Source organism: Bacteroidota bacterium (assembly GCA_013360915.1).
In the GTDB taxonomy this organism is placed as follows: domain Bacteria; phylum Bacteroidota; class JABWAT01; order JABWAT01; family JABWAT01; genus JABWAT01.
In genome coordinates, this window is sequence record JABWAT010000017.1 from 1 (window position 1) to 53213 (window position 53213).

Consider the following 53213-nt stretch of genomic DNA (forward strand, 5'->3'; position numbering starts at 1 on the left):
ACAAAATATCTGAAAGCTGCGATCCTTGCCACCCACACCGCCCACCGATGCCGGTGGCCACCCGCGAATGCAAAGTCCATTTTCCAGGATTTTTGTCTTCGCCGACATCGGCCACCCGGCGCCCTTGTGAGCGGAGATCCCGTTAAGACCGAATCTGCTGTTTGAGGCCCGTACACGGGACGAGTTCAGATTCGGTTAGGGTCGCAGCGATAACAAGAAGCCTTAGGGCGGGCGGTCGGCTGGGCATTTTGGTTACTTTTGGGCCTGCAAAAGTAACCCTGCGGAGCCTATCAACTTGCAGGTTTCTGCAGACTTTGCGGATTCGGCACCCGGGGACCGGAAAATTCAAAGTTCGACGCCGTTCAGAGTCGTAGTTCCTGTTGGACCTGACCAACCAAACCGGGTGAAACCCCTTCACCCGGTTCTGTCAGTCATCAGGCCTGATACGCCGCCGCAAATTCCCTGGCAAAATCCGCTGCCGAGGTTTTGGTGGTGTTCGCTGCCGTCCGGTTGAAGCCATCTGTCAGTTTTCCTTCATTGGCCCGGTTGCAGAATTCCACATAGTTCTTCGCAAGGTCTGCCGGTAAGCCCATCCCGACCATTCCCTGATAGGCATCTGCATCGGGAAAACGGGTCCAGGAAAGTCCGGGCTTTCCGATGGCCGCCCCAATGATACCCGACACTTCGTTGAGGGTATAGTTACGATCACCCGCCACATAGTCATGACCTTGTCCGGTAAAGTCCAGAGCGAGAAGATGGTTGGCTGCTTTCTCTGCAATGTCACGTGTGTGAACGAAGGACATGGGAATGTTTCCTTCGATGGGAAATCCGCCAAAAATGCCAGCCTGTTTCAAAAGACCGATGCTGCCATAGAAATTTTCAAAGAAAAATCCGGCACGCAGATGAAGCACATTCGTGCCGGTCAGCGTTTTGAATTTCTGCTCCATGTCATGCAATCCCTGAACCACACCAGCACCGGCAGGCAGATGGGCACCGAAGCTGCTGAGGGTCACCACATGGGTAACCGGTGAGGCTTTCAGAGCCAGAACCAGCGCATCGGCCACCCGGTTCTGGTAAGCACGAAACTGATCAGTGGCAAAATTGGGCGGAATCAGAGCATAAACCGCTTTGGCCCCTTTGAAAACAGTTGTCAGAAAAGCGGCATCTTCCAGATTGCCAATGGCCACCTGGGCACCGGCCTTTTTCAATTCCTCCAGTTTGTCGGCGGACCGGCCGACCACGGTAACGGATTTTCCTGCTTTCAGCAGCGTGTGGGCAATGACGGAACCGGTATGTCCGGTGGCTCCTGTGATGACGTACATGGGTATCTCCTTGTGTTTTTGTTTATTGTAATACCTACCAGTTGGTATGTTTATTGGTAAATTTTTTTAAGTGCGTAAACTGTTGATATAGGAAACGAGTGCTTCGATGGCTGTCAGAAAGGTCCCGGTGCTCTGACTGGCCTTCCCAATAGAAAAACTGCCTTCCACCGAAGCCCAGACTAAATGAGCGACCCCGGTCGGATTCACCTCCGGCCGGATACTGCCTTCCCGGATGCCTGATTCAATGGTTTCTCTGATCATGGCGATGATCTGCTGGCTCAGCGAATCAAGACGTTGTTTGAACCCTTCATCAATGGGTGCCATTTCCTGCACCAGATTGTTCAGCGGGCATCCAAGACGAATGTTTTGAGAGTCAGCCCGCGAAGCCACCAACCGGATGACCGACACAAGCCGGTCCGGAGCAGTTCCTGTCTGTTGCCGCACCTGGCCCCAGAGTTTCAGGTAACCGGGCGTGAGCATTTCATCAATCACCGCGTAACCCAGATCCCGTTTGGTCGGGAAATAATAATAGAAGGCTCCCTTGGTGATTCCCAGATCCTCAATGATCTTATCGGACCGCGTTCCCTGAAAGCCGTTCAGGCGCATGACCTCGAAATTTTTCTCCAGAATGGCCTGTCTTGTATCTGTCATGGATGCAAAGTTATACATACCAGTTGGTATGTGTCAAGTGGGAGAAATACTTTTAACGCAAAGCCAGCAAAGAATATGCAAAGAGACGATGGATAGGTATTGAATCCCGAAGGGATGACATTATTGTAGTAACACAGTTTAAAAAATGATTCATTCCTGACATTTTTTATAATGCCACCCCTATCGGGGTTTTTCAGGGTCTTGGTCTTTATCGCGTTTTCTACAATAATGGCACCCCTTACGGGGTTGGGGAGCCTTCTGCCGGACGGGGTCCTGTATTTAAAAACCAGAAAGGTTGCGTTCTCCTGTATTTACCCTTTGCGCTTTCTGCGGTGAAACGCATTTAAACGCAACGACGCAGCGTATTCGCAAAGTACGCGATGGTTCTTGTATTAAAAACCAAAAAAAACCTTTGCGTTCTCCTGTATTTACTCTTGACGCCTCTCTGCGTTAAAACGCATTGAACCTGACGCCTTTGCGTACCTATTAAAACCGGAACCCCACCTTCACCGACCCGGATACCACCACCGCCTGTGGTTCATGACGAACGCTTCCCACCTGAACAGGCGAGGTTCCGCTGACCGGCAGATGCAGAGCTGCCCACGGGTTCACATACAGCCAGGAGGTGAATTCCCAGGTATAACCGCCACCCAGTGTAAGAACCCATTGCTCAAACGATCGGGTGCCTCCGGACTCCGGTGCAAGGCGATTCGACCACCATTCCACTCCGCTGCCCACCCACCAGCCTGTTGCAGTGCTGTCAAAAAAGTAATCTCCGATGAGGGCCACTGCATCCAGCCGATGCGATTTAATCCCGTCACTGGTGGCGAAATCAGGTAAAGTGGTCCGGGTGAGCACGGCACGGACCTGCCACTGGTCATAACCGGCAATCACAGATCCGTAGTAGCCGCCCGATAAATACGGCAGCGCATCCAGTTCGGCTCCCCAGCGCAGAGACTGGGCGGTTAACGGAAGCGAAAGAATCAGTATCAGGAAGGTGGTCACAGGTTTCATGTTTTCTCCGGTTTTTATGCAAAGATCAGGCAAATCCGTTTGCAGAAGTCAGGACATTTGTCCGGTTTTTCAGTTGCAGGAACAGTTCTTCTGAACACTTCAGAAAACCTTAATACTACAGGTCCGCTCTGTGAGAAATGGTACGCCACCCGACCAGAGAATCACGTACCTTTCTGTGTTGACACAACAACCTGCATCTAGAATCAGGAGGTAACGATGGCCCGCATCCTGTCCGCCCTGTTAATCCCCGCGTTTATACTGCTCACCGGCTGCGAGGAAGCCACCGAACCGGATACCACCCCTCCCGTGGTCACCCTCACTTCACCGGTTAACGGTGCTTTTCTCTCGGGACCTACATCCATTTCACCAGTCATCACCGATGAATCCGCCATCAGGACGGTCTACTTTCTTGTGGATGGCGATACGGTTGCCACCGATACCAAAGCACCCTTCACATTTGTATGGAATGTGGGATTCTGGGCGGATGGAAACCAGCACACCCTTCTGATCATTGCGGTTGACGAAGCCAACAATTCAGGTCAGTCCAACCTGATCAGCGTGACCGTTTCTGCCGAGGCAACTCTGACGATTCAGCCTAAGGCACCATCCGATGGCAGGGAACACGAGGAGAATGCCTCCGTCACGTTTTCCTGGTATCCGTTGCAGGGTAGTCAGGAATATCAGCTCGAAATCGATTCCGATTCCCTTTTCTCACCGGCTGACCAAACTCTGTCCACCACCGACACCCTTTTCATGGTTTCTTCACTGGCATCGGGACCCCATTACTGGAGGCTCCGCGCAAAAGGCATGAACGGACGGCTGAGCACCTGGAGTGAAAAAAGGGTGTTTTTCATGGGAAAAGCCTATTGGGTCCTCCGGCTGGATCGCGGCCGGGCCGAATGGATTAACGGATTGGTTGAAACGGCCGATGGGGGCGCTCTTTTCATCGGGCCCTCCTTCACCGATACCACTCAGATCATGGAGGACTGGTGGTATGGAAAGGTTTCTGCATCGGGAAAGGTTTTATGGAAGAAAACACTCACACAGCCAAAATCAGATTATGGAAACGCCGTCCTGAGGACTGCCGGTGATGAGTACCTGTTGTTTGGAGGAAGCTCCGATCCAAACCGGACCATGAGACTGATAAAAATCACCGAGTCGGGCGGGCTGATCTGGGATCAGACGTATGGTAAGACCGATTCCAGTTCCTGGGGTGTCAATCTCGTGGGACTTCCCACCGATGCAAGTGCAGCGCTTGGAGGTGAACTGAACAATAAACCAGCCATTTTAAAAGTGGATGGGTCCGGTGCGGTTCAATGGTCCGTCCAGTTTCCCATGGTGAACGCAGGATCCTGTTACCTCTCCATGCGAACCGATCATGTTCTGATCGGGACCGCCTCCCATCACCTCATCTTTCTTTCCTGGTCCGGTTCAGTTCAATCGCAGGTGGAATTCCCTGATTCGCTCTTACTCAGACGGCCTGCCATTCTTTCCGGTGAGAACGGACTGCTGATTCCCTACCTGTCAAACGGGAAAAGCGGCCTGCTTAAAACCTCTGCCACTGGCACTAAAAACTGGTCCTATATGGCACCGGCCGGCACTGAACTGGCCTCCTTCATGGACTGGTTCGGCAATGGAATCATGGTGGGCGGGTCGAGGAATGGTCAATGCTATCTGGCCGTTTTTTCCTATACCGGATCCCTTTTGTGGGAGAAGGAATTGGTACCCGGCCGTATCGGACGGATTATCAGAACCGCTTCGGGCGGATTGTATCTCTCAGGAACCACTCACTCCAATTTCAGACATCCGACCTCGGATTTTCTGATAATGAAAACGGATAAAAACGGAAATGGATTGCCCACCTTAGCCGGTCGGAGCACGGTGCTTTCAACGCTGTTCAGCCGGAAACCAGGCCACCGGAACGGGGATGATCTGTATCCGAAGAAATAAACCAGATATGAGAGTCACCGATCGGATGGAGTCTTCACTTTGGTGAGGATGCCTGACAGCTCTGACCAGACAGACGAACTTACCGCCGGTTCCTGACCAGTTCCCGCCGGATCCGGCTCAGATGACGCGGGGTGGTGCCGATGAGCTGGGCAAGGTATTCCAGAGGTACCTGCCGGATCCAATCCGGGTGTTGTTCCATGAGGGAAAGGTATCGTTCAGTGGCTGATTTCCCGATCAGTCCGGCGATCCGGTCTTCGTACCCGATACAATCCTTCAGAAGCACATCGATCAAATAATCCTTCACCACCGGGTGTTTGTCCACCCAGGCGGACCAACCCTCATGGGTAAGTTCTGACACATCGGCATCGGCAATAACTTCGAGCGACTCATCAGCCGGCCATCCGTAAAAAAAGGTCCTCAGGCTGGTGGTAAAGGAACCGGGGAGCGCAATCCACCGGGTGATTTCCTGTCCGTTGATCACATGAAAATGGCGGATAATCCCTGAATGAACAAGCCACAAAGACCGCTGAAGGCTGCCAGCCTGCAAGAGAAAGTCACCACGGGAAAGGAGCCGCCGCTTCAGATCTGGAAACGGAACATTGGGAAATCCGGGAATGATCATCGGCTAAAGATCGGTGGAAGCCTGTAAACAACAAAGCCATCCCCGAATCAGGAGATGGCTTTGCAGATAACTGAAAAGGAACCGGTTATTTCATCAGGGTCAGTTTACCCGACTGGGTTTGCTGGCCCATGGTAACCCGGTACAGATAGGTTCCGGAAGGCAATCCGGCCGCATTGAAGGTGGCATTCACTGTTCCGGCTTCCACCACTTCATTCAACGCCACAGCCACTTCCTGACCAAGCAGGTTATACACGCGGATGGTGGCCAGTGCTTTTTCGGGAGCAACAAAGCGGATCGTGGTGGATGGGTTGAACGGATTCGGATAGTTGCCCAGCAGTTCGAAGCGTTCAGACAGCGTTCCCTGTCCTTCCACTCCGTTACCGGCGATTCCGGCAACCGAGGCAGCCTGAGATACCTCAACGGTGTAATTCAGCGTGGTGGAATAGGCGCTGTTGTATCCCTTAACCCGGATGTAAACGGTTGCTGCGGTCGTACCGGAATTCTTAATAGTAAGGGTTTCGGCTGCACCGGTTCCGTTTTCCGATTTGGCAATCTGGGTACCGCTGCTGTTCAGAATATACAGGTCATAATCCTTTGTTGAAGGCGGAATCAGCTTGATGGTCATCGAACTGGCAGCCTTGATGCTGGATTTGAAGTAATCGTTATCGGTGGTGGATCCGATTTTGGCAGTAACCTTAACGGGAGTGGCCGGAAGGGTATTGGCCGAGGCGGTGGTTCCATTCGATTCCACTTCCGTGTAGGCGTTCCAACTGGTGGGAGGAGGGGTTCCGCCGCCCGAGGTGCCAACTCCAACAGCCGCCCAGGCATTGGCAACCTGAGTATATTCGGCAGAGGCAGATCCATACAGGTCGGTGGCCGCATTCAGGGTGGCGGTGCGGGCTCCGGCATAATTGGTGCTTGAGGTCATATAAACCGACAACGCACGGTAAGCAATCTTTTCTGCCTTTGTAATTCCGATACCGGTTACCGAATAGGCAGTTCCTTTGTCATTGGTTCCGCTGCCGCCAACCGACAACAGATAGAACCAGAAATTGGCCACGCCCGAATTGTAGTGAACCCCTCCGTTGTCACCGGTTCCGGTGTACCAGTAGGTTCCCTGATAGGTATCGGGCTGTCCTTCTGCATTCGGATTGCTCATGGAACGCAGTGCATCACCGCTGGTGGCCGGTGTATAGCAGGCCTCACCGATCAGCCAGTTTCCTGAAGCCCCTTTTGCATAGAACTCGATGGCTGCGCCGAAAATATCAGAAAAGGCCTCGTTCAGTGCGCCCGATTCATTCTGATAAGCCAGATTGGCCGTTTTTTCGGTGACCGCATGAGTGATTTCATGGCCGGCCACATCCAGCGTGACCAGCGGAGTGAAAGTGGTGCCATCTCCATCCCCATACGTCATTACCGAGCCATTCCAGTAGGCATTGTTATAATTGGTGGAATAGTGAACGTAGGACTTGATGGTGGTTCCCAGATTGTCATAGGAATTGCGTCCGTGAACCAGTTTATAGTAATCCCAGGTTTTGGCTGCCCCGTAGTGAGCATCCACACCGGCTTTCTGGGTGGTGGTATTCCAGGTGTTATCGGTATCGGTGAACAAAGTCACGCCTGTGTATGAAGTTTTGTTCTTCATATCATAGGTTTCAACCTTCCGCGACAGATCACGCATATAATAGGTACCGCTGACCAGGTCGGTATTGATAGAGACCGTGCCGCTGTAAAGCGAGGTTCCTGTTCCGACGGCGGCGGTGGTATGTAATGAGTTGTACTTGTTCAGAATGGCACCCGTCTGTGCATCAACAAAAACCACCCAACGGGCAGGCTGATCAGCCCCGGACTGAAGGGTCAGTTTATAGGCAGGCCGGAATCCGTTCACAGGGTCGCCATCCACCGGTGCATAAACCAGTGAGGCAGTAGGGGTGTAGGTGGCAGCCGGATTTCCGGTTACTTCTTTCAGAAGGGCTTCCTCATCTTCATTTAACCAGGACCAGGGAGTCGTCTGGCTGAAGGAGGAAAGTGCGCGGGTGACCGCATCGGCGGGGTCGAGCAAAGCGCCGGTGTAGTGTTCCACTTTATGAAGAGATCCGGTCACACCGGTAATGGCTGAGTGCCGGTCACGATGAATAATCAGTTCGGCCCCTTCAACCGGAATTCCACCCACCATCTGACGAACACGGGTGTGGGTCTTCATGCCCTCGGAAAGAACCATTACCGGTTCCAGTTCAGCCTCAACTCCGTAAACCGACTTCAGTGCCGAAGCCAGTTCTTCTCCGCTGGCTTTTGCCCAGGAAGCGAGTGGTTTTATATAGACAACCTGACCCTGATGATCAACATCGAGGGAGGCTACTGATTCAACGGACCGATCGGTTACCCGAAGATCCTGAGCCTGTAAAGTGGCAGCAACTCCAACCGCTGCCAGAGCCATGCTTAAACGAACAGTCATGCAGATACGTTCTCCTTATTTTTTAACCTCAGAAACGGTTCCACTCTTTTCTTCCATTCTATAAATTGAGCTAAACCGTCATTTTTTTCGGACTTACCCGATTTTGCCTTTTTATTTAAGGCAATCAGGCACTTTTTCCGAAAGGGCTGAAGTTAGAAGAATTCTGCATGATTGTCAATAGTTGTCAAGACGTGTCGATAAATATTTTCAGCAGGTAAGGTGGAAATAAAAACCCAAAGGAAATCAACCCCTTTTACCATTGTGAAACCGACTTGAGGGTAATGGGAAGTCAAGTGTCTTCCCCTCCCTATCGACCCGTTAAAGCTGCCATTGGTGATCGGATGTCCGGTGGTGGTGGGGTTCGGAGGCCGGCTTTTGTTTAAATGGCTGGATGGAGCGTAGTAACCTTTAACAAGTTGGCAATAAATGGCTTACTGGAAAATCTCTCAGGAATTTTAGCCTGCTTGTAATTCCGCCTACCCATCCAGCCAGGATTTAAAAGCAGCAACCCGCTCCCTGGCAACGATGGGGTCTTCCTCGAAACCGGGGATCAGCTTCAAAATGAGGCGGCTGTTGAAGTAAGGTTCCATGGAAAGAACGGAATCGGACCGGAGAATCACCTGCCGGTTTATCCTGAAGAAATCGGCCGGATTTACCAGCGATTCGAACTGATCGAGAGTGAGATCGGAGAGAAACCGTTTACCAGCACGATTGATGAGAAAAACCACCTGATTTTTAATAACCGCTCCGGCGATATCCTGAACAGGAAGAGAGACACTCTGAATGCCCTTTTTTACCAGAAAGCGGGTTTTATATCGGGTTTTGGTTTCTGCCTGATGTTGCTGAAGGGTTAAAATCCGCTGAGCATGCCTGCTGACGGCTGTTTCCTCCAGTTTCCGCCATTTATCCAGCGCTCGTTCCAGATCGCGCCGTTCAATGGGTTTCATCAGATAATCGATGCTGGTGACCCGGAATGCATCAAGGATGTATTCATCAAAAGCGGTGGTAAAAATAACCGGGGCGGTTATTTCACAGTAATCGAACAGTTCAAAGGAAAGACCATCGGCTAACTGAATATCCAGAAAGAAAAGATCTGGCTGACCGTGTTCCGTTACCCATTGCACACTGTCCTCCACGCTTTCAAGCACGGCCAGAATTGTCAATTCCGGATCAATGGATTTCAGCAGACGGGTTAGCCGTGCGGCACTGGCAGATTCATCTTCCACAATCAGAATATTCATGACGGGGTCTCTGCAGGTAAAAGCGGAAGCGTAACAGTAAAACGGTCACTTGTTTCGTGAATTTCCACAGGCAATTCTGTGAAAAAGCGGTAACGTTCCCTGATGTTCGTCAGTCCCATACCGGTGGAGAGCGTCATCACCGGTTTTCGCTGGAGATTGTTCCTCACAGAAAGAAATCCGGGCGATTGCCAGACTATCTGAATAATCAGGGGTTTTTTCACGGAAATAATGTTGTGTTTCGTGGCATTTTCAACCAGTAATTGCAGCGTCAGTACGGGCAGTTTTAAGTCCCGGGCTGCCTCCGGGACATCTACCTCAACATGCAATCCATCCTGATGCCGTTGTTTCAGCAGGTAGGTGTACGCATCCAGAAATTCCAGTTCACTTTTCAACTCCGTCAGATTTTTATCCTTGCTAAGCAGAATATACCGGTACACATTGGAGAGTTCCTGAACGAAGGGTCCAGCTTTTTCAGATTTCTCTTCAATGAGTCCCAGCAGTGTGCTGAAAGAATTAAAGAGGAAGTGAGGATTGATCTGCGATTTCAGCGCATCCACCTGAATACGCATGTTGGTCTCCTGCAAAGAAGAAAGCCGCGCCTTCTGACTTTCCAATTCCAGCTGAACGGTTTCCACGATCTGGTGCGTACGAAAATATTCCTGTCCCACCTGAAAGGCGTAGGAGGCTGCAATCAGCAGAAATCCAATACCGTACAGACTGAAATTTTCCATCTGAGAACCCGTCATAGCACTCAGATCCAGAATCACCAGAATGAAGGTGATGAGAAAGGAAATGCCGGTGAGAATGATGCCGGATCCCGATCGGCGGTATTGCCAGAGGATTATCAGCAGGAAAATGAAATCGAGAACTATGAACAATTCACTGATTAATATGGGAATGGAAATAAAATCGGTGGGATCGATGAGCGTCACAGCGGTAACCAGCATGAGTATCAGATGCGCACCCACCATCCACCAGAGAATCTGTTTCCAGCCTGCATGGTACAACCGGATGAAGAAAATCAGATAAAAGACCGGCAGCAGATAAATGATCGTCAATGGAACCACTGCATAAACCACCGGGTGAAAATCGATGGGACTGACAGGCATAAACGCATAGTTGGCCGTAAAGAGATAATCCACTGCGGCAACAAGGAAGAGCCAGGCAAAGGGAACCAGAATTTTCCGGATGGAACGTGGGAATTTTAAAAAGGAGAGCAGAATAATGTTTGCGAGAATGAGAAGAGTGAAACCCATCAGCAGATTGGCAATGGCCATAACCAAACTGTCCTGCTGGTAACGGATTGTGTGTTCAAGAATATCCGTCTGATCGCCCGCCAATAATTTCCGGGAGGATCCCAGCTCGAGAATGTGATCGAAATTCAGCCGCAGAAATAGCCGGATGGGTTTTACGGTTGTATCAACTGGAATGATATGAAACTGGTTATACCGGATGGTTTCCGGTTTTTGCAGCAAACTATCCGGATAGATGAGCCGGTTGTTTTGATAAATGGAAAATCCGGAAAGGATTCCTTCCAGATACAGCACAGGTTTATTGGCCTTTATATCCGGCCACCGGATCATGAGAAACAGCTGTTTATTGCGTTTGACCGCTTCAAGATCGGTGAGCTCATTTACCCACGTTTGAGTCAGCCTGCCATCGGGTGCGGTGAAAACAAACCCGCCTTCGGGTGATTGATCCGGCCAGTCAAGAGTTGCCCGCACGAGGCTGTCACCCAATTCCACAATGGATCCGGAGTGACCCGGGCTGCTTCCCGGTAAAAAAATCTGAAAGAGTAAGATGAATGCGGTAAAGGTCATGGCTTGTGACGGTATTCTGGTTCAAAGATACAACGCGGTCCAACCCATGACCGGAAATATCAGCCGGAGTGTTAAAATGACCTGCTGAATTGTAAATCGCGGGCATTCCGATCGGGAACAATGGGAAATTTACACTTCAACCGGTTTTTCCGACAGTTCAGCCAGACTAACCACCACTCCACCGGAAAACCATCGTAAGACACGGTTGGTGTTGCCAATTTTGCACCTGAACATTTAATCGGAGACTTCACATGCGTTCATTTTTTCTGATCCTGTTTTTGGCATTCCATGGGGCGACCAGCCAGGCCCAGGCACCCGGGCAGGGGACCATTTCAGGATTTGTCTATGATGCCGGAACCGGAGAGGCCCTGGTCAGCGCTTCGGTCCTGATCATGGGTACAACCAAAGGAACCACCACCAATTCATCTGGATTCTTTTCCCTGGCTGGTTTACCCGAAGAGCAGGTCACCTTGTATGTCCGTTTTCTTGGTTATAAAGCGGCAAAAGTGCCGGTTACGGTCCGTAGCGGAGTTCCAAACCGGGTTACCATCCGGCTTGATCTGGAAGGAATTGTCATGGAGGAAGTACTGGTCACGGCAGATTCCATCGATGCCGGCCGGAAATTGTTTGAAAAACCCGTATCGAACCTTGAGCTTACCGGGCTGGAAATCAAGCAGCTTCCAGCCGTTGTGGAATCAGACCTGATGCGTTCTCTGCAAACATTACCTGGTATTGTATCGGCTTCCGATTTTTCTTCTCAGGTTTATGTTCGCGGTGGGACACCCGACCAGAATCTGTATATGATTGATGGAGCCGATGTGTACAACCCGGAACATGCCTTCGGCCTTTTTTCGACGTTCAACACCGATGCCATCAAAACCGTCACCCTTTCCAAGGGCGGATTCGGCGCTCAGTATGGCGGACGGCTTTCCTCGGTTCTGGATATCACCCATCTGGATGGCAACCGTTCCAAATTGACCGGAACCACCACAATCAGTTTGCTGGCTGCCAAGACCACACTTCAGACCCCGCTCGGAAACTGGGGTAGCATGTCTGGATCCTTCAGGCGCACCTATTTTGATGTTACGCTTGCGAAACTGAAAAGCCTGAAGAACAAGGTTCCCGATTATTATTTCTATGACGGAAATCTGAAACTGTTTGCCGAAATCAATGAAACGAATAAACTGACCGTGTCCTGGTTTTCAGGCCGTGATTTTCTGGATATCAGTTTCAATCCGGAATCTCAATCCTCAGACGGTGTTAATTACGAATGGGGAAATAAAACAGCTTCCGTGAAATGGCTGACTTTATTCAACTCATCCATTTTTGCCAATTTCTGGATAACAGCCAGCCGGTTCGATTCCGATTTCCGACTGAAGCAGATCAAAGTAGCAGAAACCAATGAGATGAATGACCTGACACTGAAGGGTAATCTGGAATGGGCAGTGAATGCCAACTGGAATTTACTGTTTGGCTTCGAAAATAAATGGATGAAACCACGGTACACACACGAATTTCAGGATGGATTGATCGACATCGATCGGGACCGGGTGCATCAGTCTGTGTATTCTCAGGCCTCCTGGAAACCGGCAGATGAGTGGGTGGTGGAAGGAGGCTTGCGTCTGGACCGGTTTGCCGCTGAGCAGGATTTTGTGGATGTATCGCCGCGGTACAGCGTTAAATACCAATTCGATGCAGTTCAATCGGTAAAACTGGCCGGGGGTGTGTACCGTCAGTATCTGCACCGGATTCCCCGATTTTTCATCGGCGATATCTGGATCACTTCCGATTCAAACATCAAACCATCCACATCCGTTCATACCGTTTTTGCCTATGAACGTGCACTGGATTATGGATTCACCTTTCAGGCAGAAACATTTTATAAAACCTACACGAATCTGAATTCCTTCAAGAAATTTGTGGTGACCGATATTCAGGGTGACGGACGAACCGAAAATGGAAAAACCTGGTACCGGAATACCAGAAATTTGTTCGACACGGGTGATGGCAATACCCGGGGTATTGAACTGTTTCTGAAAAAGGATGGGGGTATGGTTACCGGTTGGTTGGCCTATTCATGGTCTTCCACCGACTGGAAATTTAAGAATATCAACCGGAATGAACCATTTAATCCGCGTCACGACCGAAGTCACACCGTCAATCTGGTGCTGAATACAGAACCCGGAAAATGGTGGGCCCCACTGTGGGGTAGGCAATATGAAGCCGGTAACAGCAAATGGTTGCTAGGGTTTAACCTCGTCTATTCCACCGGCCAGCCGATCACCACTCCGGGCTCTGCTTATCTGAGCGGTGATTTACCCGATTCCGGCGATGACGGATTGAGTGATGGTGGCGGGAATATCGGATTCTCCTTGTATCCCGGCGAAATAAACGCTTACCGGTTACCAGCCTACATCCGTGCCGATCTGAGCCTCATCTGGGAAAGGAAATACGAGAGATTCACACTGGCGCCTTACATCCAGATCTACAATCTCGGCGGCCGGCAGAATATCTGGTTTGTGAATTATGAAGATGATTCCAAATCGCCTGATACCATTAAGCCTAAATATACAGCCGTTAACATGTTTCCTTTTTTACCCACCGTTGGGTTAACCATCACTTTTTAATGGAGCAAACAATGAAAACCACCACTTTTCTTTTATCCATCCTTTTCGCCGGTTTTTTCATTTCATGCGGAGAGGCAGAACTGGATCTGGATTCTTCGGACTATGATCCAAAAATTGTTGTCGAGGGTTATTTAATTCCGGGACAGACACCTTCAAACATCCGGATTTCCCGAAACTTTCCTCTCAATAAACCCATCGACCTGACATCGGTTTCCTTGCCCGCTGCCATGGTCCTGATCACCCGTCAGACCGATAACCGGCAGATCAACCTGACGTATGATCCGTTAACGATGTCTTACCGGTATGCCGGAACCGATTTTGTGACCGACCATGCAACCTCCTACCAGTTAACCGTATCGGCAGTCATCGATGGTAAACCGGTGACCGCCTCGGCCTCAACCACCACACCCTCCGCTGGTTTCTCTATTCTGGATTCCGTCATTCCGACGAATCACCTATCTTACAGCGCACAGTCTCCGGATGGAACTGATTCCGTTTTCTCAATTCCGTTTTCCCCCTCTTCCGGAATCGATTTTTACGCCCTTAGCATCACCGCTCAGGATGCCAGCATCCGTTCATTCATCTATTCACCGGTAAACCGGTATGAGGATATTGCGGAGAAAGATTCATCCAAAGTCAGAGAGGATCTGAATTTCCGGAAATATCAGTCTGATGCCATTTTAAATGTGCCCGGATCAGGTCTTCAGAAACGGGACCTGGAATGGTTTTACTTCCAGTTTTATGGCCGGTACCGGATCATTATGTACGCCATGGATGTGAACGCCAAAAATTACTTTCTCACTCATAAAGATGTACAGGATTTTGATGGCAATTTTGTGGAGCCACGGATGGCCATTGAAGGGGATGGAATCGGGGTGTTCGGGTCGGTAATTGCTGATACGGTTTACTTCAATGTTCTCAGACCCTGACCGGGCACTTCCCTGTGTTCCGGTCAAAGAACGAATTAACCACTTCCATTCATCTGTGAAAATCAGAGAATAATCGGGTACATTACACCCAAGCAGCAAGATATCAATGGCATCGTTCGGCAATCGTTGAACCCGAACGCGATGAAAGGAACGGCCTTCAAAAGTGGTTCCTGCATATAAAAAAGGTGGCTCAGCCACCTTTTTTATTGGAACCAGGAGTCCGCTGATGCGAGTTTTGGCTACACATTTGACTCCAGTAAACTTTGATTTGTTTAGTCAATCACCGTTTCTGGTTAAATAATGGTCGATCCATTTCAGTATCCAACCGCTTCGCTTTCAACGAAAAACGCTTCCAACTTAAATATCTTAAGCCGCAACTCAATTTACCTTGTCGTTTTCGCAGAAAATTGCGGCCGCGGCTTAGTCAGTTTATTATTGCATCTCCATTGCAGTAAGAATTTAAGTTTATCCTCTGCATCGTACAGACCAACAGGCCATCAAAAGATCCCTGACTGTACATGGTTATTAATCTAAAGAAAGGTAAGGCTTCATGAAATTTCGCCTGACTGGAACGTTTTTGCTTCTGTTTACTGCCCTGTCCGTAGTGGCCGCAGAAAATGGCAAGGGTCCATCCGGAACACCCGCTAACCAGGTTATCGTCAAGTTCAGGGAATCCGGCATCCGCGCCTACCGTGCGGAAAGCAGCCTGAACACTGTGATGAAGGCCACCGGCGCCATTCAATCCAGTGCTTTAATGGAGAAGAGCAACCCCATTGCCGACGAGATCGGACTAAACAGGGTGTATGTGCTCAATTACCAAACAATCACCGATGCAGACCGGGCCGTCAGCCAGCTTACCCGGCGGACTGATATCGAATACGCCGAGCTCGTCCGGTATTTTTCACATGATCGGCTGGAAACACCCGAAAAAGGAAACAAACCGGCATCGCCGATGGCAACTCCGGATGATGAATTACTGGCTTCTATTCACCCGCTTGGCCAGGTAAAAGCCTTTCAGGCATGGGATCTTCAGACGGGAGATACCTCGGTAGTGGTTGCGGTTGTCGACACAGGCGTCGATTGGGATCACGAGGACCTTGTCTCCTCTGTCTACATCAATCAGGGTGAATATGGTCCGGATGGAAAGGGAGGAGAAAAACAGTCCAATGGTGTGGATGATGATGCCAACGGATTTATCGATGATTTCAGAGGATGGGATTTTATTTCCTCGAGTTTTACGGATTCACCCCCTGCTCCCGGCGAGGATGCATCAGTCGAGGATAATAACCCAATGGACTTCAACGGACATGGTACCCACGTGGCGGGTATCAGCGCCGGCATGACCAACAACGGAATTGGTATTGCTTCTCTTTCCTGGGGAGTAAAAGTGCTTCCCTGCCGGATTGGTTACCATACAACCAGTGGCGATGGCATCGGAAATTCATACAACATGGGCCGGGCATTTATTTATGCTGCCGATATGGGGGCCGATGTCATAAACCTCAGTTTCGGCAACAGCGGACAGTTTATTACCGATGCGTCCCTGTATGCGACCCGGAAAGGAACATTGGTTGTCTCCTCTGCCGGTAATGCAAATGATGAATTCGCTTCTGAAATGGAATTGAAACCCTGGGTACTTACCGTTGCTGCGGTAAACAGAAACGACCTGAAAACCTACTATTCCACTTATGGAACCTGGGTTAAAATTTCGGCCCCCGGCGGCGAACAGCTTACAGCAAGTTCAAATGGCTTCCTCAGTACCGTTGTTTATCCCTCTACCTTGTACTCGGGAAAAAAATACGAGTATTTTCAGGGAACCTCCATGGCCTCTCCCTTTGTGGCTTCCCTGGCTGCTCTGATCAAATCACAGAATCCTGAAATTTCGGTTATTGATTTGTTCGAACGGATCCGCCAGACTTCCGATGATATTTATGCTTTAAACCCGACTTATGCAGGAAAACTCGGGGCTGGACGGATCAATGCACTCCGTGCACTCACCGAAACCGGTCTTTCTCCTGCAAAACCATCTTTACGTCTCGAATCCGTCTTGGTAGAAGATGGTGGCAATGAGAATGGAATCCTGAACCTGGGAGAAACCGCCTCCCTGATTTTTGATTTCCAGAACGAATGGGGTGGTGCAGAAAATTTAACAGCGACCCTGACCACCGACGCAGGAAACTGGCCCTTGACCGTCAGCAACAATACAGATGTCACGGGACCGGTTGCAAGCGTTCTCGACTCGGTTGAATCTACCTTCTCGGTTGAATTCCCCTTATCTGTCGATGAAAATGGAATCCCGATGGTCATTGGGTATGAGCTAACCATTTCAGACGATAACGGATTCAGCCAGACATTCCCCGGACGACTGGCCATTGAACCCAATGCACTTCTGGTCCCCGATTTTCATGCAGATGTGGATTATACAAACAACTACCTGGAACTGATGGATCAGGCAGGGCTCTCGTATGATGTCTGGAATGGATCGGTGGACAATATTACCGCAGATATCCTTAAGAAATATGCAATGGTCTTCTGGCCCATGGGCTGGACCTTTCCATCGCTGACAGAAGCCAATCAGAATGCGATCTCAGGATATATTGAGGCTGGTGGCCGCATCTATCTGTCCGGACAGGATGTCGGATGGGACATGGCCGATCCGACCGGTACTACCTATACCGAATCGGGCGGAGCATCAAAAACGTGGTTTGAATCCTATATGAAGGTGGTGTACGGAGGTGACGATAACAACGAAACCACCATTAAGGGTGTTGACAGCGATCTGCTCAGTGATGGCGTGGAAAGTTCCATTGAAATGCCCGGTTTAGGATCTTCCACCCAATATCCCGACTTTGTGACCCTGAAGGAAGGAAGCGTGGCCTTTCTGAAATATGGCAACGGACAAATTGCAGGAACCCGGTATGAAACCGGGAATGCCAGAGTGGTATACCTCCCGTTCGGCGGCCTCGAAGCAGTGTCTGATTCCGTATCTGCCAATCTGTTAACGGCGCGTATTTCAAACTGGTTATATGGATACTCGGTCGATTCCTTTATTCCGTTAAAAAACACCGAAGACGAACAGGAAGAACGGCTGGTTTCTGTGTCGGTTTCCGGTAAAAAACCGGTGTCTTCCGTTGACCTGTATTATCAGGCTTTCACCACCGGAACCTCCCCCGATCTGAATCTGACTAAACTGCCCATGACGTTTGCAGATGGCAGGTTTTCCGCGTCCCTTCCGGCCGTCGGACTGGGTAACTCCGTCCTGTATTTTTTCATCAGCCGTTTCGAAGATGGATCGTTGTCACCTTATCAGGTTTACCAGTACAATGTCAAAACCGATGTAACCAAACCGGTAGCCATCAGTTCATCCGAATGGCCCAATACCATGGAAAAATCGGGAACCTACCCGGTCGAATTCACCGTGGATGATGAATCGGGAATCGATGAGTCCTCTGTCTTCGTTCATTATTACACAAGCACCGGTGTCAGCGATTCCAGCTCTCTCACCCTCTCCGATGCTGCCCGTAGTTTGTTCAGCGGGTCGATTTCCATTCCCGGACCAGTGAAGGCAAATACCCTGATTTCCTATTACTTCACCGCCCGCGACCAATCCAATGCCGGAAACATGGTCAGGCACCCGGCCTCTTCTGATTTATCCTTCATGACTGGCAAAGCCGATGTGGATGACATGGAAGTTCCGGGATACTGGCTGTTCGATGGTAAGTTCGGATATTCGACCAAGCGGCGCCTCTCGGGAGATCAGGCCATTCACAACAACAAAGGCAACAATTACACCTCCAATGATGTGTCAACGGCCACCTATTCAGGTTCCTTCGATTTTACCGGGTATGACAATCCGGCCTTTACCATTCAATCGGCCTTCCGGTTTGGGTCCGGTGATACCTGTTATGCAGAAATCAACACAGGGAATGGCTGGATTCCAAAATTCAAGTTTGCCGGTGGTTCTTCCTCCTTCTGGACCAACTTTTTACCCTACACCATTTTCGCACCCGAAGCAGCCGGGCAGCCCACGGTTCAGATCCGGTTCCGTTTCGTATCGGATGGGGTTGGCAGCGGCACCAACAGCGGTATTTATTTCGATGACCTGAAGGTCTTGGGTGATACCGTCAGTTTTGTGAGTGTGGAAGGAAATGGCATTGAAATTCCCTCTGTGGCTACTCTCGACCAGAATTACCCGAATCCGTTTAATCCGGCCACGGTGATCCGTTACCACGTTCCGGTCAGCGGAGCGGTTCGTCTGATGGTGTTCGATGCACTGGGTCGTGAAATTTCCGTTCTGGTTGATGAAAAGAAACCCGCCGGAACCTACTCGGCCACCTTTTCCGCAACAGGACTTTCCTCTGGTGTGTATTTCTACAAACTGGCGATTAACGGAAGTTCCCTGACACGGAAAATGCTCCTGTTGAAATAGGTGAGTGGTGAGTGGAAAAACCCGGACCTGACGAGACCGGCATCTGCAATCAGGCGACTTCGGTCGCCTGATTGCGTTTATGGGTTGGTTGGAACAATTCCCTGTTGTTCTTGCAACATTCAGATAGAACAGGTACTTTATAAGCGGGCAGCGAGATATCAACTGCACCGTTCGGCCATCGTTGGTTGAAGACGCTATGAAGGGAACGGCCTTCACAAGCGGTTCCTGCATAAAAAAGGTGGTTCAGCCACCTTTTTTATTTTCCAGCCGGGTGGTTTTGCGGAAAGTTGCTGTTCAATATAAATGAACAGGGATGTTTTTTGAACGGGAAGAGAGAGTTGTCTCGTTTCGTGGGAGAACGATTTTCCGACCGAGGACACAAAGGGAAGAGTTCATTGAGGCCAAGCCCTCGTTGTGATACCACAACCGCTTTGCCGGATCATGGGAAAAACCAACATATATCCGGTTGAAGGATTCGGAATATAAAACGTAGGTGAAGTACATCGGGATAAAACAAAAAAGTCCGGTTTTACCGGACTTTCTTTGCTCCGCGAGTCCGTCTGAAGCCGGACAACCCCATGATTAATCCGGCCTCTGCCGGACTCCACCATTGAGCTATCGCGGAATGTTTTCTTATCAGCTACAACCCCATGATTAATCCGGCCTTTGCCGGACTCCATCTTTGAGCAGGTGATCCCGTATCCAGGTCCTGCCAGAATGGGTTTTGAGTTCCTTTTCATGTCGCATGGCCTGAGATCTTTCTGCGAATGGCTTCGAATAGATCAAAATCCAGGGTCGGTAGGGTTTGGTAGCAAACGCCAACCCTTCGTTGTGATACCACAACCGCTTTTCCGGATCGTGGGAATAACCAACATAGATCCGGTCAGCGGATTCAGAATATAAAACATAGGTGAAGTACATCGGGATAAAACAAAAAAGTCCGGTTTTACCGGACTTTCTTTGCTCCGCGAGTAGGACTCGAACCTACAACCCCATGATTAACAGTCATGTGCTCCACCATTGAGCTATCGCGGAATGTTTTCTTATCAGCTACAACCCCATGATTAATCCGGCCTTTGCCGGACTCCACCATTGAGCTATCGCGGAATGGAATGCAAAGGTACGCCAAATCAACTCATTTTGTCAATACCTGCTTATCATCATAGAAGCGTTTTTATTTCATTTAACCAGAAGAGGAGGAGTTGTTAAGACTTACCATTGAAGCCAGCTTTTATCCGTCGTCATGGTTTCCCACCAAAATTCCTCCTGAAGAAAAAAGGGGCTCTTCCACACGGAAAAGCCCCTTTGAACTTATTGCAAAACCAGAACTGATGACTATTTCATCAGCACCATTGATCCACCCGACTGGTGAGTGGTTCCTGCCTGACTCCGGAAGTGAATCCGGTAGAAATACAACCCAGAAGCCACCGACCCGTTTTGCCCCGATGAGGCATTCCAGACCAGCTTGGTAAATCCACCGGAAGGAAGGTCCTGCGATTCAGCAAACACCTGCTGGCCCAGCAGATTAAACACCTGGAGGGTTAATTTGCCGGCTGTCGGCACATCCACAGGAATCGTGGTGCTGGGATTAAACGGATTCGGGTAATTCTGGTGCACCATAAACCGGTCGGGCATCGGCGCTTCCAATTCCAGAATCCCGCTGTAAGAAACAGATCCATCCAGATCGAGTTGTTTCAGACGGAAAAGTGATTTGTGAGTGGCGATTAGTGATTGGAAAGAATACGACTTCGGAGAATTCGTCGTCCCGCTGCCAGCCACAAATCCAATTGTCTTCCATTCAGAAACGGACCCTGAGGTTCTCGAAGGGTCTGTTTCTGAGAGGTTTCTTCCTGTCCCTTCGAGACCCTCAGGGTCCGGAAGAAACCTCTGAACTTCCCACCCATAATTATTCACCTCGCTGGCGGTGGTCCAGTTCAACGTCACGCCGTTCCGGTCCATGGATCCGGTAAAGGAGGTGAGTTCAACGGGAAGCGATCCGCCTGAGCCAGTCACCCAGGAAAGAATCCGGTCGAGGTGACCGGTCAGTCCGGTCCGGAATCCGCTCCAGGAAAAAGTGGAAAATGACACGTTGTATGCCCCGTCATAGGCGATGGCGTAAGCCGAATCGGGTTTGGTGAGGGTTTGCCAGGCAATGGTGGTCTGGCTTCCGTACACCGGCCGGATGACATCGGGGGTATTGACCTCCACCGAATCCACATACCCATCATGAATCAACCGGCCCGGCAGGGCTGCTTTTCCGGTTCCGCCATCCTCAAACCGCAGCCGGGCTTTCAGAGTCTGCCGTAAAAACGTGGAATCAGAAAAAGCGCGTCCATGATCATGATAACTTGCCACATCCTCTCCCGACAGAATCAGTGTGGATTCGGTATTGTTCAGCAGGAACGATTCCAGGGAATCGCGTTGGGTGGCCGTCAGAAAATCCCGTTCATCCCAGATGATTGTTTTCCATCCGGAAAGAGACAAGGTTGGCTGGCCCGTCCGGTCAAATTCATCCCAATGATGGCCGAGGTAGTTAAGCGCATGAGCCAGGGAATCGCGGCTTACAGGATCTTCCCACGTCACCAGAATATCGCCGGTGGGTTTATAGGCAGCCATACCCACCGTGACCGGCGTTCCCCAATCGGTTTCACCGGTCTTAAATCGCACGGATACCGGAATCAGACCGGTCGGTGCATCGGGAACCACCAGCGAACCGGAAAAGGAAGCGAATACACCGGTCGGAATGGTGATAGTTTCCGTCAGAGACATTCCGCTTCCTTCACCAGGATCGGTCCCGGAAAACACCTCCGCCCCCGTCACCGGTGTTAACCGGTTGGCCATCGGAATCACGGTAGAATCGGATACAGACATCACCTGATACAGCGGTTCTGACCAGTCATTGAGATCATTCTTCACGCGGAGCCCCAACCGGTAAGATCCGGCAGACAGAACCGTGGTGCTCAGGTTGGCGGTAACGGCTTCGGCCGGGTGTGAAAACGCTTCATCTTTTGCAGACAATGCCTGCCCCGATCCTTCGCCGGGATCGGTTCCGATGAAATATTCCGCCTGAGTAATGGCAGAATAATTGGCCGATGCCCCCTTTAACGCCTCAGACACCAGAATCACCTGCCGGACCGGATCGGACCAATCCCCGCCAGCCTTCTGAAACCGCACCGACAGAACCGAAGGTCCCGTTGGAAGACCATCTGCTTCCAATGAGGTTGTTGCCATTGAATAGGAAGACGAGGCAACTGACAGGGCCGTTCCGTTTCCTTCACCGGGATCGGATCCGGAAAAGATTTCAGCCGACGCCAGGACCGGATACGCCGATGGGTCCACATCCGGAGCAGAATTAATCATGATCACCTGGCCAACCGGCGCAGACCAGGATCCATCCGACTTTTTCACACGGATGTACAGAACGGCAGGACCGGTTGACAAAGCACCGGTTTCCACCGTGGCAGAAAGGCTTTCCAGACTTCCATCAGCCAATCCATCCTTCAGCAGAAGAGAAATACCATTCCCCTCGCCCGGATCGGAACCGATGAAGTATTCGGCCTCTTCAATCACCTGTCCGCCCGCCGAGGAAACCACCCCGGCAAGCAGGAAAAACAGTAAGAAATTTTTCATTTCAGCCTCCCCTTACCGGGCCAGACCTTCCGCATCGATGGTGATGGTTTCTCCCTGCCGGACAAACCGATTGCTGAGCTTCAGACGAAGAACGCGGGCACCATCGGGATTGTTGAAATACTGCGCAAAACTCCAGGAACCGCCATAAAGTCCCAGATCATTTCGTGTCAGATCGAGATCGAGAAACGAGGTGGAAGGCTGACCGGCATTGATACAGGGCGATCCGGAGTTCAGCGAAAAATCACCACCGGCTGCATTGGTAAACTGCGGATCGGCGGCCAGACTGCCGTAACCGGCCGAAAAACCGTTCAGATAATTTCCGCCGGCATTGTTATAAACATTGTTATATAACAGGTTCACATCGTTGACCGCCCAGACGTCACTGTTTACCACCCGGTCGATTCCGCCGGCCGTGTTATTGGCAATGATGTTGTTATTCACCAGAATGTCACCGGAATGACCAACCGTCCCGCCGCCAAAATATACTTCATCGAACAACAGGCCGGCACCGGTATTTCCATAAAAAACATTGTTTGATATTTCTGTGAGACAGATCCGGTTAAAATCCTGATCATACGTCAGAAAAAGGCCATTTCCACCATTATTGGTTATGAGGTTATTGGATATTTTCCAGGCATAATCTCCACCACCATTCGTAAAAATGCCATGACCCGAATTACCCGATATCTGGTTAGCACGGATAGTCGCCACGTTCGGATCGTTGATGTAAACGCCGTTACCCTGATTTCCCGAAATCACGGCACCTATGACAGTTCCGCCTTCCAGAATTCTGATACCGAACCCATCTCCGTTTCCATTGTTCAGGATAGAATCTGCAGAGGACAGTCCTTTAAACCGATCCACACCAATAGAATCGTTTCCTACAAAAACATTCTGGGCCGATGTGAGTCCCGGATTTCCATTGGCATCGAGTCCGACCCGGTTGCCGGTAAAGACATTGTTAATCAGGACCACTGTCGGAAACAGGGAAACATTGTCGAAATAGTTTCCCGACAGGAATCCATCTTCCTTGCAATCTTTTATCACGTTATTCATGATCAGGTAGGGATTGGCCGATCCGTTGTGATGGATATAAACACCCTGATCACCCGATGACGTAATGGTAAAGCCGCGCAGACTGCTTCCGTTGCTTCCCGACGAAAAGTACACGCCGGTTCCTGAGGCCATGATCCGGATGCTGTCGCGGTCACCTGCCCCAACCAGGTGAAGTTTTTTCGTCAGGGTGAGGGTCCCGGTATAAACCCCTTCCCCGACCCTGATCGTATCGCCGGCTGCAGCGGCATTGATGGATTCCTGAATGCTTTCCCCATCGAAGACTTCATGGACGGTCTGGGCCGACAGCGGCATCACAAGTGAGATAAGGAAAAAGATGGTAACCATTGATTTCATGATGATTCCTCCGGGTTGTTAATCGTTTTCTAATGAAAAGGTAAAAAATTGTCACCGAAGGGCAAACCGGAATGACTGCCTGATGTAGTCATGTGTGGAATGGGTCACAGGTGCGACAAACGCAGCTGTTTTAATATGGACGAAAAGGCGCTAAGGCGCTATGTTCAATTCATTTTAACGCAGAGACCGCAAAGAATCCATACAGGAGAACGCAAAGTTATTTTGGTTTTCAATACAAGAACCTCAGCGCCCTTTGCGAATCCTTTGCTGTCTTTGCGTTTTAATACGTTTAACGCAGAGGCGCCAAGGTTAAATACAAGAGAACGCAAAGGTTTTCTTGTTTTTAATACAGAAAACTCAGCGGTCTTTGCTCCTTTCTGCTACCTCTGCGGTAAAAGTCCTTCACCGCGGTGAGCGCCAAGGGTAATAACAGGAGAACGTAAAGGTTTTTTGGTTTTCAATACAGAAAACTCATCGGTCTTTGCTCCTTTCTGCTCCCTCTGCGGTAAAATTCCTTCACCGCAGAGAGCGTCAAGGGTTCATCCCAAAGAACGCAAAGGTTTTCTTGTTTTTAATACAAGAATCTCTGCGGTCTTTGCTCCTTTCTGCTCCCTCTGCGGTAAAAGTCCCTTTCACTGCAGATAACGCCCTGGTTTGATAATCCTGCGAAACTTATCTACTTTTCCCCCTGTTATAAAAGAAAAAATGGAACACTATGGAAGGTAACTTTTCAAACCGGGTTCAGGATGTCATCCGGTATTCACGGGAAGAGGCGCTGCGGTTGGGTCATGATTACATCGGAACCGAGCACCTGCTCCTGGGAATCATCCGGGAAGGTGAAGGAATCGCGGTTAAGATCATCCGGAATCTCGGTGTCGATCTGTACAAACTGAAGAAGTCCATCGAGGACACAGTCAAGCCCTCGGCCGGGACCCTCACCATCGGCAACATCCCCTTAACCAAACAAGCCGAAAAAGTCCTGAAAATCACCTATCTGGAAGCCAAATTGTATAAGTCGGATGTCATTGGCACCGAGCATCTGCTTCTCTCTCTGATGCGGGATGATGAAAACGTGGCCGCCCAGATTCTGAGTCAGTATAACATGTCATATGATGCGGTCCGTGGCGAACTGGACAACATCATCAGCGGAAAGAGCAGTTCCTCCGCATCGGCACCGGCTGCTACGGCGCAGTCCGGAACACCCCCAGAAAAAGGATCACCCTCTGGTTCATCAGGTTCCGAGAAAAAAATGGATAAAAGCAAAACCCCGGTACTCGACAGTTTCGGCCGCGATCTGACCAAACTGGCCAAGGAAGATAAACTGGATCCGATCATCGGACGTGAAAAGGAAATTGAACGGGTAGCCCAGGTGCTTTCCCGGCGGAAGAAAAACAATCCGGTTCTGATCGGTGAACCCGGGGTGGGAAAAACCGCCGTGGCCGAAGGACTGGCTCTGCGCATTGTTCAGAAAAAAGTCAGCCGGGTGCTTTTCGACAAGCGCGTGGTCACACTCGATCTGGCTGCACTGGTTGCCGGAACGAAATACCGCGGCCAGTTTGAAGAGCGCATGAAGGCGGTCATGAACGAGCTGGAAAAAGCCCGCGAAGTCATCCTGTTCATTGATGAGCTGCATACGATCGTGGGTGCCGGCGGTGCCTCTGGATCGCTCGATGCCTCGAACATTTTTAAACCAGCCCTGGCCCGCGGCGAACTGCATTGCATCGGAGCCACCACGCTGGATGAATACCGTCAGTTTATTGAAAAAGATGGCGCTCTTGACCGCCGGTTCCAGAAGATCATGATTGATCCGACCACACCGGAGGAAACCGAACAGATCCTTAACAACATCAAGCATAAATACGAAGAGCATCACAACGTCCGGTACACGCCGGAAGCCATCAGACAGGCCGTTAAACTGAGTGACCGGTACATCACCGACCGGTTCCTGCCAGATAAGGCCATCGATGTGATGGATGAAGCCGGCAGCCGGGTGCATCTGGCCAACATTTCCGTCCCGAAACACATTCTGGAACTCGAAACTAAAATCGAGGAAGTGAAACAGCAGAAGACACAGGTGGTCCGCAACCAGAATTTTGAAGAAGCCGCCCGACTTCGTGACCGTGAGAAAAAACTGACGGAAGAACTCGAAACAGAGAAGGCCAAATGGGAATCGGAACAGGCCGAGAAATTCTATACGGTATCTGAACAGAATGTGGCCGAAGTGGTCAGCATGATGACCAGTATTCCGGTACATAAAATCGCACAGGGCGAAACCGAGAAACTGATTAAAATGCAGGATCTCCTGAAAGCCGAAATCATTGGCCAGGATGAAGCCGTTGAAAAACTGACCCGCGCCATCCGACGTTCCCGTGCCGGACTGAAAGACCCGATGCGTCCCATCGGAAGTTTTATTTTCCTCGGTCCGACCGGTGTGGGTAAAACCGAAATGGCCAAGGCCCTTGCCCGGTTCCTTTTCGATTCTGAAGAAGCCCTCGTCCGGATTGACATGTCGGAATACATGGAAAAATTCTCGGTCAGCCGGCTGGTGGGTGCCCCTCCGGGCTATGTTGGTTACGAGGAAGGCGGACAGTTAACCGAGAAGGTTCGCCGCAAACCCTATTCAGTGATTCTGCTGGATGAAATTGAAAAAGCCCATCCGGATATTTTCAACATCCTGCTTCAGGTGCTTGATGACGGGATTCTGACCGATGGACTCGGCCGCCGGGTCGATTTCAGAAATACGATCATTATCATGACCTCGAACATCGGGGCCCGGGATATCAAGAACATGGGACTGGGAATCGGATTTGCTCCATCCAGCCGTGAAACAGCCATGTCCTATCAGAACATGAAATCGACCATTGAGGATGCGCTGAAAAAGGTGTTCAATCCCGAATTCCTGAACCGTCTGGATGATGTGATTGTCTTCCATCCGCTCGAGAAGGAACACATGATCAGAATCATCGATATTTCGGTCACCAAACTGCTGAAACGCATTCACGAGCTTGGCATTGAAGTGGAACTGGATAAAAAGGCCAAGGAGTTTCTGGCCGATAAGGGATTTGATCCGAAATTTGGTGCCCGTCCGCTTCGGCGTGCCCTTCAGAAGTATGTGGAAGATCCGCTCGCAGAAGAAATTCTGATGGGCAAATTCCCCGAGGGATCACGCGTGCTGGTAAAGGCCGATGGAAAGGATGGAAACCTCCTCTTCACCATGGCCAAACCAAAGAAGACAAAGGAAGCGGCTCCCGAAGGCGCCAAAGACTGATCCTTTTGATTTAATTGACAGTTAAACCTCCGGTGGAATTCTGCCGGAGGTTTTTTTATTCCACCAGATTCCTGAAACGTGGTTTTGCTTCGCCGATCAATCCGGCAATCACCCCCGCAATCCGTTCGGGTTCGGCCTCGGTCCGGTATTTCATCCTCAATTGACGTAGCATGCCGGTGGTCCGGTGATAATAAGGGGAATGTTCAGACACCGACTGAACCGACAATTCAATTTTTTTGGAAAGGGTGCTGGTTCCCATGGCCGGCTGAACCAGACAGACCCGGATGTTGTGGGGTTTCACTTCCTCCAGCAGCGCTTCCGAGTAGGCCTCGAGGGCAAATTTGGAAGCACAATAAAATCCAAGCATGGGAATACCCCGGTTTCCGAATTCGCTGGTCATGTTGATGATCAGTCCGTCATGATGCTGACGCATCACCGGCAGCACCGACCGGATTACCCGGTGAACTCCCATAAAATTCAGATCAAACAGGGTATGTGCTTCTTCAGGCGAAGTGTCTTCAATCGGTCCGGCCAGTCCGTATCCGATCTGATTGATCAGCACATCGATGCGGCCAAACTGACCCGTCACAATTCCGATCAGACCGGAAATGCTGGTGGGACTGGTCACATCAAGCACTTCCACCTGAAACCCGGTGCCCTTTGATTTCCTGTCTTCGATCAGACGATGCGTCTGGGCCTGTTCCCTGACCGTGATAATAACCTGATGTCCTTCCCCTGCCAGCCGGGTGGCCAGTACCTTGCCGGTATCGGAGGCACCCCCGGTAATCAGAACGACTTTTTTACCTTCCTGTTTCTCTTTTGACATACGATTTTTTCTATATTTGAAGTCCGTGAATTTACAGAAACCGACCGGAAGAAGTTACCATGACCACATTTATTGACCGTTTATTTGCTCATCTGGCCGATCCGGGTATGCAGGCAATGGATGCCCCGGCTATACAATCCTTTCTCGCCCCTTCAGCAAACCACTTCCCCGATGGAATCCGCTGGCTGACCGACGGAATATCGAAAGCCTCGAAATCGGGTGACCAGCTGGATCTGAAAATGAAAAAGGCGCTGAAAGTTCCCATCACCGTGGCCGGCATGGCACTTGAACTGGAAGCCGATGAGTCGGTGGTTGCACGGGTACACGGTGAAACCCTGGCGTTGTCCGGAATTAAAGGACTCAGGGCTGGCATGGGATTCATGAAAATGGATCTGACCGGGGTGCGGTTTCATCCCGATGGAAAAAGTTATCTGGTCGATCTTCAGACCCCGATGAAAACCTTCAACATCAAAATTCCTGCCTTCTGACCGGCATGATCAATAGCCTGAAGGAATTAAATCCCGAACAGCTGCTGAGTCTGCTCGAGTCGGCCTGCGACCAACTGAACCGGAACGAACAGTTAAAATCCCGGCTGAAACCCGGCGACCGGCTGTCTGTGCTGATCACCAATCCGACCGTCATTGGTTTCACTCTTTCGGTCGGATCGGGCGGGCTGAAATGGTCGATGAACATCCCCGAATCGGGACCACGGATTACCTGGAAGGAACAATCCCATTTTCTGGAGTGGCTGGAAGGGAAACGCGGACTGATGAAACTGCTGATGTTGCGCAGGGTACGGATGGATGGAAAAGTCCCCGGCTGGTTTTCGGTGATGATTGAACCCTTGCGGTCAGCCGTGGCCGCACTGGCCACTGAACGTTTTGATTACAGGAGAAGCTGATATGTCCTGGCTTGAATGGTACGGCTATGCCGGTTCGGTACTGGTGGCCGTTTCGCTGATGATGAAAAACATGTGGAAACTCCGCTGGATCAACCTGGCGGGAGCTGCCATTTTTTCCACTTATGGTCTCCTGATTGGTGCCTGGCCTGTTTTTGCACTGAATGCCTTTATTGTGCTTGTCGATGCCTATTATATCTGGCAGATGTGGAATACGTCCGACTTTTTCAGCATTGAACCACTCCCTCCCGGCGATCAGATTGTCGTCAGACGGCTGCTGGATTTTTATCAGAAAGACATCAAAACCTTTTTTCCCGATTTCAATGGAACCATACCAACCCAGGCCGATGTCCTGGTGATTTTCCGGAATCAGGTTCCGGTGGGACTGTTCATTTTCCGGCGTGAAAGCGGAGGGCTGGTGAGGATTCAGCTCGATTACGTGATTCCCGACTACCGCGATCTGAAAAATGCCCGGTTCCTGTATGATTCACAACGGGACCTGTTTAAAGGCCAGGGATTTCATTCGTACATGGCCGTCAGTCCGGTAAAAAGTCATCAGAGCTATCTCGAAAAAATCGGGTTTATCCGCGACACCGCCCATCCGGACCATTTTATTAAACCTATCTAGAGGAACGTATGAAAGCGCATGATATCGCCTACCGGATCATCGGTGACGACATACAGGTTATAGAAATTGAGCTCGATCCGCAGGAGGCCGTACGGGCCGAAGTGGGGGCCATGCTGTACATGGAAGCCGACATTCAGATGCAAACCTCGACCGGTGGCGGCATTTTTTCCGGTTTGAAACGACTGGTCAGCGGAGATTCCTTCTTTATCACTTCCTTTCTGAATCAGGGTTCGCAGAAACGGCATTTGACGTTTGCAGCACCCTACCCGGGAAAAATCATTCCCCTGAACCTGGCCGAACTCGGTGGTTCCTTTCTATGTCAGAAGGATGGCTTTCTCTGTGCCGCTCAGGGAATTGACATTGAAGTGGCCTTCACCCGCCGGTTTGGTGCCGGCTTGTTCGGGGGCGAAGGGTTCATTCTTCAGCGGTTGGTCGGCGATGGCTGGGCATTTGTTCATGCCGGGGGAACCATTATGAAGCGGATTCTTCAGCGGGGCGAAACCCTTCGTGTGGATACCGGCTGTCTGGTCGCTTTTTCAGAATCGGTGGCTTACGACATTCAATATGTGGGCGGATTTAAAAACGCCCTGTTCGGAGGCGAAGGGCTGTTCTTTGCCAACATCACCGGTCCCGGGACCGTGTACCTTCAAAGCCTTCCGCTTTCCCGCATGGCCGACCGAATCGTCAGCGCGGCAGCAGTGGGCGGCGGAAAGGAAGAAGGCGGTATTTTCGGAACTTTCCTCGGCGGCCGGTAAACGGACCGTTCAGGCTTCCGGTTGGCGGTGATGAAGGTGAACCGGCGGCTGATGAATGTCGGGTGTTCCCATGAAATCGGCCAGTGTGAGGTTTTTCGTCACCTGATCAACCGCATACTGGATTTTCTGCCACAGGGACCGTACCGAACAATCCACCGTGTGGGTGCATAATCCGGCGTCATCGCTGTACCGTTCGCAAAATCCCGACTCGTACAGCTTTCCGCCCAGCGTGGAAAGCACATCATCGATGATAATTTCACCGGCCGGTCGGGTGAGCAGATACCCGCCCACCTGACCTCGCGTGCTGTCAATAAAGCCCCCCATTCTGAGCAGACGAAGCAGTTTCGCCACGTTGTGAATGGTGATGCCTTCCTTATCGGCTATTTCCTGAATGGTGATTCCTCTGGTCTGATCCTGATGGCGAGCCACCTGGATCAGACAACGGAGTCCCAATTCTTCCTGTGCACTGAACTTCAAGGATGAACCTTTCTTTCTGCGCGATTAATCCTGCAGGGCCGGATTTTTCGGAATTTTAGAACCGCAGGATTTGAAATAAACCAGCTTTTCGAAATCGGCTTTCGAAATAGACGGGCCTGTTTTTGAACAATGCTGATTGAAAGCATTGGTCAGCATATCGGCAATCTGTTTCGGGTGACGGCCTTCAATCATCCAACGCTCCATCATGAACACCACTTTTCCATCTTTGAAAAGCGCTGCAGAGGGCGAGGATGGAGGGAATCCCACGATTTTCTCGCGCACACGGGCCGTGGCATCGCGATCCTGACCGGCAAAAACGGTTACCAGATGGTCGGGAATGACCGTATGCTGCAGGGCTTCTGCCACACCGGGCCGCGCTGAACCGGCGGCACATCCGCACACCGAGTTTATCATGACCAGCGTGGTACCAGTCGTGTTCACAGCAAAATGCTCATCTACTTCCTCCGGGGTCGTCAGTTCATTGAACCCGACATACGTCAGTTCATTCCGCATCGGTTGAACGGCTTTCGGATCATACATCGGGGCCATGGGAATATTACCAATCATCTCTTTTCTTCCTTTCTTACCACATGTTTAAAATCAAACGGGCTTCTTCACTCATCATCTCCCGGGTCCAGGCCGGTTCCCAGACCAGATCGACCTGTGCATCGGCCACTCCGTGTACCGACCTGATTTTTGCTTCAACTTCGCCGGGCAGCGAACCGGCAACCGGGCAACCCGGTGCCGTCAGCGTCATCCGCACACGGACAAACGACAGCGCTTCGACTGAAATCTCATAAATCAGGCCGAGATCGTAAATATTGACCGGAATTTCCGGGTCATAAATGGTTTTAAGAACGTCAATTACCTGACGCTCGATCAATTGCTCGCGGGTGAGACCGCCGGTTGCATCTTCCATACCGGTTACCGGATTTTCCATCGGACTATTCATCCCATTAACTCTGAAACTTTCCGGAGGGATCGGCCAAGCTGATCCACTTCTTCCGGCGTGTTGTAAAACGTTAGCGACACACGGGCGGTTGCAGGTACTCCAAACCGTTTCATCAGCGGTTGTGTGCAGTGATGCCCCGTCCGGATGGCAATGCCTTCCTGATCGAGAAGGGTTCCCAGATCGCTGGCATGAGCTCCCTCCATCACAAACGAGACTACCGGACCTTTTTCGGCGGCCTCCCCGATGATCCGGACACCCGGGAAATCACGTAATACGGCTGTGGTCTGTCTGAGCAGAGATTGTTCATACTCATGAACCGCCTGCCAGTCGAGGGTTTCCATAAATTCAATGGCAGCGCCCAACCCCAATCCACCAGCAATATTTGGTGTTCCTGCTTCGAACCGGAAGGGCGGATCGTTCCAGGTGGTCTTTTCAAAGGTGACCGTCCGGATCATGTTTCCGCCGCCATGGAAAGGCTGCGTTTCCTTCAGAAGTTCCGGTTTTCCATAGAGAAATCCGGTCCCCGTCGGTCCGAAAACCTTGTGGCCCGAGGCCACCAGAAAGTCACATCCCAGCGTCTGCACATTCAGCCTGAAATGCGGAAGCGATTGGGCGGCATCCACCAGAACCGCTGCACCAACCTGATGAGCCAGCCGGATGATCTCTTTTACCGGATTCACCGTGCCAAGCGTGTTCGACATGTGAACCACCGATACCAATTTCACCGGTCCGTTCAGCAACTGCGGAAGAGATTCCAGGTCCAGCTCGCCCCGGTCGGTCACGGGAATCACGCGGATGGTGGCACCGGTGCGTTCGGCCGCAAGCTGCCAGGGAACAATATTGGAGTGATGCTCCATACCGGAAAGCAGAATGACATCGCCGGCCTTCAGCCGCGGCTGAAGAAAACCGTGCGCAACCAGGTTGATTCCTTCGGTTGCACCCGATGTAAACACCACCGATTCATCGCTCTCAGCCCCGATAAAGGAGGAAATCTGTTTTCTGACTGCCTCATACCGGTCAGTGGCCACCTGACTGAGCGTGTGTATGCCCCGGTGAACATTGGCATTTTCTTCGCGGTAGTACCGGTTCATCCGGTCAATGACCTGGAGGGGCTTCTGGGTGGTCGCCGCATTATCAAAATAAATCAGCGGTTTACCATTGACCTGAACCGACAAGGCCGGGAACGATTCCCGGATGGACCGGGCCTGAAACGGCTGAGCCAGTACAGATGTCATTCCAGCTCTCCTGCATCGACCCCCGGGAACAACCGGTTGATCAGGTCACGGGCAATCCGGTTCTGGTATGATGGGACCGGAAGGTTGCTGAAAACATCGGAGGCAAAGGCACGGATGAGAAGTCCCCGGGCGGTATCTTCTGAAATTCCGCGGGACCGCAGGTAATACAATTGAAGATCATCGAGCTGACCCACGGTGGCACCGTGGTAACATTTCACATCATCGGCGTAAATTTCGAGTTGCGGTTTTGAGTTCACCGTGGCATCGTTCGAAAGCAGCAGATTGCGGCTGGATTGACTGGCATTGGTTTTCTGAGCCCCTTCTCTCACAATGATGCGTCCATCAAACACAACCGATGAAGCATCTGCCAGAATACCTTTATATGATTCCTGACTGGTGCAATCGGGACTTTCATGATCAATTACGGTCAGGTTCTCCACCTGATCGGAACCAGTCGTTAATGCCAGGCCATGAAGCATCGAATTGGCACCGGGACCTTTCAGATTCACCCGGAACTGATTCCTGATCAGTGATCCACCCGATGAATGAACCCACGAGCGGTAAGAGGCATCCCGAAGAACATCCACGGTGGTTCGGTTGATGTGAAAAGCGCCGGCGGCCTCCTGTTGCAGACGGATGTGGTGAACCACAGCGCCTTCACCGATTCTGAGCCGGACATTCACCGACTGCAGATACCCGCCGGATCCCGTTCCGCGGTAATCATCCACCAGAATGACTTCGGTACGGGGTTCAACATCAATCCAGAGATTAACCGGAATGAGCTGACGGTTACCGGCTCCCGTTGCAGTAAAATTCAGAATCACCGGTACGGAAGGATTCACCGACCGGGAAATCCGGATCACGGATTCGTTCAGTCCCAGTGAGTCGGTCAGGGCGCCAAAAAAATCATCGGCTGCGGGCGAGAAACGTTGAGTCCATGCCGAATCGCCCGAAAGAACCTCGGTGAGTGGCTGAAGGTTGACACCAATTTCGCCCTTGCCTGAAAGCTGCCCATCAATCCATTGAATGCCTTCAGACCGGACCGGTGCCGATGCAACGGGATGAAGGTTGGGTAAAAATGGTTTGGCCAGTAAATCGTTCAGACGGGTGTATTTCCAGCTTTCCGGATCGTGTGCCGGCCTGGCAGAACGGATCAGCCGGTTTCGGGCCTCTGCGCGGAATCCGGTTGGTTCTGGGGAGAGGTAGGGTTGGTATAATTGAATCCAGTCAGCCATCAGGCACCCGCCAGAATCCGTTCACGGATCCAGTCATAGCCACGGTCTTCGAGCTCAAGGGCCAATTCTTTGCTGCCCGATTGAACAATACGGCCATCGAGCAGCACGTGAACCACATCGGGCACAATGTAGTCGAGCAGACGCTGATAGTGCGTCACCACAATCATCGACCGTTCGGGCGACCGCAGTTTATTAATCCCTTCCGATACCACACGGAGTGCATCAATATCAAGCCCCGAATCGGTTTCATCCAGGATGGCAAGCGAGGGTTCCAGAACGGCCATCTGGAAAATTTCATTGCGTTTCTTTTCACCACCCGAGAAGCCTTCATTGACCGGACGTTTGAGCAAACTGTCATCCAGATGAAGAATTTCCGATTTCTTACGGACATATTTGAGAAAATCGCCTGGTTCGAGTGGCTCTTCACCACGGTATTTCCTGATTTCATTCAAAGCCGTGCGCAGGAACATGATATTGGTGACTCCGGGAATTTCAACCGGGTATTGGAAAGCCAGAAACACCCCTTCTCTGGCACGGTCTTCGGGTGATAATTCCAGCAGGTTTTTCCCCTTGTAAAGGACCGATCCGGCCGAGACGCTGTAATCCTCATGACCAGCCAGCACTTTTGACAAGGTACTTTTTCCAGATCCGTTCGGACCCATGACAGCATGTACCTCGCCGGGTTTTACTTCCAGGTTAATTCCCTTCAGAATGTCCCGGCCATCGATTCCGGCATGTAAGTTTTGTATAGACAGCATGTAGTAATCAGTAATTGGTGATAAATAAATAGTGATTGGAAAAACCCGTTAAGGATGTCAACAGACCCTCACCCCTTTACTCTCCGGCGGAGTGGGAGTCATTCTGACTTCTGGCTCCTGGCTTTATTACCCCACCGCCCCTTCGAGCGAGATGGAAAGCAGTTTGGTGGCTTCCGCAGCAAATTCCATGGGAAGTTCCCGGAACACATCCTTGCAGTAGCCGTTTACAATCAGACTGACGGCTTCTTCGGGCGGAATTCCGCGCTGAAGACAATAAAACAGCTGATCTTCCCCGATTTTCGAGGTGGTTGCTTCATGCTCAACCCGTGCCGACGGATTGGAAATTTCGAAATAGGGGAAGGTATGCGCGCCGCACTCACTTCCGATCAGAAGCGAGTCACACTGCGAGTGATTCCGCGCATTTTCTGCCTGACGTGACATTCTCACCAGGCCACGGTAAGTCTGATTTCCCCTTCCGGCCGAAATCCCCTTCGATACAATGGTGGACTTCGTTTCACGACCGAGATGAATCATTTTCGTGCCGGTATCGGCCTGCTGCGCATGGGCAGTCACCGCCACAGAGTAAAATTCGCCGGTGGAATAATCCCCTTTCAGCACGCAGGACGGATATTTCCAGGTAATGGCAGAACCTGTCTCGACCTGTGTCCAGGAGATTTTGCTGTGGTGACCTTTGCAGATTCCTCTTTTGGTAACAAAGTTGTAAATACCACCCACTCCATTTTCATCACCGGCATACCAGTTCTGAACCGTGGAATATTTAATCTCGGCATGATCAAGGGCAATCAGTTCCACCACAGCAGCATGAAGCTGATTTTCATCGCGTTTCGGGGCGGTACAACCTTCCAGGTAAGACACATAACTGTTGTCATCGGCAACAATGAGCGTCCGTTCAAACTGCCCGGTGTTTTCCGCGTTTATCCGGAAATAGGTGCTCAGCTCCATCGGGCACCGGACCCCTTTCGGAATGTAGACGAAGGAACCGTCACTGAACACGGCGGCATTCAAAGCGGCAAAATAATTATCGGTGTAAGGCACGACCGATCCCATGTACTTCCTGATCAGCTCGGGGTGTTCCCGCACCGCTTCTGAAAATGAACAGAAAATAACCCCTTTTTCTTTCAGGGTTTCCTTAAAGGTCGTGGTGACCGAAACACTGTCGAAGACTGCATCCACCGCCACATTGGCAAGCAGTTTCTGCTCTTCGAGCGGAATGCCGAGCTTTTCAAACGTCCGGATTAATTCGGGATCCACCTCATCCATGCTGGCCAGCTTGGCCTTCTGTTTCGGTGCAGCGTAGTAAATCATATCCTGATAGTTGATTTCAGGAAAGGTTACGTTTTGCCAGTGGGGTTCCTCCATGGTCAGCCAGTGACGATAGGCTTTCAGCCGGTAGTCCAGCATCCAGTCCGGTTCATCCTTCTTCGCGGAAATAAACCTCACGATTTCCTCACTGAGACCTTTGGGAGCAAACTCCTGATCAATCTCAGTGGAAAATCCGTACTTATACTCGTTTTTGGTGAGCTCGTTCAGCTCCTGCATGTTTTTATCCTTACCAGCCAGCCTGCCCGGATCTTCCCGGGTGTGCAAAAGTATTCAATCTGTACAAAGTTGTCAAAATTCAATAACATGTCAATGAGGCGGGGGGTTCCGGCTAATTGAACATTGATCTGTTATGCAACGCACTTTTCCGGGCAGAATCACCCGAAAAGGGGACCTGCCGGTCCATAATCACTTGCTTCTCTGAAAACGAAAAGTAGTATATTTGTGCTGGCTTCTAATCAAAAACCAATAAAGGAGGTATCATGAAGAAGTTATTGCTGTTGGCCCTGTCCCTGATGACCAGTTCAATGTTAATGGCACAGGGTGATCTGTCCCTCTCCCAATACGCCAAACTTGATGGCGCCACGAAGGATGGAGTTCAGGGATTTACCGATGGAATTCAGAGTGGATTGAACGCCCTTGAATGGACAGACGGATCCGGTGCTGATGTATTCCGGATCGGTATTCAGATTCATAGCGGATTTGGTATTATTCCTGCTTCTCCCGAAATCGGACTCTCAGACGACGTGCCCATGCCCTCATTCGGCGGACAGGTCAACCTGGGAACCATGGGTGCAGAATTGTATCTGAGAATGTTTCCTGAAATTGAAGGTGACGGATTTTCCTATGGCAATTTCGGATTGGGTGCCAAATATGACATCACCGATTTCATTCCGGTAACCGGATTTCCTTCCACCTCGGTCTATGCCAGTTACACCTCCTACACATTTAAGGTTTCAGGAAACCAGACCGTTTCGGGAGTTGAAACCATTGATGTGGGCGGAACACCCTATGATGCAACCTATACCACTCAGGTAGATGCAGAAATTTCCCTTGAAGGTTCTTCTTTCAACGTTGGTGCCATTTCCAGCTACGATCTCTGGATCATGCGTGTCTTTGGCCGTATCGCTCTTGAAATGGCCGGATCGGACATTTCCTGGAACGGTGCTGAACCCGATGCAAACAATGTGTCCGGTGATCCGAACAGCGGATTCGTTATCGGCACCAAACCATTCAGCGGTGGAACGGATTTCGGAAATTCAGGACTCCGTCTTGGTGTGGGACTTTCCCTGCTCGGAATCAAAGGTGAAGTTGGCTACATGAACGGAAGCTATTTCGGCGTGGGCTACGGAATTACCTTCTGATTTTTTCAGAATTGCCATTCAAAAAGGCCATCCCAACCGGGTGGCCTTTTTTGTTTGTGGTGAAATACATTTAAACGCAATGACGCTAAGAATTCGCAAAGGTCGCTGAGGTTCCTGTATTGAAAACCAAGAAAAACTTTGCGTTCTCCTGTATTTACCTTGGCGCTCCCTGAGGTGAAGGAATTTAACCGCAGAGGTAGCAGAAAGGAGCAAAGACCGCAGAGATTCTTGTATTGAAAACAAAAAAAACCTTTGCGCTCTTTTGTATAAACCCTTTGCGTTCTCTGCGGTGAAGGAATTTTGCCGCAGAGGGAGCAGAAAGGAGCAAAGACCGCAGAGATTCTTGTATTGAAAACCAAAAAACCTTTGCGTTCTCCTGTTATTGCCCTTGGCGCTCTCTGCGTTAAAACGTATTGTAAACTTAGCGAATTAGCGGTGAAAGCATTTACGCTGACCAGAGCATCCAGGCGCCGATGGCCAGAAACCCCACCCCAGCCACAATGTTCAGCACCTTTTCGCTCACCACCTGAGACAGCAGATGTCCTGCCAGCACACCCAGGGCCGACGTCAGAATCAATGCCGAGGCAGCACCCGCAAATACCACCCATTTATTCACATCGGCCTTAGCAGAAAATAGCATGGTGGCCAATTGTGTCTTGTCACCCAATTCAGCAATAAAAACCGATCCGAATACAGTCAGAAACAATTTCAATTCCATAAATTAATCCCTTTGTATGCAATGAATAAGGCTTTTTATATGATCGCGTGTGACCCGGGTGTGCAGGCTCAGCCTGAGACGGGAGGTTCCTTCCGGTACGGTGGGAGGCCGGACAGGTCGCACATCAAATCCTGCCTCACGGCAACGCAGGGCGATACGAAGTGCCTCTGCATCCGACCCGATGATCACCGGAATAATCATGCTCTGGGTATGACCGGTGGAAAAACCGGTTTCGTTCCTGATGGCACCGGCAGACCAGACAGACAGGTTCTTCAGGTACTCCCGTTCCCGTTCCATTCCCTGCACCAGACGGATGGATTCGCCAATCAGACCGGCCTGAATGGGGGGCATGGCAGTCGTATAGATAAAATTCCGGCAGGAATTGATCAGTTTATCGATTAAAATCCGGCTGCCGGTCACAAAAGCGCCCGAAACGCCCAAAGCCTTGCCGCAGGTGTGAATGGTCACCAATGGGACATCCATCATGCCAGCTTCTTCAAGAACGCCCGCACCAGTTTTTCCGAACACACCGGTACCATGTGCTTCATCCACGATCAGATGAAGCCCAAACCGGTCACAGAACCGGGTTAATAAGAGAAAATCGGGTTTATCCCCATCCATGGAATACACCGATTCAACAATCAGGAATTTGGGGCGGAGATCCGATTCATGTTTTTTCAGACGGGATTCCAGATCATTCATATCGAGATGCCGGAAACGTTCGGTATGAGCACCGGTGGCTTTCAGTCCATCAACGATGCAGGCATGATTCAGCTTATCAGAAAACACCACCGAATCCTTCGGAATCAGGGTGGAAATCACGCCGGTATTGGCATCGTACCCAGAGTTGAACAGCAGAGCGGCTTCTGACTTTTTCCAGATGGCAATTTGTTCTTCGGTTTCCAGATGCAACCGGTGGGTTCCACTCAGCAGTCTCGATCCGGTAGAGCCCAACGGGATTCCGGCCGAAAGAAGTTCATGGGTTTTCTGCACCAGGGCCGGATGATCCGACAGGTTCAGATAGTCGTTGCCGGCGAGGGAGAGTCCGGAACCGGGGGTCAGTTGCCTGAACCGGTTCCGTTCTTTCAGATCATTGAGTTCCTGAGCCCAACGAGGGGTCAGATCAGCCTTCATGTCCGGCGGTCTGGGTCAGTTCCAGTTCGACGGCATGAAGCGGCATGGGATTCAGTCCGAGTTTCGTCAGCAGGGTCTGGTCTTCTTCAAATCTCGGATTTCCGGTGGTCAGCAGGGTCTCTCCGGTAAAGATGGAGTTTGCACCTGCCATGAAGCAGAGAGCCTGAGCTTCTTCGGTCAGTTGCAGCCGGCCAGCCGACAGACGGACCATGGAGGCAGGCATGGTAAGACGGGCCACGGCAATCATGCGGACAAAGTCAAAAGGATCGAGGGGCTTTTGATTGGCCAGCGGAGTTCCATCAATGGGAACCAGTGCATTGATCGGCACGGAGTCGGGATGTTTGGCCAGGGTTGCCAGCGTGTGAATAAATCCGACCCGGTCAGAGGTGCTTTCCCCCATTCCGATGATTCCACCGGAACAGACACCGATACCAGCTTTCTGAACATGTTCGATGGTTTTCAGACGATCATCAAACCGGCGGGTGGTGATGATTTTCTCGTAAAACTCGCGGGAGCAATCAATGTTATGATTGTAATTGGTCAGACCAGCATCGGCCAGCTGACGGGCCTGCTCTTCGTTGAGCATTCCAAGAGTCACACAGGATTCCATTCCCATTCCGTTGACGGCCCGGATCATGTCGAGCACCTGATCCCAATCCTTGCCGGGACGTGGAGAACGCCAGGCAGCGCCCATGCACAGACGGGTCGATCCGTTTTCTTTGGCAATCCGTGCAGCCTCCACCACTTCCTCAACGCTTAGGAGGGGTGTGCGGTCGACCGGCGAGTCATAATGAGCTGACTGTGAGCAATAGCCGCAATCTTCGGGGCAACCCCCGGTTTTTACGCTGACCAGAGTGGACCACTGGACATCATGCGGATTGTGAAATTGCCGGTGAACCCCGGCTGCTTCATAGACCAGATCAAGCAGGGGACGTTCAAACATCGCCCCGATTTCTTCCCGTGTCCAGTCATGTCTGATGGCTGGTTTCATGCCCTGCATCCTTCCGAATTAAAAAAACCGAGCACAAAACTACGAGAACCAATTGCCTCAATCAATGAAGAGCCCCTCCTTCGGAAAGAGAGCACTTCACTTATAATGCAGACTTAACCTTCCCGGCCGGTCGGAAACCACGCTGCCGGGTTCCCGGGTTTGAACCATTCCTTCATCGGCGTATTTTTGCAGTGGAAGGGGTTTTACTTCCAATTTTTATGCATATGAACCGTTTTTTGGTCTTTTTAACACTATCCTTGTCGGCATTTGTGGCAATAACAGCCCTTGCAGGGGGCGTGGCCCTTCTGACCGGCGCAGAAGACACCCGATTCCCGGCCACATGGCTTGAGGGAGCCCCGTTCTCCTCCTACCTGATCCCGGCCCTGCTTCTGTCCGTGGTGGTGGGAGGCAGCTCGCTGACAGCCATGATTCTTCTGATCAGAAAACATCCTTCAGCATGGATGGTCGTGGTTCTGGCAGGATCTTCACTGTGCGCTTATATTGGTGTGGAAGTACTCATCCTGAAACAGGATCCTCCCGGGCCTACTGCCCTTGAAATGGTTTATTTTTTCCTCGGAATTCTCATGATCCTGCCCGCTTTGGGAATCCGGCTCAGTCAGCAAACGGAGAGCAGATGAATATTGATCAGATTTTTTCCAATAACCGCGACTGGATTCAGGATAAACTGAAATCGGATCGTTCGTACTTCAAAAATCTGTCTAAGGGTCAGAATCCGGAAATTCTCTATATCGGGTGTTCAGACAGCCGGGTGACCGCAGAAGAACTCATGGGAGTCAAACCAGGCGAAGTTTTTATCCACCGGAACATTGCCAACCTGGTTCCAAATAACGACCTGAATGCCCTGACGGTGATCAGTTATGCCATCAGACATCTGAAGGTTAAACACATTGTTGTCTGCGGACACTATTTCTGCGGAGGGATCAATGCGGCCATGCAGTCGGCCGATCTGGGAATACTGAATCCGTGGCTGAGGAACATACGGGATGTTTACCGACTGCACCAGGATGAACTGGATGGGTTGAAATCGACACAGGCCCGGTATAAACGACTGGTTGAACTGAACGTTCAGGAGCAATGCGTCAACATCATCAAGACCGCTGATTTTCAAAAAGCCTACAAAGACCGGAATATCACGCTTCACGGGTGGGTTTTTGACATCCACAGTGGCAAGCTGATCGATCTGCAAATCGACTTCGATCAGATCCTGAAACGGATAATGAAGATTTACCACATCGTCCGGCTGTAAAACCGGACGTTACCGGTCAGTGACCTCCGCTGCCGGGAACCGATGGTCCGCTGCTCCGGCGGGGTTCCTTTACCAGCAACCATAGCATGGCTGAAACCGACAGGGTCACAGCCGCAAACCAGAACAGACTCGCCTTGTCATCTGACGATTGAATCCAGGCGCCCACCAGCAAACTGACCAGTAATTGGGGGATAACCACCGACAGGTTGAATATTCCCATGAAAAAGCCCATCCGGCTTTTATCAACCTTCTCAGACATAATCGCAAAGGGTAAACTCACCACGGCAGCCCAGCCGATACCGATCAAAGCCATCAGGGCATACAATACCATCGGGGTGGTGGCATAAAAAATCACACCGAAATAGCCGATTGCCATCAGTGCCACGGCCAGCGTATGCGTCCAGACCCGGCCAATGCGTTCTGCAACCGGTTCAAGGATAAAAGCCGGGAACAGAAATCCGACAAAATTCATGACCAGAAAAGAATAACTGATGACCTGACCGGTTCCGGCATCGCCAAGTCCTGGCATTTTCTGCTGGATAAACGCGATGATATACACGAAAACCGCCTGTATGCCCAGCCAGGAAAATCCATGAGCCACATATAATTTGATCAGTTCCATCCATTCGGTCTGATGGGTGACTGTTTCCTGCGGATCGTCACTGGTCTTCGCGGTTTCGAGTTCGCGCGGCTCGGTGATAAAAAAGGGCGGAATCAGCGAAAAGGCCAGAACCAGAAACACCGAGAGATAGATCAGGGTGATGTTTCCGTATTGTGCCCCGATAAAGTAGGCCAGGACACCGAAAAACCCGGAAATGGTTTGCATCCAGGTATAGCCCTTGGTACGCGGATTTCCTTCGGGAGTCACATCGGCAATGACGGAGCGGGTCGGATTGAAGCTGATGTTAATCGCCAGATCGAGGGTGAGGGCGACCGTGACTGCCACAAAAATGATGGCCACACCGGTGGCTTCATGGATAAATCCGATGTTAGGGAGCGCCAGTAACATGAGAGCAGCCAGAAATCCGCCAATCAGGATAAACGGCCGCCGGCGACCACTCCAGAACCAGACTTTATCCGAAATCAGACCAATGATCACCTGACCGAAGATCCCTGCAAGGGGTCCGGCAGCCCAGACCAGCCCCACCTCATGGATATCCAGATTAAACTGTGTGGTCAGAATCCAGCTGAGAGCCGAAATCTGCACGGACAGTGCAAAACCCATGGCGGTGGCCGGCAGGCTGAGAAGCATGTAGAACCCGCTGGTGAGCCGTCGTTGAATGGAAAGCATACTATCTCCTGTCTGATGGTGATCCGGCTGCCGATTTAAGGACCGGAATAAACGGTTCAAGTGAGCCATCGGCTTCAGGGTCCGATGGCAATCCGGTCAGATACCGGCACAAGGCATAGACATCGACACCCATGACATGACCAATGACGGAACCCGGCTTGAAATCGGGCCCGGTTCCGAAACAGATTCCCCACATATCGGGATCGCGGCTGTCGTAACCATGACCTCCCGGGGCCAGAGTGAGGGTCTTGCCTTTCAGTGAAAAGACTTTTCCTTTCTCAGGGATGCCAATCCAGTCTCCGAACCGATGAGAAAACGGACCGGGAGGAGGTCGCATCCAGTCGATGCCGGCGATCATGGGCGGAGGTGCGATGGCTCCTCCGTTGCTGTAAACAGAAACGGTGGCATACGCCGGAACAATGGTGGCCGTGGTGTCATAGTAAGCCACCACAGGATCAAGGTCAATGGGGTTTTTCAGGTTCAGGGGTGTCATTCCGTGATCGGAAACCACCAGAAGATTCAGCGAATCGGTCAATCCGTAACTGGCAATGGTCTGTCTGATCACGGTCAGCACAGAATCAGTCCGGGAAAGAGCCCGTCTGACTTCGGGCGAGCCGGGCCCAAACCAATGGCCCATATCGTCAAGAAACTCAAAATACAGAAAAACAGCCCTCGGACGTTCATGAGAGGGTTTTCCTAGCCACCGTGAAAATTGATTCAGCCGTGCCGAATCGGGAGTGCCGGGCAGGTAGGTTTTCCATTCATCGGGGTGATGAGCCTCTGAGCCCACCCAATGATACACCGCCGACCGGACTCCTTCATCGCCCAATTGGGACCAGATTGGGGTTCCGGCAAACCAGGCAGTATCGGACATGGCTTCATGATCACCCATCCTGAACATTTCATCTTTCAGCGGATCGAAAAACCGGTTCAGCACCAGTCCGTGACGAACGGGCTCCAGACCGGTAACCAGGGAATAATGTGACGGGAAAGTCTGTGATGGAAAAGGTGGAATCAATGCTTCTGCCCGGAAGCCAGTCTGTATCAGATTTCCAAGGGCAGGCATGGATACATAGGAACGATAGTCGTGGCGAAAACCATCGAAGGAGACCACAACCAGATACGGCGCTCCTGCCTGAAGCAGAAGTCCGAAGGTCAGAGCAGGAATCAGAGCCAGTATCCGTTTTTTCATGGCGCTACAAAAATAGGCAGATGAACGTGTGATGCCACCCGGCGGATGATTAAAAGCAGGTTAACGGACTGGTTCATCCGAAAAATCCATCTTCAGATCAGCGGTAAACCGGAACACAGCCTGCTGACCGGACCATTCCAGACCAGTGGCTTCTAACTGAACCATTTCTATCACAGCCGGAAATCCGCCGATGGAAACCTGATGAGCAGCCGGGACCCTTTCCAGCGGGTGTTCCCAGCCGTCCACTGCCTTTTCAACCTGGCGCCGGATCATCCAGTTCGTCAGAGACCACTCGCCGGGCTTCCGGTCAAACACCACGGCTTCCCGGTCGGACAGCACCAGGTCCCCATCCTGAATCACCGGGCGGACCGATAGTTCAACTGTCCGGTCAAGTTCATCAGGAATCAGCCAGAACCATCTGAACGGAATTTTTACACGGGACGAAATTTTCCAGGATTCCTCGCCGAACCGGACGGAAAACGGACCGGAACGTATTGATTTTCCACGGTTTAGCAATCCGGGTAACCAGGCCGCCAATGAATCGGCTGAAAGAGATAGCCAGGTTCCGGTGGTATCGGCCGGGCGTTCACCTGCCAGCAATCCGCCTGTCACCAAAAAAGTGGCCAGCAGATCATCCTGCCGGCTTTCGAGACTGGTCATCCGGACCGATGCACCCGTCAGACGACCATAAGGCAGGCGGGCCTTTTCCAGGCGGGAGGTGACGGTTTTTTCAATTTCTGAAACGGGAATCCTGAAGTCCTTCGGCAACTGACCCTCCATCAGGGAGGTAACCAGTCCATCCAGAATACCAGCCTGGGCATCATCGCTTCGGAACCGGAGCCCGGTCCGTTTTAGAATCACCGTTTGGCCATCGGTTCCGGGCTGCCAGTCTGCAGTGACCTCTCCGGTCAGGGTAACGGTCAGTCCAAAAAATCCCGTGTCCTTAACATATTTCAATCCGGTTTTTAATTGCAGCCGGCCTGCTTCCCAATGAGTGGCCACCGACCGGATGGTAAGACCGGGCACCTGATTGGTACCGATGACGGATTGAATTTTTTCGGCGGTCAGAGAGGCCAGAACGGTTCCGGGGACTTTCACATCCAGTCGTAAACCGGTTGGCTGAGACAATAACGGGGCCGGAACGAGCAGAACCGTGACGACCAACCAGGAAAACAACCGGATCAACGAAGGTCCTCCGGGCGTCTGCCGGGTTCATTCACCTTCCGGGATAATTTCAGATAGGGTCCGAAGACTCCATCCTGTTTCCGGTTTTCCTCCAGAGCCGGCATCAGACGGGCCGAGACAAATCCGTCATAGGAAACCGATGAGCGGGTGATGGGGTGCTTCTGATTCAGGTGCATGGTAAAACGGAACATGGGATCCTGCTGAACCGGACCCAGATGGCAGGTGATGCAATCGGTCGGGTAGGAGTAGTGTGCCGAGGTGGTTTGTTCATCCATGGATCGGGAAAAGACAAAAAAATCCCAGCCCGCCGGCTGCCTGACCATTACCTCATAATCGGTAACCGCGCCTGAAACGGGTTCCCGGTTGGCTACCAAAAGACGGGTACCCACCGGATAGGTCATCAGAGAATCGCCGCTGCCGGATGGAAGATCTGGAAACCAGATGGTCCGGCGACCCGTGGCGGTTTTTCCTTCCACATCCATTTTCCGCATGGACTGATAGGCCCCGGTGAGCAGCCAGCGACGGATTTCTTCACGGCTGGTGGTCTTTTTCAGGTACAACTTTGCCCGTTCCGGTTCGGGAAGTGTTTCGAGTGCCTGTATCAGAGAATCACGCAGATGATCGGTTGACCGGTAATCGGCCAGCCGCTCTTTCAGCTCGGGCGACAACCCGGGTTGACGGACTGGTTCAGGTTCCTTTTTTGTTTCTGTGCCGCACGCGGCGAGGAAAAGACCGACGGACAGGATGAAAATCAATGGCTTCATGTGTCAAAATTGAGAATCAGGTAAAAGATTTCCGAATCCGGCGTAAAAATTTACCCTTGTTCTGAAACGTGATGCCCCGCTTTGGTGTTCGGTTCTGTATGCTCGGATTTCATTACCGCCAGTATCAGCCGCCGGTTCGCGGACCCCAGGACCGGTTCGATCACCTGTTGAATGTGTTTTCTCAACTGCTGCAGTACACCAACGGTGATGCCGACGAAGCCATTGCCTGGATGTTGCAGCTGAACCGCAAACATCCGCTCTTCGATGAGGAATACTCGATGGATGATTTCCTCCGGGACCTGAAATCGAACGGGTACCTGGCCGACAAACAGGAGCGCGGTTCCCGACTGACCTCCAGAATGGAACGGTACATCCGCACACAGGCCTTTGAAGACATTTTTTCCGGTCTGAAAAGATCAGAATCCGGACACCACCGCACCCCCTACACCGGCCGCGGAGATGAGTCCCTTACCGAAACACGCCCGTTTCAATTTGGTGATTCCACCGACATGCTCGATGTCACCCGAACCATTTACAATGCGCACATCAACCATGGCATTGATGATTTCCGTTTGCAGGAACGCGATCTGGAAGTTTATGATACCCAGTTTTACACCGCTCAGGCAACGGTAATCATGATCGACCTGAGCCACAGCATGATTCTGTACGGTGAGGACCGGATCACCCCGGCCAAAAAAGTGGCCATGGGACTTTCCGAGCTGATCATGACCCGCTATCCGTCCGATTCCCTTTCCATCATCGCTTTCGGGGATACCGCCTGGGAAGTGTCGGTGAAGGACCTCCCCTATCTGGCCGTTGGACCGTATCACACCAACACGAAAGAAGGGTTGCAACTGGCCCGGCATCTGCTGCGCAGAAAGGCCACCGATAACAAACAGATTTTCATGATCACCGACGGAAAACCCTCCTGCATCCGGGAAGGAAACCGACTGTATAAAAACAGCATGGGACTCGATCCGAAAATATTGAACCGTACGCTCGACGAGGCCGAAATCTGCCGGCGCGAGGGAATTTCCATCACCACCTTCATGATCGCCCGCGATCCCATTCTGCAGGATTTCGTCAGGCAACTGACCACCATCAATCAGGGACGGGCGTATTTCTCTTCTCTGAATAAACTCGGCGAATTCATTTTTGAAGATTACATTTTAAACCGGAAAAAAACCGTCCGGTAGAAAAAGGAATTTATGTTTACCAACGACCTGCTCACCCTGACCACCGTCGGCGACCTTCGGGCTGCCGGTTACCCGACTCAATCGGTGAAAGACGAACTCCGCAACAATCTTCTGCGTAAACTGAAAAACCGGGAACCCCTGTTCCCCGGTATTTACGGATACGAAAAAACCGTCATTCCGGAAATCGAAAATGCCGTCTTAAGCAAGCATAACATCATTCTGCTCGGCCTGCGCGGACAGGCAAAGACCCGGCTTGCCCGGCTGCTGGTCAATCTGCTCGATGAATACGTGCCCGTCCTGCAGGATTCCGAAGTGAATGACCATCCGTTTCATCCCATTTCTCTGGCAGGAAAAGAACTGATTGCCACCCTTGGGGATAAAGCCCCCATTCAATGGATTCACCGGTCGGACCGGTATGGTGAAAAACTGGCCACCCCCGATGTGACCGTGGCCGATCTGATCGGCGATCTGGACCCCATTAAGGCAGCCGCTCACCGGCTTTCCTACAGCGATGAACGGATTCTGCATTACGGAATTATTCCGCGCACCAACCGCGGCATTTTCGTGATCAATGAACTGCCCGATCTGCAACCACGCATTCAGGTGTCGCTGTTTAACATTCTTCAGGAAGCAGACATTCAGATCCGCGGATTTAAAACCCGGATTCCCATGGATATCATGCTCATTTTCACAGCCAATCCGGAAGATTACACCAACCGCGGATCCATCATCACCCCGCTGAAGGACCGGATTGATTCTCAGATCATCACACACTATCCCAAGACGATTGAAGTGGCGCGGAAAATCACCGAACAGGAATCATTCTCCACTGCACAACGCGAAGTCACGGTTCATATTCCCGACCTGATCCGTGATCTGGTGGAACAGCTTTCCTTCGAAGCCCGTGAAAGTGAATTTGTCGATCACAAATCGGGTGTATCTGCACGACTGGCCATTTCAGCCTTTGAAACGCTCATCAGTCAGGCGGAACGCCGGGCCGTGATGCATGGCGAAACCGAAACCACCGTCAGAATCATGGATCTGTATCGCCTGACGCCTTCCATCACAGGAAAGATTGAACTGGTGTATGAAGGTGAGCAGGAAGGCATGGCGAAAGTGGCCACCGCCCTTATACAAAAAGCCATCCGGAGTGCATTTAAAACCTGGTTTCCCGATCCCTCCCGGATCAAATCGGGCGAAGCCGGAAATCCGTACAAACCCATTCTCGAGTGGTTCAGTCAGAAAAAAACGGTCGATCTGCTCTTTGATGATTCACAGGCTGATTATGAGGCGAGATTGCGGTCGGTGACCGGACTGGCCGAACTGGCCGGTTCCCGGAAAAAGGTTCTGGCAGATGTCCCCGAGTCGCTCCGGATGGAATTTATTCTGGAAGGATTGTCTCTGTTCTCCGTCATCGGGAAGGATGTGCTCGGCGAACAGGCCAGCTACAAGGATATCATGGGCTCGGTCATGAAAGGCATTCAGTTCGATCAGCCATCAGGTGAGTGAAAAGTCTTTGACCAGCAACCCGATCCGATCGGTAATGGACCGGCAGAATTCCTCGGGCGAGTGACCTCCCGGCAGGTGTCGCTGGTAGACATAGAACGTGTCATTCACTCCATCAAGCCGGGTGGCAATTTTGGCCTGCTGAATCGGCAGATGCAGATCAGAAAACGTTCGGGTAATCTGATACATCAGTCCGAGCATATCGGGAGCATACACGTCAAAAATCAGAAACTCCCCGCTGGTTTCCACCGTCACTTCGGGCTCGAATAAAGAAGCAGGTTTAAACCGCCGTTTCCATTTTTTGCGGAATTTATCCACCTGACCTTCCACCGGTTCGTTCCGTGTTAACACCGCTTCCAGCCGGTCGGTCAGCTGCGATTGCAGCATTGCCGGATCGGCCGGCGCATCGGCAATGGGAAACACCCGGAACCGGTCAATCACCTGTCCGCCGGGCGAGGTGAACACCCGCGCATCGAAAATGCTGTTATCCAGACTCGAAATCACCCCGCAGAGTTTGTACAGGAGCCCTTCCTGATCTTCGGTGATGACGGTGATTTCCTGATAGCCATCAAACAGTCCCACATCCACATGAACTTTGTGACCATTTTTCCGGGCGGAAGCGTGACGGGCAATTTCATCGGGCCGGAAAGCCAGCCAGTAATCGTTGTGGTGATTGAATTCCCTGATGTGTGCCAGCACCGCCGGATCGGTCTGATGCCGGATCATGGATTCCACTTTCTGATCTTTTGATTCTTTCAGGACCTGCCCGCCATCTTTTTCTGAAGTGGACGTAATGGCACGCCGGGTAATCCGGTACAATTCCTCGAGCATCATGCCCTTCCACTCCGTCCAGACAGTGGGATTTACTGCACTCAGATCGGAATAGGTGAGACAAAACAGGATATCGAGATATTCTTCGTCGGGAAACAGATTGATGAAGGACTGCAGCGTTTCGGGATCGTGATAGTTGCGGCGGAAGGCGTATAACTCCATGGTGAGATGCTGCTCGACCATGAAACAAACCAGATTGATTTCCTCCTGCGGGTAATCCCACCGGGCCATGACCTGCTGGGCCACATCCATCCCCACAATGGAATGGTTGGCAATATCGAACCCTTTCCCGATGTCATGGAAAATGATGGAAAGAATCAGCAATTCCTGGCGTTCCAACTGCTGCCGGACGCGATGCACAGCCGGATACCGTTTCACACTCTGCTCGAGTTTCTCGATGGCCACCAGCGTATGATAATCGGCGGTGTACCAGTGATAGGCATTCCGCTGATACAGGCCGACCAGCGGACCGTACTCGGGAATGAACCGGTTGAGCACACCCAGTTCGAGCATGTTCTTAAGTGCGTAGGAACAGTTTTTTGCCACCAGAATTTTCCGGAACAGATGCACCACCCGCGGATTGGCCTGAAATTCCTCGGTGATCAGTTCATAGGACTGTGTGATGGCTGACCGCAGCATATCGGAAAAAGGAAATCCGTAATCGGCCTGATAGTAAAAGGCCATCATCTGAAGCCAGGGTGCACGGGTGAATTCGGCCAGAATGGAGCTTTCCTGACTTACCCGTCCCCAGTGAATGCGGTTGTTGCGAATGGTGAATCCACCATCGAGCTGCTCATCGAGATCGGAGTATGGCGGACGGCAGAATTCTTCGGTTTGCTGGATGAACGTCCGGCTGAGGCGGAAGATTTTACGGGCATGCAGATAGTATTTCCGCATGAGTGCTTCGCAGAGTTCCTTGTTATCCTCACCACGCAGACCCAGCCTTCCTGCCACGGCGGGTTGCTGATTGAAACCCAACTGATCGGTGGACCGCTGATCGGCCAGATGCAGGGCAAACCGGGTTTTCAGCATGAAGTCGGTGGCTTCGAACACGTGACGGTACTGGGTTTCATCGATCATACCCAGTTTGTATAAACGCAGCAGCACCCGCTCGGTCTGGGTTTCATCATCGGTGGACCGGCGCGCAAACAACCGCTGCCCTTCGCTGGTAAGCAGTACCATCCAACCCAGAAAATGAACATCCCGCAGCGTTCCCGGACTTTTCTTCACGTTTGGTTCGAGCAGGTTAACCGAACCGCCATACTGAGCCAGCGACGTGTTGTAATTTTTCACCAGTTCATATAGAAACGTCTGGTTTTTATTGGTATTCAGAAACCGGTCAATGGATTCATCAAACCGGGTGGCCAACCCGGCATTCCCATCCAGAAACCGGCTGTCGAGGCTGGTGGTAAGCGTTTCCAGATCCATGGTCATGGCCTGTTGTGCCTCTGCCAGTGTGCGGACGGCGTGTCCGATTTTCAGACCGTGATTCCACAGCGGATTGAACAAGGCCCGGATTCCGTTTTCCAGCCGGGTTTTATCCATTCCATCCGGCACCAGAATCAGCACATCCACATCGGAATTCGGACACATTTCGCGTCGTCCGAAGCCGCCGAGGGCAATCAGAGCCGTTCCATCCAGCTCGGGAATCTGCCGGTACGCTTTTACCAGATCCTTCCCGAACTGATTGGCCAGATGCCGGACCATGAGAAAACCCGTATCGAACGGATTGAAGATTTGTTCGCCGTATTGCTGTAGAGATTGCATGTTTCCCGTCCGTTTGCTTTAGAAAGTTAAGAAATTGGTCCCGTTTTTGAAAATGAGGTGCAAACCAGAAGAGGCGCGGATGGCCTGGAGGCCCGTGATCGTGAAGAGAAACCTTTCGACGACGGCAGAGACCAGATTTGGAAAACCCCGGAACAATGGTGGATCAAGGGTGTGCCATCGTTCTGGCTCCTGCTACGGACAGGTAAAGTGTCAACTAAACGGTACCCCTTGCTGGTTTCAGCTTATCCATTGTCCGGACTCATCTGGAATCAGGACCCCGGATGCGGTATTTTTAAACTGATCCTCCCAGGGAATGATCCGTTATCTGATCCAACTTGGCGATTCGGTTGGTACGGTAGTGGTTGGAACAGCTGCCGGAAATGCTGGGGCCATAACAGGTAGATCTGCTGGCGCCTTTTTTGGTGGTGTGTTTGGGCTTGGAGTGGACGCTATTCCGCTCTCAGCCGGCGGGGTTATTGTCGGCTGGCTTGGGGATGATTGGGGTGGTTCGGTGGGAAGTGGCGTTGTCCAAAATGCAATTTACCGGTTAATATATGAAATACATCAAACTATTCCTCAACTACCAGATTTATGTGTTCTATCGGTTGTATGGATATCAGTCCGTTGTCCTGATGTACTTAAACCCGTTACATTGGTTTAATAAAACGCCTGTCATGAAAAGGTTCCAGAAAAAAAACAATGTGTCGTTGGAGAAGGTTTATCTTGATACCCAATCCAATGAATATTTCGGATTTAGTCTGACAAATGGGGTTGGGCTTTTTGCGTTGTTAAATTCACTTTTCATTTTTTCAATACTAAAAAGTATTACAAAAGAGTTTAACTTATTTCCTAATCAGAGTGTCAAAGTATATATAATTTCTGCAGTTTTAACAGGCCTAATCTGGTGGATTTTTTGTGAAAGTCGTTTTCAATATCGGAGATATTTTAAAGTAATCAGATCTCTTTCTCGTGAAAGTAAAATAAATCTAAGAATCAGTATGATTATTTATGTCATAATAACTGCAGTTTTGGTTCGGTACTACTTTTAGAGCATAGTGTCAGAGTTATAATTATACTCCTTGTGTATAAAAATTAAACAATTCAAAACAAATACGACGGAGTAGGCTACTTTGTGATCAAAGACCGCTTCAACTCCACCCGGATTGTCTTTAAAGGAACCGATGGAACGGTGGTAAACCGGTTCGATTATGCCCCGTACGGTGAGGTGATCCGGTCGTTGGAAAGCGGTGATCTGGTGTCGTTTACCTACACCGGACAGGAAATGGATAAACACCTTGGGGTGATGACAGACCAAGCCCGTTTACAGGTCGGAGCGAAGCGGAGATCCGGCGCCAGACGGAACCCGTTGCGTGAGTTTCATACTCCGTACAATTACGTGGGGAACAATCCGTTCAGTTTTACCGATCCGAGTGGAATGGTGGGGGAATCTGTTAATCCTGCTTTTTCTCAGGATCAACTTTCGGCATTTTATTATGAGTTTGATCAGAATTGTGAGGGGTATTGGGCTCCTTCC

General features: G+C 51.1%; 43 protein-coding genes and 1 tRNA gene. 16 read left to right on the top strand and 28 right to left on the bottom strand.

What is annotated here, in order from left to right:
• Window positions 1-434 precede the first annotated feature (434 nt).
• The 3 genes from HUU10_13295 to HUU10_13305 all read right to left on the bottom strand — a co-directional run bounded on the left by HUU10_13295 (window position 435) and on the right by HUU10_13305 (window position 2987).
• A complete protein-coding gene (locus HUU10_13295; protein NUQ82583.1) occupies window positions 435-1322 on the bottom strand; it encodes an NAD(P)H-binding protein in 888 nt (295 codons plus the stop codon).
• A 66-nt stretch (window positions 1323-1388) separates the two neighbouring features.
• Window positions 1389-1973, bottom strand: a complete 585-nt coding sequence (locus tag HUU10_13300; GenBank protein ID NUQ82584.1) for a TetR/AcrR family transcriptional regulator — start codon at window positions 1971-1973, stop codon at window positions 1389-1391.
• Window positions 1974-2459: 486 nt separating this feature from the next.
• The gene (locus HUU10_13305; GenBank protein NUQ82585.1) at window positions 2460-2987 is read right to left on the bottom strand and encodes a hypothetical protein; all 528 of its coding nucleotides are present in this window, start codon (window positions 2985-2987) and stop codon (window positions 2460-2462) included.
• 216 nt (window positions 2988-3203) lie between these two features.
• On the opposite strand from HUU10_13305, the gene HUU10_13310 reads away from it, so the two are divergent.
• On the top strand, window positions 3204-4937 hold the full coding sequence (locus HUU10_13310; protein ID NUQ82586.1) for an Ig-like domain-containing protein: 1734 nt from the start codon (window positions 3204-3206) through the stop codon (window positions 4935-4937).
• A gap of 79 nt (window positions 4938-5016) precedes the next feature.
• On the opposite strand, the gene HUU10_13315 is transcribed toward HUU10_13310, so the two are convergent.
• From HUU10_13315 to HUU10_13330, 4 genes are all read right to left on the bottom strand, one after another.
• Window positions 5017-5559 carry a Crp/Fnr family transcriptional regulator gene (locus HUU10_13315; GenBank protein NUQ82587.1) on the bottom strand — a complete coding sequence of 181 codons (543 nt, stop codon included), beginning with the start codon at window positions 5557-5559 and terminating at the stop codon, window positions 5017-5019.
• Between the two features lie 85 nt (window positions 5560-5644).
• The gene (locus tag HUU10_13320; protein NUQ82588.1) at window positions 5645-8014 is read right to left on the bottom strand and encodes a M4 family metallopeptidase; all 2370 of its coding nucleotides are present in this window, start codon (window positions 8012-8014) and stop codon (window positions 5645-5647) included.
• A gap of 476 nt (window positions 8015-8490) precedes the next feature.
• Window positions 8491-9255: a response regulator transcription factor gene (locus HUU10_13325; GenBank protein NUQ82589.1), complete on the bottom strand. Its 765-nt coding sequence runs from the start codon at window positions 9253-9255 to the stop codon at window positions 8491-8493.
• The gene (locus tag HUU10_13330; protein NUQ82590.1) at window positions 9252-11075 is read right to left on the bottom strand and encodes a histidine kinase; all 1824 of its coding nucleotides are present in this window, start codon (window positions 11073-11075) and stop codon (window positions 9252-9254) included. Before HUU10_13330 ends, HUU10_13325 begins: the two co-directional genes overlap by 4 nt.
• Window positions 11076-11326: 251 nt before the next feature.
• Here HUU10_13330 and HUU10_13335 point away from each other — a divergent pair, with 251 nt between their 5' ends.
• From HUU10_13335 to HUU10_13345, 3 genes are all read left to right on the top strand, one after another.
• Window positions 11327-13702 (top strand): TonB-dependent receptor, encoded by a 2376-nt coding sequence (locus HUU10_13335; protein NUQ82591.1) that lies wholly within the window; start codon window positions 11327-11329, stop codon window positions 13700-13702.
• An 11-nt stretch (window positions 13703-13713) separates the two neighbouring features.
• The gene (locus HUU10_13340; protein ID NUQ82592.1) at window positions 13714-14631 is read left to right on the top strand and encodes a DUF4249 family protein; all 918 of its coding nucleotides are present in this window, start codon (window positions 13714-13716) and stop codon (window positions 14629-14631) included.
• A gap of 550 nt (window positions 14632-15181) precedes the next feature.
• Complete coding sequence (locus tag HUU10_13345; protein NUQ82593.1) at window positions 15182-19060, top strand: S8 family serine peptidase; 3879 nt, start codon at window positions 15182-15184, stop codon at window positions 19058-19060.
• 294 nt (window positions 19061-19354) lie between these two features.
• Here the strand turns inward: HUU10_13345 and HUU10_13350 are convergent, their stop codons facing one another.
• The 5 genes from HUU10_13350 to HUU10_13370 all read right to left on the bottom strand — a co-directional run bounded on the left by HUU10_13350 (window position 19355) and on the right by HUU10_13370 (window position 24100).
• Window positions 19355-19564, bottom strand: coding sequence for a GIY-YIG nuclease family protein (locus HUU10_13350; GenBank protein ID NUQ82594.1), 210 nt, complete (start codon window positions 19562-19564; stop codon window positions 19355-19357).
• A 150-nt stretch (window positions 19565-19714) separates the two neighbouring features.
• On the bottom strand, window positions 19715-19981 hold the full coding sequence (locus tag HUU10_13355) for a GIY-YIG nuclease family protein (protein ID NUQ82595.1): 267 nt from the start codon (window positions 19979-19981) through the stop codon (window positions 19715-19717).
• Between the two features lie 42 nt (window positions 19982-20023).
• A tRNA-Asn gene (locus tag HUU10_13360) sits at window positions 20024-20095 on the bottom strand.
• A gap of 300 nt (window positions 20096-20395) precedes the next feature.
• Entirely contained in the window at window positions 20396-22690 is a 2295-nt protein-coding gene (locus tag HUU10_13365; GenBank protein NUQ82596.1) for a T9SS type A sorting domain-containing protein, read from the bottom strand.
• Between the two features lie 12 nt (window positions 22691-22702).
• Window positions 22703-24100, bottom strand: coding sequence for a right-handed parallel beta-helix repeat-containing protein (locus tag HUU10_13370; protein ID NUQ82597.1), 1398 nt, complete (start codon window positions 24098-24100; stop codon window positions 22703-22705).
• A gap of 715 nt (window positions 24101-24815) precedes the next feature.
• Between HUU10_13370 and HUU10_13375 the strand changes: the two genes are divergently transcribed.
• Window positions 24816-27368 carry an ATP-dependent Clp protease ATP-binding subunit gene (locus tag HUU10_13375; GenBank protein ID NUQ82598.1) on the top strand — a complete coding sequence of 851 codons (2553 nt, stop codon included), beginning with the start codon at window positions 24816-24818 and terminating at the stop codon, window positions 27366-27368.
• A gap of 55 nt (window positions 27369-27423) precedes the next feature.
• Here HUU10_13375 and HUU10_13380 read toward each other — a convergent pair whose 3' ends face one another.
• On the bottom strand, window positions 27424-28194 hold the full coding sequence (locus HUU10_13380; GenBank protein ID NUQ82599.1) for an SDR family oxidoreductase: 771 nt from the start codon (window positions 28192-28194) through the stop codon (window positions 27424-27426).
• A gap of 59 nt (window positions 28195-28253) precedes the next feature.
• Here HUU10_13380 and HUU10_13385 point away from each other — a divergent pair, with 59 nt between their 5' ends.
• The 4 genes from HUU10_13385 to HUU10_13400 are packed head-to-tail and all read left to right on the top strand — an operon-like array spanning window position 28254 to window position 30475.
• Window positions 28254-28682 (top strand): hypothetical protein, encoded by a 429-nt coding sequence (locus tag HUU10_13385; protein ID NUQ82600.1) that lies wholly within the window; start codon window positions 28254-28256, stop codon window positions 28680-28682.
• 5 nt (window positions 28683-28687) lie between these two features.
• Window positions 28688-29095 carry a hypothetical protein gene (locus tag HUU10_13390; GenBank protein ID NUQ82601.1) on the top strand — a complete coding sequence of 136 codons (408 nt, stop codon included), beginning with the start codon at window positions 28688-28690 and terminating at the stop codon, window positions 29093-29095.
• A gap of 1 nt (window position 29096) precedes the next feature.
• Window positions 29097-29720 (top strand): hypothetical protein, encoded by a 624-nt coding sequence (locus HUU10_13395; protein NUQ82602.1) that lies wholly within the window; start codon window positions 29097-29099, stop codon window positions 29718-29720.
• A gap of 8 nt (window positions 29721-29728) precedes the next feature.
• Window positions 29729-30475, top strand: coding sequence for a TIGR00266 family protein (locus HUU10_13400; protein ID NUQ82603.1), 747 nt, complete (start codon window positions 29729-29731; stop codon window positions 30473-30475).
• 9 nt (window positions 30476-30484) lie between these two features.
• Here HUU10_13400 and HUU10_13405 read toward each other — a convergent pair whose 3' ends face one another.
• The 7 genes from HUU10_13405 to sufB form a co-directional block, all read right to left on the bottom strand.
• Window positions 30485-30952: an Rrf2 family transcriptional regulator gene (locus HUU10_13405; GenBank protein NUQ82604.1), complete on the bottom strand. Its 468-nt coding sequence runs from the start codon at window positions 30950-30952 to the stop codon at window positions 30485-30487.
• Between the two features lie 24 nt (window positions 30953-30976).
• Window positions 30977-31501 carry a BrxA/BrxB family bacilliredoxin gene (locus HUU10_13410; protein NUQ82605.1) on the bottom strand — a complete coding sequence of 175 codons (525 nt, stop codon included), beginning with the start codon at window positions 31499-31501 and terminating at the stop codon, window positions 30977-30979.
• A gap of 34 nt (window positions 31502-31535) precedes the next feature.
• Window positions 31536-31871, bottom strand: coding sequence for an SUF system Fe-S cluster assembly protein (locus tag HUU10_13415; protein ID NUQ82606.1), 336 nt, complete (start codon window positions 31869-31871; stop codon window positions 31536-31538).
• 29 nt (window positions 31872-31900) lie between these two features.
• The gene (locus tag HUU10_13420) at window positions 31901-33139 is read right to left on the bottom strand and encodes a cysteine desulfurase (protein ID NUQ82607.1); all 1239 of its coding nucleotides are present in this window, start codon (window positions 33137-33139) and stop codon (window positions 31901-31903) included.
• Window positions 33136-34374, bottom strand: a complete 1239-nt coding sequence (gene sufD / locus HUU10_13425) for a Fe-S cluster assembly protein SufD (protein NUQ82608.1) — start codon at window positions 34372-34374, stop codon at window positions 33136-33138. Before sufD ends, HUU10_13420 begins: the two co-directional genes overlap by 4 nt.
• Entirely contained in the window at window positions 34374-35132 is a 759-nt protein-coding gene (gene sufC, locus HUU10_13430; GenBank protein NUQ82609.1) for a Fe-S cluster assembly ATPase SufC, read from the bottom strand. The genes sufD and sufC overlap by 1 nt, the downstream gene beginning before the upstream one ends.
• Window positions 35133-35258: 126 nt before the next feature.
• Window positions 35259-36692, bottom strand: coding sequence for a Fe-S cluster assembly protein SufB (sufB, locus tag HUU10_13435; protein ID NUQ82610.1), 1434 nt, complete (start codon window positions 36690-36692; stop codon window positions 35259-35261).
• A gap of 263 nt (window positions 36693-36955) precedes the next feature.
• On the opposite strand from sufB, the gene HUU10_13440 reads away from it, so the two are divergent.
• On the top strand, window positions 36956-37837 hold the full coding sequence (locus HUU10_13440) for a hypothetical protein (protein ID NUQ82611.1): 882 nt from the start codon (window positions 36956-36958) through the stop codon (window positions 37835-37837).
• Window positions 37838-38282: 445 nt separating this feature from the next.
• On the opposite strand, the gene HUU10_13445 is transcribed toward HUU10_13440, so the two are convergent.
• Genes HUU10_13445 through bioB form a run of 3 tightly spaced genes read right to left on the bottom strand, consistent with a single transcriptional unit; the run spans window position 38283 to window position 40680 of the window.
• Window positions 38283-38555, bottom strand: a complete 273-nt coding sequence (locus tag HUU10_13445; protein NUQ82612.1) for a TMEM165/GDT1 family protein — start codon at window positions 38553-38555, stop codon at window positions 38283-38285.
• Window positions 38556-38558: 3 nt separating this feature from the next.
• Window positions 38559-39689, bottom strand: coding sequence for an 8-amino-7-oxononanoate synthase (locus tag HUU10_13450; protein ID NUQ82613.1), 1131 nt, complete (start codon window positions 39687-39689; stop codon window positions 38559-38561).
• On the bottom strand, window positions 39679-40680 hold the full coding sequence (gene bioB, locus HUU10_13455; GenBank protein NUQ82614.1) for a biotin synthase BioB: 1002 nt from the start codon (window positions 40678-40680) through the stop codon (window positions 39679-39681). Before bioB ends, HUU10_13450 begins: the two co-directional genes overlap by 11 nt.
• A gap of 224 nt (window positions 40681-40904) precedes the next feature.
• Between bioB and HUU10_13460 the strand changes: the two genes are divergently transcribed.
• Complete coding sequence (locus HUU10_13460; GenBank protein NUQ82615.1) at window positions 40905-41318, top strand: hypothetical protein; 414 nt, start codon at window positions 40905-40907, stop codon at window positions 41316-41318.
• Window positions 41315-41947, top strand: coding sequence for a carbonic anhydrase (locus tag HUU10_13465; protein NUQ82616.1), 633 nt, complete (start codon window positions 41315-41317; stop codon window positions 41945-41947). Before HUU10_13460 ends, HUU10_13465 begins: the two co-directional genes overlap by 4 nt.
• A gap of 16 nt (window positions 41948-41963) precedes the next feature.
• Here HUU10_13465 and HUU10_13470 read toward each other — a convergent pair whose 3' ends face one another.
• From HUU10_13470 to HUU10_13485, 4 genes are read right to left on the bottom strand one after another with little or no spacing between them, the layout of a single operon-like run.
• Window positions 41964-43238, bottom strand: coding sequence for an MFS transporter (locus tag HUU10_13470; protein NUQ82617.1), 1275 nt, complete (start codon window positions 43236-43238; stop codon window positions 41964-41966).
• A 1-nt stretch (window position 43239) separates the two neighbouring features.
• A complete protein-coding gene (locus HUU10_13475; protein NUQ82618.1) occupies window positions 43240-44430 on the bottom strand; it encodes an alkaline phosphatase family protein in 1191 nt (396 codons plus the stop codon).
• Between the two features lie 60 nt (window positions 44431-44490).
• Window positions 44491-45615: a hypothetical protein gene (locus HUU10_13480; protein NUQ82619.1), complete on the bottom strand. Its 1125-nt coding sequence runs from the start codon at window positions 45613-45615 to the stop codon at window positions 44491-44493.
• Window positions 45612-46379 carry a hypothetical protein gene (locus tag HUU10_13485; GenBank protein NUQ82620.1) on the bottom strand — a complete coding sequence of 256 codons (768 nt, stop codon included), beginning with the start codon at window positions 46377-46379 and terminating at the stop codon, window positions 45612-45614. Before HUU10_13485 ends, HUU10_13480 begins: the two co-directional genes overlap by 4 nt.
• Before the next feature lie 98 nt (window positions 46380-46477).
• On the opposite strand from HUU10_13485, the gene HUU10_13490 reads away from it, so the two are divergent.
• Window positions 46478-47575, top strand: a complete 1098-nt coding sequence (locus HUU10_13490) for a hypothetical protein (GenBank protein ID NUQ82621.1) — start codon at window positions 46478-46480, stop codon at window positions 47573-47575.
• Between the two features lie 12 nt (window positions 47576-47587).
• A complete protein-coding gene (locus tag HUU10_13495; protein NUQ82622.1) occupies window positions 47588-49084 on the top strand; it encodes a sigma 54-interacting transcriptional regulator in 1497 nt (498 codons plus the stop codon).
• On the opposite strand, the gene glnD is transcribed toward HUU10_13495, so the two are convergent.
• The gene (gene glnD / locus HUU10_13500; GenBank protein NUQ82623.1) at window positions 49073-51679 is read right to left on the bottom strand and encodes a [protein-PII] uridylyltransferase; all 2607 of its coding nucleotides are present in this window, start codon (window positions 51677-51679) and stop codon (window positions 49073-49075) included. The two genes, HUU10_13495 and glnD, sit on opposite strands and share 12 nt — an antisense overlap.
• A gap of 313 nt (window positions 51680-51992) precedes the next feature.
• On the opposite strand from glnD, the gene HUU10_13505 reads away from it, so the two are divergent.
• Both HUU10_13505 and HUU10_13510 read left to right on the top strand, forming a co-directional pair.
• A complete protein-coding gene (locus HUU10_13505) occupies window positions 51993-52340 on the top strand; it encodes a hypothetical protein (GenBank protein ID NUQ82624.1) in 348 nt (115 codons plus the stop codon).
• Between the two features lie 471 nt (window positions 52341-52811).
• On the top strand, window positions 52812-53213 hold a 402-nt coding region (locus HUU10_13510; protein NUQ82625.1), incomplete at its 3' end, for a hypothetical protein.

What these genes read in the sequence shown, in the direction of transcription:
- HUU10_13295 (NUQ82583.1), bottom strand. Translation starts at nt 1,322, where the DNA reads ATGTACGTCATCACAGGAGCCACCGGACATACCGGTTCCGTCATTGCC.
- HUU10_13300 (NUQ82584.1), bottom strand. Translation starts at nt 1,973, where the DNA reads ATGACAGATACAAGACAGGCCATTCTGGAGAAAAATTTCGAGGTCATG.
- HUU10_13305 (NUQ82585.1), bottom strand. Translation starts at nt 2,987, where the DNA reads ATGAAACCTGTGACCACCTTCCTGATACTGATTCTTTCGCTTCCGTTA.
- HUU10_13310 (NUQ82586.1), top strand. Translation starts at nt 3,204, where the DNA reads ATGGCCCGCATCCTGTCCGCCCTGTTAATCCCCGCGTTTATACTGCTC.
- HUU10_13315 (NUQ82587.1), bottom strand. Translation starts at nt 5,559, where the DNA reads ATGATCATTCCCGGATTTCCCAATGTTCCGTTTCCAGATCTGAAGCGG.
- HUU10_13320 (NUQ82588.1), bottom strand. Translation starts at nt 8,014, where the DNA reads ATGACTGTTCGTTTAAGCATGGCTCTGGCAGCGGTTGGAGTTGCTGCC.
- HUU10_13325 (NUQ82589.1), bottom strand. Translation starts at nt 9,255, where the DNA reads ATGAATATTCTGATTGTGGAAGATGAATCTGCCAGTGCCGCACGGCTA.
- HUU10_13330 (NUQ82590.1), bottom strand. Translation starts at nt 11,075, where the DNA reads ATGACCTTTACCGCATTCATCTTACTCTTTCAGATTTTTTTACCGGGA.
- HUU10_13335 (NUQ82591.1), top strand. Translation starts at nt 11,327, where the DNA reads ATGCGTTCATTTTTTCTGATCCTGTTTTTGGCATTCCATGGGGCGACC.
- HUU10_13340 (NUQ82592.1), top strand. Translation starts at nt 13,714, where the DNA reads ATGAAAACCACCACTTTTCTTTTATCCATCCTTTTCGCCGGTTTTTTC.
- HUU10_13345 (NUQ82593.1), top strand. Translation starts at nt 15,182, where the DNA reads ATGAAATTTCGCCTGACTGGAACGTTTTTGCTTCTGTTTACTGCCCTG.
- HUU10_13350 (NUQ82594.1), bottom strand. Translation starts at nt 19,564, where the DNA reads ATGTACTTCACCTACGTTTTATATTCCGAATCCTTCAACCGGATATAT.
- HUU10_13355 (NUQ82595.1), bottom strand. Translation starts at nt 19,981, where the DNA reads ATGTACTTCACCTATGTTTTATATTCTGAATCCGCTGACCGGATCTAT.
- HUU10_13365 (NUQ82596.1), bottom strand. Translation starts at nt 22,690, where the DNA reads ATGAAAAATTTCTTACTGTTTTTCCTGCTTGCCGGGGTGGTTTCCTCG.
- HUU10_13370 (NUQ82597.1), bottom strand. Translation starts at nt 24,100, where the DNA reads ATGAAATCAATGGTTACCATCTTTTTCCTTATCTCACTTGTGATGCCG.
- HUU10_13375 (NUQ82598.1), top strand. Translation starts at nt 24,816, where the DNA reads ATGGAAGGTAACTTTTCAAACCGGGTTCAGGATGTCATCCGGTATTCA.
- HUU10_13380 (NUQ82599.1), bottom strand. Translation starts at nt 28,194, where the DNA reads ATGTCAAAAGAGAAACAGGAAGGTAAAAAAGTCGTTCTGATTACCGGG.
- HUU10_13385 (NUQ82600.1), top strand. Translation starts at nt 28,254, where the DNA reads ATGACCACATTTATTGACCGTTTATTTGCTCATCTGGCCGATCCGGGT.
- HUU10_13390 (NUQ82601.1), top strand. Translation starts at nt 28,688, where the DNA reads ATGATCAATAGCCTGAAGGAATTAAATCCCGAACAGCTGCTGAGTCTG.
- HUU10_13395 (NUQ82602.1), top strand. Translation starts at nt 29,097, where the DNA reads ATGTCCTGGCTTGAATGGTACGGCTATGCCGGTTCGGTACTGGTGGCC.
- HUU10_13400 (NUQ82603.1), top strand. Translation starts at nt 29,729, where the DNA reads ATGAAAGCGCATGATATCGCCTACCGGATCATCGGTGACGACATACAG.
- HUU10_13410 (NUQ82605.1), bottom strand. Translation starts at nt 31,501, where the DNA reads ATGGCCCCGATGTATGATCCGAAAGCCGTTCAACCGATGCGGAATGAA.
- HUU10_13415 (NUQ82606.1), bottom strand. Translation starts at nt 31,871, where the DNA reads ATGGAAGATGCAACCGGCGGTCTCACCCGCGAGCAATTGATCGAGCGT.
- HUU10_13420 (NUQ82607.1), bottom strand. Translation starts at nt 33,139, where the DNA reads ATGACATCTGTACTGGCTCAGCCGTTTCAGGCCCGGTCCATCCGGGAA.
- sufD (NUQ82608.1), bottom strand. Translation starts at nt 34,374, where the DNA reads ATGGCTGACTGGATTCAATTATACCAACCCTACCTCTCCCCAGAACCA.
- sufC (NUQ82609.1), bottom strand. Translation starts at nt 35,132, where the DNA reads ATGCTGTCTATACAAAACTTACATGCCGGAATCGATGGCCGGGACATT.
- sufB (NUQ82610.1), bottom strand. Translation starts at nt 36,692, where the DNA reads ATGCAGGAGCTGAACGAGCTCACCAAAAACGAGTATAAGTACGGATTT.
- HUU10_13440 (NUQ82611.1), top strand. Translation starts at nt 36,956, where the DNA reads ATGAAGAAGTTATTGCTGTTGGCCCTGTCCCTGATGACCAGTTCAATG.
- HUU10_13445 (NUQ82612.1), bottom strand. Translation starts at nt 38,555, where the DNA reads ATGGAATTGAAATTGTTTCTGACTGTATTCGGATCGGTTTTTATTGCT.
- HUU10_13450 (NUQ82613.1), bottom strand. Translation starts at nt 39,689, where the DNA reads ATGAAGGCTGATCTGACCCCTCGTTGGGCTCAGGAACTCAATGATCTG.
- bioB (NUQ82614.1), bottom strand. Translation starts at nt 40,680, where the DNA reads ATGAAACCAGCCATCAGACATGACTGGACACGGGAAGAAATCGGGGCG.
- HUU10_13460 (NUQ82615.1), top strand. Translation starts at nt 40,905, where the DNA reads ATGAACCGTTTTTTGGTCTTTTTAACACTATCCTTGTCGGCATTTGTG.
- HUU10_13465 (NUQ82616.1), top strand. Translation starts at nt 41,315, where the DNA reads ATGAATATTGATCAGATTTTTTCCAATAACCGCGACTGGATTCAGGAT.
- HUU10_13470 (NUQ82617.1), bottom strand. Translation starts at nt 43,238, where the DNA reads ATGCTTTCCATTCAACGACGGCTCACCAGCGGGTTCTACATGCTTCTC.
- HUU10_13475 (NUQ82618.1), bottom strand. Translation starts at nt 44,430, where the DNA reads ATGAAAAAACGGATACTGGCTCTGATTCCTGCTCTGACCTTCGGACTT.
- HUU10_13485 (NUQ82620.1), bottom strand. Translation starts at nt 46,379, where the DNA reads ATGAAGCCATTGATTTTCATCCTGTCCGTCGGTCTTTTCCTCGCCGCG.
- HUU10_13490 (NUQ82621.1), top strand. Translation starts at nt 46,478, where the DNA reads ATGCTCGGATTTCATTACCGCCAGTATCAGCCGCCGGTTCGCGGACCC.
- HUU10_13495 (NUQ82622.1), top strand. Translation starts at nt 47,588, where the DNA reads ATGTTTACCAACGACCTGCTCACCCTGACCACCGTCGGCGACCTTCGG.
- glnD (NUQ82623.1), bottom strand. Translation starts at nt 51,679, where the DNA reads ATGCAATCTCTACAGCAATACGGCGAACAAATCTTCAATCCGTTCGAT.
- HUU10_13505 (NUQ82624.1), top strand. Translation starts at nt 51,993, where the DNA reads ATGATCCGTTATCTGATCCAACTTGGCGATTCGGTTGGTACGGTAGTG.